50 protein-coding genes and 1 riboswitch are annotated in these 57671 nt (G+C 63.2%); of the genes, 33 read left to right on the forward strand and 17 right to left on the reverse strand.

Annotated features, from left to right (window positions below; genetic code table 11):
• A partial coding sequence (locus JQ633_RS32110) for a calcium-binding protein (protein WP_433995713.1) occupies positions 1-659 on the reverse strand: 659 nt, incomplete at its 3' end.
• A 327-nt stretch (positions 660-986) separates the two neighbouring features.
• Between JQ633_RS32110 and JQ633_RS32115 the strand changes: the two genes are divergently transcribed.
• From JQ633_RS32115 to JQ633_RS32140, 6 genes are all read left to right on the forward strand, one after another.
• Entirely contained in the window at positions 987-3083 is a 2097-nt protein-coding gene (locus tag JQ633_RS32115) for a molybdopterin oxidoreductase family protein (RefSeq protein ID WP_211989794.1), read from the forward strand.
• 67 nt (positions 3084-3150) lie between these two features.
• Entirely contained in the window at positions 3151-3930 is a 780-nt protein-coding gene (locus tag JQ633_RS32120) for an enoyl-CoA hydratase/isomerase family protein (RefSeq protein WP_211989795.1), read from the forward strand.
• Between the two features lie 226 nt (positions 3931-4156).
• The gene (locus tag JQ633_RS32125) at positions 4157-4474 is read left to right on the forward strand and encodes an ArsR/SmtB family transcription factor (protein WP_211989796.1); all 318 of its coding nucleotides are present in this window, start codon (positions 4157-4159) and stop codon (positions 4472-4474) included.
• A complete protein-coding gene (locus JQ633_RS32130) occupies positions 4471-4956 on the forward strand; it encodes an SRPBCC family protein (protein ID WP_211989797.1) in 486 nt (161 codons plus the stop codon). The genes JQ633_RS32125 and JQ633_RS32130 overlap by 4 nt, the downstream gene beginning before the upstream one ends.
• A 45-nt stretch (positions 4957-5001) precedes the next feature.
• Positions 5002-5412, forward strand: coding sequence for an MAPEG family protein (locus tag JQ633_RS32135; RefSeq protein ID WP_211989799.1), 411 nt, complete (start codon positions 5002-5004; stop codon positions 5410-5412).
• A 48-nt stretch (positions 5413-5460) separates the two neighbouring features.
• On the forward strand, positions 5461-5757 hold the full coding sequence (locus tag JQ633_RS32140; protein ID WP_211989800.1) for a hypothetical protein: 297 nt from the start codon (positions 5461-5463) through the stop codon (positions 5755-5757).
• Between the two features lie 17 nt (positions 5758-5774).
• On the opposite strand, the gene JQ633_RS32145 is transcribed toward JQ633_RS32140, so the two are convergent.
• On the reverse strand, positions 5775-5945 hold the full coding sequence (locus tag JQ633_RS32145) for an RNA polymerase subunit sigma-70 (RefSeq protein ID WP_211989801.1): 171 nt from the start codon (positions 5943-5945) through the stop codon (positions 5775-5777).
• A 379-nt stretch (positions 5946-6324) separates the two neighbouring features.
• Between JQ633_RS32145 and JQ633_RS32150 the strand changes: the two genes are divergently transcribed.
• The 3 genes from JQ633_RS32150 to JQ633_RS32160 all read left to right on the forward strand — a co-directional run bounded on the left by JQ633_RS32150 (position 6325) and on the right by JQ633_RS32160 (position 7662).
• On the forward strand, positions 6325-6672 hold the full coding sequence (locus tag JQ633_RS32150) for a hypothetical protein (protein WP_211989802.1): 348 nt from the start codon (positions 6325-6327) through the stop codon (positions 6670-6672).
• A gap of 107 nt (positions 6673-6779) precedes the next feature.
• Positions 6780-7106, forward strand: coding sequence for a hypothetical protein (locus JQ633_RS32155; RefSeq protein WP_211989806.1), 327 nt, complete (start codon positions 6780-6782; stop codon positions 7104-7106).
• Between the two features lie 124 nt (positions 7107-7230).
• A complete protein-coding gene (locus tag JQ633_RS32160; protein ID WP_211989808.1) occupies positions 7231-7662 on the forward strand; it encodes a hypothetical protein in 432 nt (143 codons plus the stop codon).
• Between the two features lie 78 nt (positions 7663-7740).
• Here the strand turns inward: JQ633_RS32160 and JQ633_RS32165 are convergent, their stop codons facing one another.
• The 3 genes from JQ633_RS32165 to JQ633_RS32175 all read right to left on the reverse strand — a co-directional run bounded on the left by JQ633_RS32165 (position 7741) and on the right by JQ633_RS32175 (position 10476).
• Positions 7741-8769 carry a hypothetical protein gene (locus tag JQ633_RS32165; RefSeq protein ID WP_211989810.1) on the reverse strand — a complete coding sequence of 343 codons (1029 nt, stop codon included), beginning with the start codon at positions 8767-8769 and terminating at the stop codon, positions 7741-7743.
• A gap of 210 nt (positions 8770-8979) precedes the next feature.
• Positions 8980-9516 (reverse strand): hypothetical protein, encoded by a 537-nt coding sequence (locus JQ633_RS32170; protein ID WP_211989812.1) that lies wholly within the window; start codon positions 9514-9516, stop codon positions 8980-8982.
• Between the two features lie 189 nt (positions 9517-9705).
• Entirely contained in the window at positions 9706-10476 is a 771-nt protein-coding gene (locus tag JQ633_RS32175; protein ID WP_211989962.1) for an alpha/beta fold hydrolase, read from the reverse strand.
• 217 nt (positions 10477-10693) lie between these two features.
• Between JQ633_RS32175 and JQ633_RS32180 the strand changes: the two genes are divergently transcribed.
• Positions 10694-11656: an AraC family transcriptional regulator gene (locus tag JQ633_RS32180; protein ID WP_211989813.1), complete on the forward strand. Its 963-nt coding sequence runs from the start codon at positions 10694-10696 to the stop codon at positions 11654-11656.
• 138 nt (positions 11657-11794) lie between these two features.
• On the opposite strand, the gene JQ633_RS32185 is transcribed toward JQ633_RS32180, so the two are convergent.
• Positions 11795-12658, reverse strand: a complete 864-nt coding sequence (locus JQ633_RS32185; RefSeq protein WP_349631647.1) for a molybdate ABC transporter substrate-binding protein — start codon at positions 12656-12658, stop codon at positions 11795-11797.
• Positions 12659-12814: 156 nt separating this feature from the next.
• Here JQ633_RS32185 and JQ633_RS32190 point away from each other — a divergent pair, with 156 nt between their 5' ends.
• Positions 12815-14254 (forward strand): DUF1254 domain-containing protein, encoded by a 1440-nt coding sequence (locus JQ633_RS32190; RefSeq protein WP_211989814.1) that lies wholly within the window; start codon positions 12815-12817, stop codon positions 14252-14254.
• Positions 14255-14314: 60 nt separating this feature from the next.
• On the opposite strand, the gene JQ633_RS32195 is transcribed toward JQ633_RS32190, so the two are convergent.
• A complete protein-coding gene (locus tag JQ633_RS32195; RefSeq protein ID WP_211989815.1) occupies positions 14315-16984 on the reverse strand; it encodes a beta strand repeat-containing protein in 2670 nt (889 codons plus the stop codon).
• A 577-nt stretch (positions 16985-17561) separates the two neighbouring features.
• Between JQ633_RS32195 and JQ633_RS32200 the strand changes: the two genes are divergently transcribed.
• The 9 genes from JQ633_RS32200 (at position 17562) to JQ633_RS32240 (ending at position 25275) form a co-directional block, all read left to right on the forward strand.
• Positions 17562-19688, forward strand: a complete 2127-nt coding sequence (locus tag JQ633_RS32200) for a PAS domain-containing sensor histidine kinase (protein WP_211989816.1) — start codon at positions 17562-17564, stop codon at positions 19686-19688.
• Positions 19685-20059: a response regulator gene (locus tag JQ633_RS32205; protein WP_211989821.1), complete on the forward strand. Its 375-nt coding sequence runs from the start codon at positions 19685-19687 to the stop codon at positions 20057-20059. Before JQ633_RS32200 ends, JQ633_RS32205 begins: the two co-directional genes overlap by 4 nt.
• A gap of 17 nt (positions 20060-20076) precedes the next feature.
• Positions 20077-20703: a response regulator transcription factor gene (locus JQ633_RS32210; RefSeq protein WP_211989822.1), complete on the forward strand. Its 627-nt coding sequence runs from the start codon at positions 20077-20079 to the stop codon at positions 20701-20703.
• A gap of 110 nt (positions 20704-20813) precedes the next feature.
• Positions 20814-21725: an alpha/beta fold hydrolase gene (locus JQ633_RS32215; RefSeq protein WP_211989823.1), complete on the forward strand. Its 912-nt coding sequence runs from the start codon at positions 20814-20816 to the stop codon at positions 21723-21725.
• A gap of 137 nt (positions 21726-21862) precedes the next feature.
• Entirely contained in the window at positions 21863-22720 is an 858-nt protein-coding gene (locus JQ633_RS32220) for an alpha/beta fold hydrolase (RefSeq protein WP_211989824.1), read from the forward strand.
• A gap of 2 nt (positions 22721-22722) precedes the next feature.
• Entirely contained in the window at positions 22723-23205 is a 483-nt protein-coding gene (locus JQ633_RS32225) for a VOC family protein (RefSeq protein ID WP_211989825.1), read from the forward strand.
• A 38-nt stretch (positions 23206-23243) separates the two neighbouring features.
• Positions 23244-23729: a cupin domain-containing protein gene (locus JQ633_RS32230; RefSeq protein WP_211989826.1), complete on the forward strand. Its 486-nt coding sequence runs from the start codon at positions 23244-23246 to the stop codon at positions 23727-23729.
• 38 nt (positions 23730-23767) lie between these two features.
• On the forward strand, positions 23768-24994 hold the full coding sequence (locus JQ633_RS32235) for an MFS transporter (protein ID WP_349631648.1): 1227 nt from the start codon (positions 23768-23770) through the stop codon (positions 24992-24994).
• On the forward strand, positions 24991-25275 hold the full coding sequence (locus tag JQ633_RS32240; protein WP_211989827.1) for a XapX domain-containing protein: 285 nt from the start codon (positions 24991-24993) through the stop codon (positions 25273-25275). Before JQ633_RS32235 ends, JQ633_RS32240 begins: the two co-directional genes overlap by 4 nt.
• Before the next feature lie 47 nt (positions 25276-25322).
• On the opposite strand, the gene JQ633_RS32245 is transcribed toward JQ633_RS32240, so the two are convergent.
• Positions 25323-27638: a TonB-dependent receptor gene (locus JQ633_RS32245; RefSeq protein ID WP_249159814.1), complete on the reverse strand. Its 2316-nt coding sequence runs from the start codon at positions 27636-27638 to the stop codon at positions 25323-25325.
• On the opposite strand from JQ633_RS32245, the gene JQ633_RS32250 reads away from it, so the two are divergent.
• A complete protein-coding gene (locus JQ633_RS32250; RefSeq protein ID WP_211989829.1) occupies positions 27637-27888 on the forward strand; it encodes a hypothetical protein in 252 nt (83 codons plus the stop codon). The genes JQ633_RS32245 and JQ633_RS32250 overlap by 2 nt on opposite strands.
• Positions 27883-28082: riboswitch (cobalamin riboswitch) on the reverse strand. Its footprint overlaps the gene before it by 6 nt.
• A 241-nt stretch (positions 28083-28323) precedes the next feature.
• On the opposite strand, the gene JQ633_RS32255 is transcribed toward JQ633_RS32250, so the two are convergent.
• Entirely contained in the window at positions 28324-28752 is a 429-nt protein-coding gene (locus JQ633_RS32255; protein ID WP_211989830.1) for a GlcG/HbpS family heme-binding protein, read from the reverse strand.
• Positions 28745-31756, reverse strand: a complete 3012-nt coding sequence (locus JQ633_RS32260; protein WP_211989832.1) for an FAD-binding and (Fe-S)-binding domain-containing protein — start codon at positions 31754-31756, stop codon at positions 28745-28747. The genes JQ633_RS32255 and JQ633_RS32260 overlap by 8 nt, the downstream gene beginning before the upstream one ends.
• 215 nt (positions 31757-31971) lie before the next feature.
• Here JQ633_RS32260 and JQ633_RS32265 point away from each other — a divergent pair, with 215 nt between their 5' ends.
• The 8 genes from JQ633_RS32265 to JQ633_RS32300 all read left to right on the forward strand — a co-directional run bounded on the left by JQ633_RS32265 (position 31972) and on the right by JQ633_RS32300 (position 43996).
• Entirely contained in the window at positions 31972-33168 is a 1197-nt protein-coding gene (locus JQ633_RS32265) for a pyridoxal-phosphate-dependent aminotransferase family protein (RefSeq protein WP_211989834.1), read from the forward strand.
• Positions 33169-33201: 33 nt separating this feature from the next.
• A complete protein-coding gene (locus tag JQ633_RS32270) occupies positions 33202-33999 on the forward strand; it encodes an enoyl-CoA hydratase/isomerase family protein (RefSeq protein WP_211989836.1) in 798 nt (265 codons plus the stop codon).
• Between the two features lie 496 nt (positions 34000-34495).
• A complete protein-coding gene (locus JQ633_RS32275) occupies positions 34496-38413 on the forward strand; it encodes a beta strand repeat-containing protein (protein WP_211989838.1) in 3918 nt (1305 codons plus the stop codon).
• Between the two features lie 247 nt (positions 38414-38660).
• Entirely contained in the window at positions 38661-39608 is a 948-nt protein-coding gene (locus tag JQ633_RS32280; RefSeq protein ID WP_283812848.1) for a Bug family tripartite tricarboxylate transporter substrate binding protein, read from the forward strand.
• A 231-nt stretch (positions 39609-39839) separates the two neighbouring features.
• Complete coding sequence (locus JQ633_RS32285) at positions 39840-40715, forward strand: S-methyl-5'-thioadenosine phosphorylase (RefSeq protein WP_211989842.1); 876 nt, start codon at positions 39840-39842, stop codon at positions 40713-40715.
• 28 nt (positions 40716-40743) lie between these two features.
• Positions 40744-41847 carry an S-methyl-5-thioribose-1-phosphate isomerase gene (gene mtnA / locus JQ633_RS32290; protein ID WP_211989844.1) on the forward strand — a complete coding sequence of 368 codons (1104 nt, stop codon included), beginning with the start codon at positions 40744-40746 and terminating at the stop codon, positions 41845-41847.
• Between the two features lie 73 nt (positions 41848-41920).
• A complete protein-coding gene (locus tag JQ633_RS32295; protein WP_211989852.1) occupies positions 41921-42463 on the forward strand; it encodes a tripartite tricarboxylate transporter TctB family protein in 543 nt (180 codons plus the stop codon).
• A gap of 21 nt (positions 42464-42484) precedes the next feature.
• Entirely contained in the window at positions 42485-43996 is a 1512-nt protein-coding gene (locus tag JQ633_RS32300; RefSeq protein ID WP_211989860.1) for a tripartite tricarboxylate transporter permease, read from the forward strand.
• Positions 43997-44000: 4 nt separating this feature from the next.
• Here the strand turns inward: JQ633_RS32300 and JQ633_RS32305 are convergent, their stop codons facing one another.
• Positions 44001-45194 (reverse strand): CaiB/BaiF CoA transferase family protein, encoded by a 1194-nt coding sequence (locus tag JQ633_RS32305; protein WP_211989862.1) that lies wholly within the window; start codon positions 45192-45194, stop codon positions 44001-44003.
• A gap of 411 nt (positions 45195-45605) precedes the next feature.
• Between JQ633_RS32305 and JQ633_RS32310 the strand changes: the two genes are divergently transcribed.
• The 3 genes from JQ633_RS32310 to JQ633_RS32320 all read left to right on the forward strand — a co-directional run bounded on the left by JQ633_RS32310 (position 45606) and on the right by JQ633_RS32320 (position 50036).
• On the forward strand, positions 45606-48308 hold the full coding sequence (locus JQ633_RS32310; protein WP_211989864.1) for a M10 family metallopeptidase C-terminal domain-containing protein: 2703 nt from the start codon (positions 45606-45608) through the stop codon (positions 48306-48308).
• A 133-nt stretch (positions 48309-48441) separates the two neighbouring features.
• The gene (locus tag JQ633_RS32315; RefSeq protein WP_211989866.1) at positions 48442-49110 is read left to right on the forward strand and encodes an acetyltransferase; all 669 of its coding nucleotides are present in this window, start codon (positions 48442-48444) and stop codon (positions 49108-49110) included.
• A gap of 8 nt (positions 49111-49118) precedes the next feature.
• Complete coding sequence (locus JQ633_RS32320; RefSeq protein WP_211989868.1) at positions 49119-50036, forward strand: hypothetical protein; 918 nt, start codon at positions 49119-49121, stop codon at positions 50034-50036.
• Positions 50037-50052: 16 nt separating this feature from the next.
• Here JQ633_RS32320 and JQ633_RS32325 read toward each other — a convergent pair whose 3' ends face one another.
• From JQ633_RS32325 to JQ633_RS32340, 4 genes are read right to left on the reverse strand one after another with little or no spacing between them, the layout of a single operon-like run.
• Positions 50053-50874 (reverse strand): phytanoyl-CoA dioxygenase family protein, encoded by an 822-nt coding sequence (locus JQ633_RS32325; RefSeq protein ID WP_211989870.1) that lies wholly within the window; start codon positions 50872-50874, stop codon positions 50053-50055.
• Positions 50875-50885: 11 nt separating this feature from the next.
• Positions 50886-52016 carry a class I SAM-dependent methyltransferase gene (locus JQ633_RS32330; protein ID WP_211989871.1) on the reverse strand — a complete coding sequence of 377 codons (1131 nt, stop codon included), beginning with the start codon at positions 52014-52016 and terminating at the stop codon, positions 50886-50888.
• Positions 52013-52675 carry a class I SAM-dependent methyltransferase gene (locus JQ633_RS32335; protein WP_211989872.1) on the reverse strand — a complete coding sequence of 221 codons (663 nt, stop codon included), beginning with the start codon at positions 52673-52675 and terminating at the stop codon, positions 52013-52015. The genes JQ633_RS32330 and JQ633_RS32335 overlap by 4 nt, the downstream gene beginning before the upstream one ends.
• A complete protein-coding gene (locus tag JQ633_RS32340) occupies positions 52668-53660 on the reverse strand; it encodes a glycosyltransferase family 2 protein (RefSeq protein ID WP_211989873.1) in 993 nt (330 codons plus the stop codon). Before JQ633_RS32340 ends, JQ633_RS32335 begins: the two co-directional genes overlap by 8 nt.
• A 488-nt stretch (positions 53661-54148) precedes the next feature.
• Here JQ633_RS32340 and JQ633_RS32345 point away from each other — a divergent pair, with 488 nt between their 5' ends.
• Entirely contained in the window at positions 54149-55039 is an 891-nt protein-coding gene (locus JQ633_RS32345) for a right-handed parallel beta-helix repeat-containing protein (protein ID WP_211989874.1), read from the forward strand.
• Positions 55040-55129: 90 nt separating this feature from the next.
• Here JQ633_RS32345 and JQ633_RS32350 read toward each other — a convergent pair whose 3' ends face one another.
• Together JQ633_RS32350 and JQ633_RS32355 are read right to left on the reverse strand one after the other, a co-directional pair.
• Positions 55130-55825, reverse strand: a complete 696-nt coding sequence (locus JQ633_RS32350) for a WbqC family protein (protein ID WP_211989875.1) — start codon at positions 55823-55825, stop codon at positions 55130-55132.
• 107 nt (positions 55826-55932) lie between these two features.
• Positions 55933-57570: a hypothetical protein gene (locus JQ633_RS32355; RefSeq protein ID WP_211989876.1), complete on the reverse strand. Its 1638-nt coding sequence runs from the start codon at positions 57568-57570 to the stop codon at positions 55933-55935.
• Positions 57571-57671 lie beyond the last annotated feature (101 nt).

Below are 57671 nucleotides of genomic sequence, written 5' to 3' on the forward strand. Positions count from 1 at the left end.
ACCAGGGTATTCGACCCGCTGCCTGCGGTCAGGGTATCGTTGCCGTCCTGTCCGTAGAGCGTGTTGGTGCCGGAGCCCCCGATCAGCGTGTCATCACCCGTTCCGCCGTATGCGAGGATCGCATTCCCCGCCGCATGCGCGTCCAGAAGGTCGTTCCCCGCGCCGCCGTCGAAGTAGATTTGTCCGGTCAGCCCGGTCGATGACAGGTCTCCAACTGTTAGTTGATCAGCCAACGAGTACTGGAACGGATGATCGGACGTATCATGCGTGGCGATGTAGCTGAAATTCTCAACCGCCTTCAGGGTTGTGACCGACGTATAAAACCCATTCCTCGGATCCTGGAGGGGGAGGTTGATGGTCCAAAACTGAGAAAGCCCGAACCATGCGAGTCCGCCACCGGCGTCAGTGAGGCTGGCGGTTGTTGGATAGGGGGAAACGTCAAGCATTAGATAGCCTGCGTTCGCCTGGAAGGTGTCAGTGCCCGTTCCGCCGTCAACAGCGTCCGAGCCGTCGCTTTTGGCAACGTCGGAAACGGAGTAGGTGAAGAGGTCGTTGCCGCCGAGACCGAACAGAAAGTCGTCGCCCTTCTTTCCGACGATCTGATCGTCGGCATCGGTGCCGTTGAGGTTGTCGGGGCCGTCGGTGCCTTCAATGTACATTTTCAGATTTCCCAGACTGCAATTGCGCCGTCTCGTCTTGCCTGCGAGCTCGGCCGGCTGTCATGAACGACCGCCGCAATATGGCAATGACCATAGCAATTTTGCCGAGACTGACCAACCGCTGGTTCTACCGTTGATTGCGGAATCTCGGTCAGCGCGATGCTACTATCGTAGGCGTTTGACCGTTGCTGTGCGCTGCATCAACCATCGGACGATCCGCGCCGTTCCATCTGGCGTTGCCCGGCGCATGGCTCGTGCGCGAATCGCGCAGAATCCGGTCCGATAAAGCCTCTCGGCGGGGAGGTCGTTTGATGTTACCAATTTGACATGAACCAGCACGCCAAGGTCGACATCCGCCATTCCACCTGTCCGCACGATTGCCCCTCGGCATGTGCGCTGGACATCGAAGTCATCGACGGCCGCTCGATCGGCCGGGTCAGGGGCTCCAAGCAGCAGACCTATACGGCCGGCGTCGTCTGCGCCAAGGTCGCGCGCTACGCGGAGCGGATCCACCATCCCGAGCGGCTGCTCTATCCGATGCGCCGGACCGGGCCCAAGGGTTCCGGACAGTTCGCGCGGATCTCCTGGGATGAGGCGCTGGATGAGATTGCGGCACGGTTCGATGCCGCCGAGCGCGAATTCGGCGCCCAATCGGTCTGGCCCTATTACTACGCCGGCACCATGGGCCTCGTGATGCGCGACGGCATCAACCGCCTGTCGCATGTCAAGAAGTACTCGCGCTTCTATTCGACGATCTGCGCCAACATCGCCCGCGTCGGCTTCGCGATCGGAACCGGCAAGATCGCCGGCGTCGATCCGCGCGAGATGGGCGTTTCGGATCTGGTCGTGATCTGGGGCACCAACCCGGTGAACACCCAGGTCAACGTGATGACGCATGCGATGCGCGCGCGCAAGGAACGCGGCGCCAGGATCGCCGCGGTCGACGTCTACAACAACGACACGATGAAGCAGGCCGACGTCAAGATCATCCTGCGCCCCGGCACCGATGCCGCCTTCGCCTGCGGCGTCATGCATGTGCTATTCCGCGACGGCTATGCTGACCGGGCCTATATGGACAAGTACACAGATTGTCCCGACGAGCTCGAGGCCCATCTGAAGACCCGCACTCCGGAATGGGCCTCGGCGATCTCCGGGGTGCCTGTCGAGGAGATCGAGGCGTTTGCGCGGCTGGTCGGCGAGACCAAGCGTTCCTTCTTCCGTCTAGGCTACGGCTTCACCCGCAGCCGCAACGGTGCGGCACAGATGCATGCGGCGCTGTGTATCCCGGCGGTGACAGGGGCCTGGCAGCATGAAGGCGGCGGCGCGTTCTTCAACAACGCCGCGATCTGGCGCTTCAATGAATCCGTGATCGAGGGCCATGACGCGATCGACCCTTCGACGCGCTGGCTCGATCAATCCAGAATCGGGCGCATTCTGACCGGCGATGCCGAGTCCTTAAAGGGTGGCCCGCCGGTCAAGGCGATGCTGATCCAGAACACCAACCCGATGACGGTCGCGCCCGAGCAGGCGCTGGTGCGTCAGGGCTTTGCCCGCGACGACCTGTTCGTCGCGGTGCACGAGCAGTTCATGACCGAGACGGCGGCGATGGCCGACATCGTGCTGCCCGCGACCATGTTCATGGAGCACGACGATCTCTATTACGGCGGCGGTCACCAGCACATATCGGTCGGGCCGAAGCTGATCGATCCGCCCGGCGAGTGCCGCTCCAACCACGAGGTGCTTCAGGGGCTCGGCCGCCGGCTCAATGCAACGCATCCCGGCTTCGAGATGTCGCCGCGCGAATTGATCGACGTGACGCTGAAGAGCAGCGGCCACGGCACGATCGAGGGCCTCGAGGCCGACATCTGGCGCGACCTGCAGCCGGATTTCCGCGCCTCGCATTACCTCGACGGATTCGCGCATGCCGACAAGAAGTTCCACTTCAAGGCCGACTGGGCCCATCCGCCGTGGGGTAATCCCGGCCTCGGCCCCTGGGATCAGATGCCGGCGCTGCCGGACCACTGGACCATCATCGAGGAGGCTGACGCGCAGCATCCGTTCCGGCTCGCGACCTCGCCCTCGCGCAGCTATCTCAACACCAGTTTCAACGAGACGCCGGGATCGCAGGCCCGCGAGGGCGCGCCGACCGTGATGATCCATCCCGAAGACGCGGCGGCGCTGTCGATCGCCGACGGCGATGCCGTGACGCTCGGCAACACGCGCGGCGAAACCACGCTGACCGCAAAACTGTTCGACGGCGTGCGCCGCGGCGTGCTGATCGCCGAATCCATCCATCCGAACAAGTCCCATCTCGGCGGCCGCGGCATCAACATGTTGACCGGCGCGGACGTGGTGGCGCCGGTCGGCGGCGCCGCGTTCCACGACAACAAGGTCTGGGTCAAAAAGGCGCCGGCTGCCGCATAAATCCTGCTTGCAGTCGGCGCCGGTCCTGCCGCAAATGTGGGCTGGCAACAGCGCACAGGCGACAACCATGACCGATGACAGCGTCATTCTTCAGAAGCGCGGGCAGGCGTTCTGGATCACCATCAACCGGCCGGACAAGCGCAACGCGCTCAATGCTGGCGTGATCGCCGGCATCGCCAAGGGCTATCGCGACGCGCATGACGACAAGGACGTGCGCGTCATCGTGCTGACCGGCGCGGGCGACAAGGCGTTCTGCGCCGGCGCCGACCTGCAGAACAGCGGTGCGGCGTTCTCGATGGATTTCTCGCGCCCGAATGTCGACTATGCCGATCTGCTCCGGCTGTCGCAGAGCGCGACCAAGCCGGCGATCGCGCGCGTCGGCGGCGTCTGCATGGCCGGCGGCATGGGATTGCTGTGCATGACCGACATGGCGGTCGCGGCCGATCATGTGATCTTCGGCCTGCCCGAGGTGAAGGTCGGCGTGTTCCCGATGCAGGTGCTGAGCCTGTTGCAATCGATCGCGCCGCCGCGCCTCGTCAACGAATGGGCGCTGACCGGCGAGCCGTTCGATGCCGCGAGCGCGCAGGCCGCAGGTCTCCTCAACTACATTGTGCCGGCAGCCGAGCTCGACGCCAAGATCGACTGGCTGATCAGCCGCATCGTCGACAAATCGCCGACCGCGATCCGGCGCGGCAAATATGCGATGCGCGCGATCGCCTCGATGTCGTTCGACGAGAGCATCGCCTACACCGAAAGCCAGATCGCCCTGCTCGCGATGACCGAGGACGCCAAGGAAGGCCTCAAGGCGTTCGGCGAAAAGCGCAAGCCGTCATGGACGGGGCGCTGAGGGCCGACTGCGAGCCAACGGTTCGCGTTCGGCGCTTACGGGCAGAAGCGGCCGACAATCCCCGATGAATCCGTCGAAAATGATCGAAACTGAAATTTTCCGCCCGCGTTTGACGCTATCATAAGTACGTGCTAATCATTAGCCATGACTAATGACATCAAAGCCCGCGCGGGTGATCGGGTGGGATTGTCCCGAAGGCAGGGCTCCTGCCATGCGTCGGCGGGCCATGGCTAGAGATAGCGTGCAACTGGCAGCGCTCGGCGATCCGACGCGTCGACGGATATTCGAACTGGTGGGCGCTCGGCCTCGCACCGTCGTCGAAATCACCCGAGAACTGACGGTCTCCCAGTCGGCCGTCTCGCAGCATCTGAAGGTGCTGCGCGAATCTCGCTTGGTCCGTGCCGAGCCAAAGGGGGCCAGCAACATCTATCACATCGATCCGGCGGGGCTCGGCCAGATGCGCGCCTGGCTCGACCGGTTCTGGAGCAGCACACTGGCAGCTTACAAAGAGGCCGTCGAAAAATCAGTGGAGGACAAGCAATGAGCACACGTGTATCGGCCGCGCCCATCAAGCAATCCATCGTGGTCGAGGCGCCCATCGCGCGCGCGTTCAAGGTCTTCACCGAAGACTTCGGCAGCTTCAAGCCGCGCGAGCACAATCTGCTCGCCGTTCCCATTGCAGAGACCGTGTTTGAGCCCCGGGTCGGCGGTCACGTTTATGATCGGGGCGTCGACGGCAGCGTATGCCGCTGGGCGCGCGTGCTGGCTTTCGAGCCGCCAAATCGCGTGCTTCTAAGTTGGGACATCAGCCCGCGCTGGCAAATCGAAACCGATCCCGACAAGACCAGCGAATGGGAGGTGCGGTTCATTGCCGAGACGCCGAGCCGGACACGGTTGGAGCTCGAGCACCGTCACCTCGAACGTCATGGCGAGGGTTGGGAAGGCGTGCGCGATGGAGTCGACGGCGATCAGGGCTGGCCGCTCTATCTGAAGCGGTTCGCCGAGCGGATTGCGCGCGAGGCATGATGATCACATGTCCGTTGCGCCATCGTCGTGATTGCGGAGGTCTGTATGGCGGCCTACTCGTTTAGCGTTGTCGGAGTACTTGCCCTTTGCCTGCTGCCGATCGTGCTGGCGGTCTATTCAGGATCGTCCAAGGGCAGGGCCGGAGCACTCTCCGGACCTGTCCTGCCGCTGGATGACGGCAACCTGCTGTACCGGATAGATCGCGCCCACATGAACATGGTGGAGGCCCTGCCGCCTTTTGTCGTGCCGGCATTGCTGGCCATGAGGGTGGGGGTTGGACCAGTCACGCTTGCGACGCTCGTATGGATCTACGTCGCCATCCGCCTCATTCACGTTGCGATCTATCTGCGCGGCGGCAACGCCGCCAAAGGCGGCAGCATCAGAACCATTCTCTATGTCTCAGGGGCACTCGTAACCGTCGTCCTCATTGCGGTGACTGCGGTGGCAGCCATCTGATACGCAGGCACTTCAACTCGGATCGCCAAATTGGCAGCGAGATGCTCGATGAAGGCAGAAATAACATTTGATCTTGTCATGACCGAAGACATGCCCTTCGTCGAAGGCTGTTATCGTCTGGCTGACGGTGTCTGGCAGGTGTTCATGTTCCGACGATCCAACGGAACGGAGCAGGTGGGAATAAAGCAGGGCCTCAAATGGCGGAGTGGTGTGACGGGTCTTAATGCCATCCTGCCTCACGATGCGAAAATTGATAAATCTGTTGTCCTCACCGTACTATCAGACGCTCTGGGCGTTGCAGAATGGTCCGAGGTGCGTGGGCCGGACTCAATGCAACTCAGATAGCGCGAAGCAACCGTGCCTCAGTCTTCTTCAATCCTGATTTCGGCTTCGCTCAGAGCATTGAGAATCCATTCGATGTCTTTGGGAGCTAGGACTCCACTGTCACACAGTTGATTCAATTCATCGAAGGTGATTTTGCCGTTCCGTTCACCGAATTCGATGGCTCGTCGAATGATTTCCGGCACGCTCATCTTCCTCTCCGTTCAGCCAGGACCCACTTTACGCGGAGAGAGGCCGGTTCGGGCCGTTGGCCGACCTTGCTGCGCGGGGTGCCGTAGTCCCCATGTGGCACATTGCAGACCCGGCGGCTCGATCCAACTTTAGCATTTGATTGGATCGATGATTGACCCATTTGGCGTATCATTCGATCCGAGCAAAACTGATCCGAGGACCAGAACATGTCGGACTGGCTTCTTGCCCCCATCTGCCTGGTCATCCTGCTGGGGTTCATTGGCTATGCATATTATCAGGGAATGAGGGTCTCGCCGGATCGAAACAATTCGGATTTTGGACCCGGTTGGCCGGGCGGGCCTGGCGACAATTCTGGAAGCTAGGCCATAGGATCAACTCATGGAAGAATTGTCCGCGCTAGAGCAGGCCGTACTTGGCGCCATTGCGCTTCAGGTGCCTGAAGTCGCCGATGCGCTTGCCAGTCCGCGTGGAGTGCGCGCCATTGCCCGAGAGAACACGGGAGCCGGCTTTCATACCACGCTCGATGTCTCGTATCCCTCGCCAATCAATGGCGTTACTTCGCCGTTGGGTTGCGTCGATGCAACCGTTGCCGGTCTTCAACACGGTATGGGATTTTTGCTCTGGCTTCGGGATGGTCACATTAGCAAGCTGGAAGGGTTCTCGTATGGAGAAAGCACGTCTCGCATCGACTTTGAGCGAGTAACTTTTGAAGTTCGGCCATACTAGCCAACATTGTCGAGCGGCGGCTTATGACCCGAAGCGGACATGGAAACGAGTAGATAAGAACGCTACCCTCGTTGCGATGGGAGCCGACGTAAGCCTTGGAAGCGGTGATGAGCAAAGTCAAAACGCCTCAAGAAAAGAAGCTGTTGAGTTACGAACATGATCGTCGGAACACCTACGGCGAGAACCAGAAAAGCAGTCGAAAGAATATCCCGCGCAGCAAACAGCTCTCCCATCAAGATGAACGCCGCGCGGTCAGACAGGCCCTCATTGGAGTAGAGGGTCGTGTTGCAGACGAACGATTGGACGATGCGCAGTCGCAGGTAGCGGGTAAAGGCCGGATCAAGCGGCTCAAGGCGTTTCGTAAAACACCTGACACGCCGTTGGGCGAGGTCATCCGGCGACGGATACGCAATCGATCGGAGAATGCTAACTAGACCCTCAGCCGGCTTGCGGCAGACGTCGCTGCGACCAAAGGCGAAATCCGAACAAACGTGATAAGAAGTATCGGCAATCGCTACGATCATTTGCCGCTCAGAATGCGCTGATAGCGCGACTTTCATGGATACGCAAACGGCTATCCAAGCCCGCATTCGTGCCGCTTGGATCGATCTACTCCGACGGAACAAAGGCGCCGAAGGGCACCCCGATCAGTATTACGCCTTGAATATCGAAAACGTTCGAGGGCATGGCGAGGAGTTCGAACTGCACCTCACATTTCGCGCGGGTCGAGTGTATTGCTGCTGCGAAGAGTTCTGCCATACCGGTGTCTTCACCGAGCAACGGTGGCGGCTCCTGCGGTCAGCTCTTGCCGCCCATGGCGTTGAACCACAAGAACCGCTTGTAGTCCGGATTTGCACTCGCTTGGAAGCTGGTGCGCGATTGCAGTACGGGACGGGCGATGAGCTGAAGCCAGAGCTGTCCGACAAAAGTCCATGGACGTCGACCGTGCGTGAACAACGCACGCGTGACGACCTCGGCCAGCCCATTTGACGAGGATGTTCGGCGCGTGACCCAAGGACGCCATTCAACGTCTGCGGTGATCTCCGGCTTCCGTCTGATCATCGGATGCTAGCCGGGGAAGTCGCGGAATTCCTTGACGAGATTGAACGGGATTTTCCACCCGGCGCCGCCGCCGCGCATCAGCATCTTGATGTCTTCCGCCCGGTTTTCCTTTCTGGTTTTCGGATCGACCTCCAGCGTGTGGCCCTGGCTGTCCCAGGGTTTGGTCGGGCTCTTCGAGTAGTAGCCGAGAAAATGCCCGGATTCATGGGCAGACGTGTTCGGCCCGCGTTGCGAGCAGATGAAGGCAAGGTCCAGCCCTCGGGCAAACGCGCCATTGGGATAGCCGCCATTGTGGAACAGCTTGTCGACGCAGAAAATGGTCAGATGGGCACCCTTGACCTTGTGCTTGACGAACATGCCCTTCATTTTTTCGACGTCGATCAGATCGGGAAGGATCGCGAGACTCGCGTCCTTCATACCGGTGGCATTGGCGATCTCCTTTTTGACGTCAGCCTGCGAGTCGTCGATGACCACCCAGTCACTCGGCACCCGCTCGAAACGGATGTTGGCCTGCGGCCGCCATATGTTGTTCATCGTCAGCAATTCATCCTGCTCGTTGCAGGGCTTCTTGGCGTGAAACGTCGGAGAGCCGCTGCTGCCCGGCACCATGAGATTGCGGAACGCCACTTTGACGGTGATCTCTCGCAGCACGGCGACACGGAGCCTCGCCTCGATCGTGCCGCGCGCCGACCGCGCCACCACCTCCAGGCCGGGAAAGGCGATCGGCTTGATCCGGCCATTGATTTCGAAGAACCGTGCATCGCCATTGAAGGTGGCGGGAAGCGACGCCGCCCTGAGCTGCGGATCGATATCGGGTTGGGAGAAAGTCTCTCTGGCCTGCATGACGCGTCGAAGGGTATCGGCGCCATCGATCTCCTTGATCCCGAGGGCATGGGGGTTGGGATCGACCTTGAGCTTTCGTCCGGGATCGATCAGCGCCACGATGTTGGAGCCCCCGAACGGCACCACCATGCCCGGTGGGCTGCGGCCCTCATCGATGCCGGAGCGGCGGAAGACCTCTCGAAAGGCGGCCATGTCTGGTTGTCCTGTTCGCGCCTTTCACAGCCGACTGCGCTCACCCGGGAATAGGACATTGTAATCCGGGCGCAGCGTCGAACGCTACCGCATTTGTGCGCTTCGAGCGGGCCGAGCCATACCTCGAAATTTCCACGACAAGTGCCAATTTCAAGAACGTCCGTGCATCGCTGACCAGCTTCGCGTGAAGGATTTTCGATATCGGAGCGCCTAGCCCTTCGCGGCGGGGACGGGCGGCACCGGCAGAATGATCTCGGAAGCGACCTTCCAGTCCTTCCCGACGCGAAGCCAATTGATGATCATCAAAAACGGCCTGGATGTTCCGTCCTGTCCGGCATAGGAGACCGTGATGTTCATCGGCACGTAGGACTCGGCGACGTCGCGCGTCAGACCGACAATCTTGAGCTTCGAATAATCCGGCTCGAGCACGACCGGACCGGAGGTGCCGATATCACGCAGCTTTTGATCAATCGCCTCGTTGCCCCAGAAACCGGCCCAATTTCCCTCGGACGGGATCGCGCTCTTGGCCACCAATAGGGTCGAGGGCGACTGCCAGAACATCCCATGCAGGGCCTTGAAATCGTGGTTGTTGGCCAATTCCATCAGCCTGGCGAACTTTGATTTTATTGCGCTGAGGGTTACCGCATCCAGCGGCTCTTTCCTGACGGCGGGGGCTGACACGACGGCACCGGTGGAAAGAGCCGCGGCAGTGAGAGCGACAAGAAGCGCCTTGTCGAGTCGTGTCATGTCATCCTCCGGATGCCTGGCATGATTGATTGAGCGGGAAGGCCGGTGTGACGCAGCGGCCGAGATCTTCTTGTCGGAGGTCGCCGACGATTCCGCGGCTTTGACTGCGCCATCGCCGTCCGGTGCTTCTTGCGTTCCTTTGCGTAAAGCATACACGCTCCCGGCGCGAAGGCGCCGGGAGCGGTATCCTCACTTCGCGAGCGCCGCCTTTTCGATGACCTCAGCAACTTGCTTCGCATGGACGACGAGCGAGGCATGGCTGCCGGCGACATCAGTCGTCTGCGCCTTCATCCTGGCTGCGAACGACTTCTGGGCCGCGGGCGCGATCACCTTGTCCTTCGTGGTGATGACGTAGAACGTCGGTTTGTCATGCCAGGCCGCAATGGTGACGGGGGCCTCGAACGCAACGTGATTCAACGGAAGCTGCGAGTTGGCCAGGTGCTCGGCGATTTCCGGAGGGAGCTCAGCCGCGACAGCCGACGGAAACACCTTGGGATCGATGTACAAATCGCCCTTTGCGTCAGGATGGATCGCGTTGCCGCCTTCGGTTGGCGGGCCGGCCTTTGCCAGCGACGCCAGGGATTCACCGACCTCCGGCGCGAAGGCGGAAACATAGACCAGCGCCGAAACCTTGGGATCGTTGCCGGCTTGCGTGATCACCACGCCGCCCCATGAGTGGCCGACCAGAACGGTCTTGCCGTCCTGCTTCGCAAGCGCCTGCCTGGTGGCATCGACGTCAGCGGCGAGGGAGGTGAGCGGATTTTCGACGAGCGTGACGTTGTAGCCTTTCTTCGTGAGAATATCGGCAACGGGTTGCCAGCTCGTCTGGTCCACGAACGCGCCGTGCACGAGCACGATGTTGTGGGCTGCTTCCTTGGGCAGTTCGGCGGAAGCGGCGGAGCCGACCAACGTCGTTCCGGCCAGGATCAAGGTGGCGGCTGAGAGGAGGATGTTTCGCATCGATAGTTTCCTGTTGGCACGTCGGACGAACACGGTCCGGGGGAGGGGGGCAGGCGTTTCCAGCAAGGTCGCGGTTCTTCCATCTGCCGTTGGCGCGATGGTTGCCGCACGTGATGTCGGCCCGCCGCGACATGAGCTATTCCGCCGCCTCTTCGGACGATAGGGATCAATCGTCCGGATGTTGTGTCGGATCGTCCGCCGGTCTAATCTCGGCGGCATGGACATCCTCGCCCAGGTGCTTGATCGCGTCCGTCTCGGCGGGACGCTGCTCTTTCACTTCGAGCTCGGCCATCCCTGGCATCTCGAGTTGCCGGAGCGCCCCTACGCGCTGTTTCACTATCTCAGCCAGGGCTCGGCGACCCTCGCGCTCGGGCCAGGGCAGGAAACACGGATGACCGACGGCGATTTTGTCGTCATCACGCGCGGACAGCCGCATGCGTTTTATTCGGATCGCCAAGCCAAGCCTTTGCGGATCACGGACATCGATCGATCAGCGCCGCGTCTCGGCGTCGTTCGTCACGGCGGCCGTGCGAAGCCGCTCTCGACCATGCTGTGCGGCAATTTCACGGTTTCGCGGCCGCTGTTCGGCAGCGTGCTGGAGCTGCTTCCGCCCGTGCTCCTGCTGAAGCCGGCGGCGGACGGTGGCTGGCTTGAAACAATCCTGCGCCGCATGGTCATCGAGTCCGCGCTCGAGCGTCCCGGCCAACGCGTCGCGCTGTCACGACTGACGGAAGTGCTCTTTGTCGAAGTGCTCCGAAGCTGGATCGCCTCTCTCCGTCCCGGACAGGGCGGCTGGCTCGGAGCCATATCCGACCCGCATATCGGACCGGCGCTCAAGCTGATTCACGAGAACCCGGAGCGGCCCTGGACGCTGAGCCAGCTTGGCCAACGCGTGGGGCTCGGCCGCTCGGTATTTTCGGCGCGCTTCACCAAGCTCGTCGGCCAGTCCGTGCATCGTTATGTGATCGAACGCCGGATGGCGGAAGCGGCCTTCCTGCTGGAAACCAGCGATGAGCCTATCGCACGGATTGCCAGCCGGGTCGGCTACGACACAGCGGCGGCGTTCTCGAAGCTGTTCCAACGGCATCACGGCCTCTCGCCCGGCCGCTACCGGGCGGCTCGACGCTCCGAAGGCGGCGAAAGGCGAGGGGACGCGCAGGAAGCAGAAGTCGCCGATTGACCGTCGACCGCTGAAGGTCGTGCGAGCTAGCGCATCCGATCCGGGTCGCCGGGACCGCGCTGACGCGGACGAGCGATGAAGTTCGCGTCGCCCGATGACCCAGAGCGGACGCACGCACACTTCCGCTAGCGCAAACCCTCAGCCGGGGCGCATGCCCTTGCCCTTGATCAACGCCTCGGCGTCCTGCGTCTTCAGATAGTCGAGAAGGGCCTTTGCCGCGGCGGCTTCTTTGGTTTCCTTGCCGAGTGCGGCGGTGAACACGACGTCCTGCTGCACCTCGGCCGGGAACGGGCCGACCACGTCCAGCCCCGGAGCCGTCAACACGTTCATCAGGAACAGGGCAAGCTCGGCTTCTCCCGTGGCGACCACCGCGACGACTTGCGCCGGCGTCGGCTGCGGCTTCATCTTTGCCTTCATCGGTTCGGTGATGCCGAGCCGGTCGAACACCTTCGCGATCGAATAGCCGGTCGCGCTCTGTGGAATCGAAGCAACCGAGTCCGCCTTGAGCAGCGCCGCTTTCAGCGCGTCGGGTGTCGAGATGTCCGGCTTCGCCCCGCCGGCCCGGACTGCCACCCCGAGACCGACGCGAGCGATGTCGATGGTCGGACCGCCCTCAAATCGCGCTCGTGCGGCGGCATCCTGCATGACCTCGACCGGCACGATGCCGACATCGAATGATTTTCCCGACGTTGCTTCCTTGATCAGGTTCGGCGTCGTACCGAAGAAGATATCGAGCTTGTGACCCGAAGCCTGTTCGAATTTCGGCTTGAGCTCCGTCCAGACCGCGGTCATCGCACCGCCCGCCAGAACTCTGATCTCGGCTGCGTGCGCGCTCGGCACCAAAGGCTTGATCAACGCCAACGCGAGCAACGCAACGATCGAAAAGCCCCGCCTTGCCATGATGCGCCTCCCAGGCAATCTATGGAGGTTAGCCTGCAAAGTGCTCGTCGGGAAGGCCATTCGCGCCTGTTTACGTGCAGCCTGGTAAGCATTGGACACCACGAAGTCCGAAGTCGGCTGGAGGCCCGTAGCGGATGTCCTTGATCCAAATCAATCTAGTTTCATCCGCGCCGTCGTTAGCTTGATCTGCTTCGCGTTTCTCAGCGGAGCTAATTACCGGCACGGGCTTTCAATCCACAAAAGCAAAGAGAGTGCATCATGAATGCGATTGATCGACGTTCTCTGTTCGCCGCGACCCTTTCCTTATTGACCTGCTTCACCGCGACTGCACCGGCAAACGCGCAATCCGTATCGCCCGCCGAAGCGCAGCAGATCGCCACCGATGCCTATGTCTACGGCTATTCGTTGATCACGACCGAGGTTACCCGCGTACAGATGAGCAACGTGCCGAAGGTCGAGGGGTTCACAAGTCCCACCGGTCAGTTCGTCAACGTTCCCCGTTATCCGCCCGCGGACTACCGCGGCGTCTCCGCGCCCAACGCCGACACGCTGTATTCCGTCGCCTGGCTCGACCTCACCGAGCCGCAGGTATTCAGCCATCCGGATATGGGCGATCGCTTCTATCTCTTTGAGATCACCGATCTGTGGATGTCTGATTCCGAGCACTCGCCGAGCAAGCGGACGGCCAGCGGCAAGGCTGCCAACTACCTCTTCACCGGCCCGGGCTGGAAAGGCGAAGTGCCTGCGGACATGAAGCACTTCCCGATGGCAACGAATTACATGGTCATTCTCGGCCGCACCTACGCCGACGGCACCGAGGCTGACTACAAGGCTGTCAACGCGCTGCAGGCGCAATACAAGATCACGCCGCTTTCGGCCTGGGGCAAGCCGTACACGCCGGTCGCGCCGCCTGTGAATCCCAATCCGGGATTCAGCATGACCGACAAGCCCCAGTCGGTCATTCTCGCCATGGGAACCGAGGGATACTTCAACCTGATGGCCAAGCTGATGGCGGCAACTGCGCCCGCGCCGGCGGCGGATGCGCCGATGCTCGCGAGCATGGCGAAGATCGGCATCGTGCCCGGCAAGCCGTTCGAGATGAGCAAGCTCGATCCGGCTGTACAAGCGGCGCTGAAAGACATTCCCACGACCGCCCTGAAAAAAATCGAGGCCAACAAGGAGAACCTCGGCGGGATCGTCGACGGCTGGTCGATCACGAAAGGTCTCGGCACCTACGGCCCGTCCGACTACATGAAGCGCGCGGTGGTGGCGGCCTTCGGTTGGCCCGCCAATCAGGAGCGTGACGCGGTCTATCCGAATACGGAGAAGGACTCGACGGGGCAGAAGCTGAGCGGTGCAAACAAGTACACGCTGACATTTGCAAAGGGTGCGACGCCGCCCGTCAACGGCTTCTGGTCGTTCACCATGTACATGATCGACCAGGGCTGGTGGTTCGTTCCCAACCCGCTGAACAGGTTCACCGTCAGCATGCGCGACAATCCGAAGTTCAACCCGGACGGCTCGCTGACGCTCTACTTCCAGACCGAGTCGCCGGGCGCCGACAAGGAATCGAACTGGCTACCGGCGCCAAAGGGCGATTTCGTCCTGATGCTGCGCATGTACTGGCCAAAGGACACGCCACCTTCGATCATCGACGGCAGCTGGAAAGTGCCGCAGGTGGTCAAGGCCGGCCCATAGCCGCAAACGGCGATTGCCTGGCTCGCTGAAAGGGTTCGGTTCCCCGGACAGCGAGGCAGGCTACACGAGATCGTACTGCTGGTGCTGGATGTGCCAGCTGGTGGGGACGGCGCCGGCAGCCGAGACGACATGCGCCTGCGCGATGTCGCCGTTATTCCAGATCGACACGGCGCCGTTGTCGTTGCCCCAGAGAATATCGTCCTTGCCGTCGCCGGCAAAGTCGCCGGTCGTCTCGATATGCCAGCTTGAGGGGACGACGCCCGCGTTGGCGACGACATGCGCGCCGGCCAGCGTGCCGTTATCCCAGATCGACACCGCGCCATTGTCGTTGCGCCACAGGATGTCGGCATGACCGTCGCCTGCGAAGTCGCCTGTGCCGGCGATGTGCCAGCTGCTGGGCACTACGCCTGCGCTGGCGATGACGTGGGCGTTGTTGATCGAGCCCGAGTCCCAGATCGAGGTTGCGCCGTTGTCGTTGCGCCACAGGATATCGGCGTGACCATCGCCGTTGAAATCGGCGACGCCCTGGATATGCCAGCTCGAGGCAACGGTGCCCGCGCCCGAGATAACGTGGGCCTGCGCGATGTCGCCGTTGTTCCAGATCGACACCGCACCGTTATCGTTGCGCCACAGGATATCCGAATGGCCGTTGCCGTCGAAGTCGCCGATGCCGGCGATGTGCCAACTGGTGCTGACGACGCCCGCACCAGCGACGACATGCGCGCCACCGATCGAACCGTTGTTCCAGATCGACACTGAGCCGTCGTCGTTGCGCCAGAGAAGATCGCTCTTGCCATCGTCCGCGAAGTCGCCGCTGCCGGCGACGTGCCAGCTATTGGGCACCACTCCCGCGCTCGAGATCGTGTGCGCGTTGTTGATCGAGGCCGAGTCCCAGATCGACGCCGCGCCATTGTCGTTGCGCCACACGATATCGCTTCCGCCGTCCTCGTTGAAGTCGTTCGGCAGCGGGCCCGTGACGCTGATGTTTACGCCCGCTGTCTGGCTTGGATCGAGGATGACGTTGACGGTATAGCCTTTGAGCAGGCCATCGAGGTGAGCAATGGTCGTCCATTGCGTCCCGTTTGCTGTGCCGTCGGGATCGACTTGAAGGTCGACAGAAGTCCCGGCGACAAAAGCATGAACCAGAGCGCCAACGGCTTGGCCGCCGCCGTGATTATAGGCCGAGCCCAGGATTGTCGACAGATCGATCTGATCGCCTTCGCCGAAGTCGTAATAAGGTCCGAGACCGGAAGATCCGGTCTGATCGTAATCCTGTATGTGATCGATCAGCGGCGTTGCCGCTTTGGCATCGCCGAGTGCGGTGGCATCGAATACGAATGTGTCTGCACCCGCTCCACCAAAAAGAAAGTCGGCGCCTGCCCCGCCATTGATGACCCCATGTCCACCTGCTCCTTTGATGTGATCGGAATGGTTGGTCCCTGTTAGCTGGCCATCTCCGCCGATAATGGTGATCGTGTCGACGCTGTCGTTCCAACCATTGAAAACCAGCGACGACAGATCCACAGGTCCACCGACAAGGCCATTTCCGCCATGGGTTACGACCAGCGTATCGACGTCCGCGCTGCCAGTGATGTTGTGGAAATTGCCCGCTGCGACGTCAGTCGCGTAGACATTCACCGTCGAATTGCCGGTGTCGAAAACAAGGTTTTGAACGTTCGCGAGATTGTTGAACGTGACATTTGCGGCCTGCGTTTTGACCGTGTTTGCCCCGGTGCCGCCGTCAAGGCCGCACGTCGTGGTCGTGCTAAAGACAATCGTGTCGTCGCCGGCCCCGGCGAAGATATTTCCGCCCGAACCTTTGACGTTGATAGTTTCGCTTTGATTAGTGGTATGGACGGTAAAAAAGCTGCCGCCGGCAGTATTGATGGTTACGGTATCGACGCCCGGCGTCCAATGGGTGAAGGAGATGCCTGAGTAATCGGCGTTATAGGCCCCATTTATGATCAGCTTATCAACCGCAACATCCTGGGAATGTGTATCTGTATCGATGCTTCCTTGAACCGCCAGGGAGTGCGTCCCCGCCAGACCTCCGCCGCTGCCATTATCCAGAAAAGTTACCTGATCGCCGAACCAGACGTTGTCATGGTAGCTCGGGACGTAGCGGAGGGTCTGGAAATTTATGTCCGCTCCTGAAAAATCGACGTCGTTTGTTGCGCCTGGATTTGTTGCGAGCTTCACCTCGACTGTATTGACGTTGATGCGTTCGCCGACCTGAAAATCGCCGTAGTAGAGGCGAAGAGTTCCAGTGCCGTCTACAAAATCTGCGCCCGCTCCGGCTTCGAAGTAAGTCGAACCACCCGTGGTACCCGGCCGAAGCTCGTTCGCACCACCGTTTCCAATAAGTTCTGCATTGTAGGTGATGCCCGTATCGGCGATCGTGTACGCCGCACCTGCCGCTCCCATAACACTTTGGAACCAGCTTGAAGGGCTCGAGCCGAACGGGATGGTTTGCGCACTACCCTGGATATTTGTGATGGTGGAGCCCAATCCGGACGCCGATGTAATCAGTTGTTGTCCGCTGGCCGGAAAACTGCCGTTGAGGACAAACGTCGCATTCCCTGCACTGGTTATGGAGTAGATCTGCGAAGACGAAGTCGATTGAATCAGCTGAAAGGTGCCAAACAATAATTCGTTGGCCAGGGAAAACGAGTAGTCAGGTGCTGATGAATTGGTGTCATTGGTTGCCGAGTCTGTGAAAATCGCGCCCATTGCAATACTTTCCAGTGCGGCCTTGATGGGTGGCCGCTGATGTTTGAAATGCCCGGGACACTTAACTGTCCGGTGTTGGTTCGAAATCGATGGTGGTAAAAAGTCCTATTTGTTTAATTTACAACCGACAATCCGTAAACCCCTTTATCAGAGGTTGCAGAGGTTCCAGTGAGGCAAGGAACCCCGACGCAATCCGCGGTGAGGGGCGGCTCGCGTCGCGCTGATCTCCGACAAGCCGAAAGGAACGACCATGCGTCGGAGACTCATGAGGACGCGCTCCAGAACCAATCAGGTTGGTCCGGAGCAGCGAACCGGCAGCGCCGGTTCAACCAGGACTGATCCCGCTCCAGCGTCGTGCATTCACCATTTCGCCGAAGCGACGGGCGCGAACCGGCTGACACCTTGGTGTAATTGAGCTTCGTCGCCCAGCCGGGCTACGTTATGTGTTTGAGCGATGGCTGGCCGCGAGAGAATCCCGATCGCTGCGTTGTGCGGCGCGAAACGGGCTCGGTAGCCTCACCATCACCGGATAGGTTCACAGACTGACTCGACCTCTCTGTCCTGGGCCCGGGTTGAAATGTTGGTCAATGGTGAAAATCCCGCGGATGCGGAGCGCTTTGGGCGCTTTGTCGGCGGCGCCACGAGAATACTCGCGTTGCGAGCTGCCTCGCTCGACGACTTGCCGGAGGTGCTCGACATTCTCGTGGATGCGCTGGCACTGGATTTTGTCTACCTCCGCTTCAAGGATCCGATCAGCCGCGAACCGGTCGAAATGGAGCGCAGCCCGCGAGGCCAGCATCGCGCAGTTGGTCTGCAGGAGATCAGCAGGGCCCTAAGGGACTGGTTGGGCGCCGATCTGCAGAGATGGCACTCCAACGCCCGTATTGCCGTTAACGGCATCGGCATATCCATTTTCCCTCAGCGGCTGACGATGCAGGATGACACTGCGGTCTTTGTGGCGGCATCGCGCCGGATGAACTTTCCCGAAGAGACGGAGAGTCTGCTTTTGCATGTTGCCGCGAACCAGGCCTTGATTGGTCTGCAGCGGAGCTGGCTGTCGAGCGACCGAAAGCGCGCCGCCGATATTGTCGATCAGAAGGCTGCCAATTTCGAGTTGAGCAAGGAGATCGCCGAACTCCGCCGGATGGTGCAGTCTCAACGCCTTCGGGAGCTCGATATTCAACTGGTGGTGGACGCAATCGCTACCCCAACAGCCATCATGACGCCCGCTGGGGAGGTCGAGGCTGTCAATCAGGCGGTCCTCGAGTACTTCGGATTGCCGGTCGAGGAGCTGAAGCACTGGAAGACGACCGATGTCGTTCATCCCGCCGATCTCGACCACACGATCGAAGTCTGGCGGCGTGGAGTAGGGGCCGGCCAGTCGTATGAAGTCGAAAGCCGTCATCGCCGCAGCGACGGTATCTATCGCTGGTTCCATGTCAAAGGCTTTCCCCTGCGGGATAGCCAGGGACGTATTGTGCGCTGGTGCGTGCTGCAGATCGACATCGAAGACCGCAAGCGTGCCGAAGAGGCATTGCGCGCCAGCGAACGCAATCTCCGGCTGATCATCAGCACGATTCCGGGACAGGTGTGGTCCGCGCGTCCGGATGGTTGGGCCGATTTCTTCAATCAGCACTTCCTGAATTACGCTGGCCTCAGCTCCGAACAGTCGGAAGGTTGGGGATGGACCGACGCAGTCCATCCTGAGGATCGGAGTGGTCTCAACGAGGCATGGCGGTCAATCAGGGCAGCGCGGCAGGCCGGCGAAAAGGAAGCGCGCTTGCGCCGCTTCGACGGCACGTATCGATGGTTTCTGCTTCGCGCCAATCCGTTGCGCGACGAGGCAGGTGCGGTCATCAAATGGTTCGGCGTCAACACCGACATTGAAGACCGCAAGCGAGCGGAAGAAGAGTTACGGGATACGCAAGGCAAGCTGGCTCATATGGCGCGTGTCATCACGATGGGCGAGCTCACCGCATCCATCGCGCATGAGGTCAACCAGCCGCTCTCCGGCATTCTGACCAATGCGAATACCTGCCTGCGCATGCTCGCTGCGGATCCTCCCAATATCGCCGGCGCTCGCGAAACCGTGCGGCGGACGATTCGTGACGGCAATCGCGCCTCCGAGATCATCGTGCGTTTGCGGTCGCTGTTCAGTGGACGAGCCCCGGTATTCCGGCCGATAAACCTGAATGCCGCAACTAACGAAGTCGTGGCGCTGGTGCTGGCAAGGCTTCGCCGCGACGCCATTCGCCTGCGGACAGAGTTGGCCGAAGCCTTGCCGTTGATCATGGGCGACCGGGTGCAGCTGCAGCAAGTCATCCTGAACCTCTTGCAGAACGCCGCGGACGCGATGAGCGCCATCGACGACCGGCCAAGAGAACTCGTAATCGAGACCGAGCGCGGCGAAGGCAATTGGGTCCGCCTGAGTGTGCGGGATTCGGGGGCGGGATTCGATCCCGACGCCATGGAAAGGCTATTCGATGCGTTTCACACCACCAAAGGCGATGGAATGGGCATCGGGCTGTCGGTCAGCCGGTCGATCATCGCAAATCATCACGGCCGGCTGTGGGCCGAGCTGAATAAGGACGGTCCGGGCGCTACGTTCCGGTTTTCGATCCCGCGATTAACTGAAGGTGCGGCCGGCATCGATGGAAGTGACGGCAACGAGGCGCCTGGCGGGGACATCTTGAGGAATGAATGATGATCGCGCATCCGCTTGTTTCGGTCGTCGATGACGACGAGTCTGTGCGAGAATCGCTTCCCGACCTGTTGAAAGAGTTCGGCTATTCGGCTCGGGCGTTTTCGTCTGCCGAAGAGTTCCTTGCATCCCAGTACCTGGATCAGACGAACTGCCTGATCCTCGATGTCGCCATGCCGGGAATGACCGGTCCCGAGTTGCACAGGGAACTAATCCGGCGCAGCTGCAACATTCCGGTGGTCTTCATTACGGCTCAAGGAAACGATAAAATCAGGGCCAGCGTGCTGGAACTCGGCGCCGTGGAGTGCCTGTCCAAGCCGTTCAGCGACGCGGCCCTGCTCGGCGCTCTCAATGCCGCCTTCGGAGTGTGTTGATCAATCGAGCCTTCGCCATGTCGGACAGCAATCCCATCGTATTCGTGGTCGACGACGACATCTCCGTGCGCGAGTCTGTCGAATTGCTGATCGGCAACGCCGGCTGGCAAGCCAGAACGTTCAAAACGGCGCAGGAGTTTCTGTCGCATCCACGCGTGCGCGTCCCGAGTTGCCTGATCCTCGATGTTCGCCTGCCGGGGCTGAACGGCCTCGAGTTGCAGAAGCGCGTAGCCGCGGAGCGGCCCGACATGCCGATCATCTTCATTACCGGGTACGGCGACGTCCCGACGTCCGTCCAGGTCATGAAGGCCGGAGCCGTCGAATTCCTGACCAAACCCTTCGGTGAGGACGTGCTGCTGGGCGCGATCGAGAATGCCCTCGTAAGAAGCGCGGCCGCGCTTCGGCTCGAAGATGAAGCGCTGGCGCTGCACAATCGGTTCGCCGCGCTCAGCAATCGTGAGCGTGAGGTGATGACCTTGATCGTCGGCGGACTCATGAACAAGCAGGTCGGCTTCGAGCTCGGCATCAGCGAAATCACGGTGAAGGCGCACCGTGGCCGCGTGATGCGAAAGATGAACGCGACGTCTTTCGCGGACCTCGTCAATATCGCCGCAAAGCTCGGCCCCATTCGCCAGTCCCACTAGGTTGCTTCGTGTCCGCTGATACCAAGGTATCGCCGACACCAAGGTGCAATTGAGCGGCGCATCCTGCCATCGCATTTTCCCTCCCGCGAGTGAGTACGCGGGAGATCGACATGAAGAGAGCCTCCGTTGCCGCGGCGCTGGCCGTAACGCTGTACGCGACGCCGGTCGCGGCGCAGGTTCAGCCCTTCCCCACGAGTTTCAAGTCCGAGACGATCCCCGCCAACGGCACGCAGATCTTTGTGCGGGTCGGCGGCAGGGGCTCCGCGGTGGTTCTGTTACATGGCTTCGGCGAGACCGGCGACATGTGGGAACCGCTTGCCGTGAAGCTGGCCGCGAACCACACGGTGGTGGTACCCGATCTGCGCGGCATGGGCCTGTCGTCGCATCCCGAAGGTGGTTACGACAAGAAGACGCAAGGCGGTGATGTCGCCGGCGTGCTCGACGCCCTCAAGATCGACAAGGTCGATCTCGTCACCCACGACATCGGCAACATGGTCGGCTACGCCTTCGCCGCGGAGCATCCCGACCGCGTGACCAAGTTCATCCTGATGGATGCGCCGTTGCCGGGAGTGGGGCCGTGGGAAGAAGTCCTGAAGAACCCGCTGTTGTGGCATTTCCGGTTTGGCGGGCCCGACATGGAGCGGCTCGTCAAGGGCCGCGAGCGGATCTATCTCGACCGATTCTGGAACGAGTTCTCGGCTGATCCAAAGAAGTTCGACGAAGCCTCTCGAGAACACTATGCAAGGCTTTATGCCAAACCGGGCGCAATGCATTCCGGCTTCGAGCAGTTCAAGGCCTTCGATCAGGACGCAGTCGACAACAAGGCTTTTCTGACCAAGGGCCCGCTGACGATGCCGGTGCTGGCGGTCGGTGGTGCGAAATCCTTCGGTCCGACCATGGCAGTCGTGATGCGCGCCGCCGCCACAAACGTGCAGGGCGCGGTGGTGCCGAATGCCGGGCATTGGCTCATCGAGGAAAATCCGGATGCGACCATCAAGCTGGTGACCGACTTCCTGAAATGACACCGGTGCCGGCCGGTCGCCGGTAGTCAGGTTTGGACGACCAACTCCTTCCGGCAGGAACTGCCTCTCGCTCGCTTCGATGAGCAAGCGGAGTGCCGTGTAGTGGCGATTGCCCTGGACACATGTGGTGATTGGCGATGGCAAATATCGAGATGACGAGCAAGCGTGCGCTGGTGAACGGAGTGGTGCTGCACTACGTGACGTCGGGCTCTGGCCCTGTCGTGTTGTGCCTGCACGGCTGGCCGCAAAATCACCGCGAGTTCCTGCCGATCTTCGAGTCGATCCCCGGCTACAGGTTCGTGGCGCCCGATCTGCGCGGCTACGCCGACAGCGACAAGCCGTACGCCGACTACATGCCGGCCACCATCGCGCAAGATTTGCTCGAACTCGCGGATGCCGAGAAGGCGGAGCGATTCCACATTCTCAGCCACGACCTCGGCGGTCCGCCTTCGGTCGCGCTTGCCTACATGGCGGGTCATCGCGCGCTGTCGTTGGCCACGATTGAGACGCCGTTCTTCGGGCTCGATTATCCCGGCTATGTCGATCCGCGCGTGCCGTACTGGCATCTTGCCATGCATGCCAACATGGATGTGGCGCGCTTCCTGATCGAAGGCAGGGAGGAGCAGTATCTGCGGCATTTCTTCCGCGACTTTGCCTACAATCCGGACGCGATCAGCGAAGACGAGGTACAGCGCTACGTCACTCAGATGAGACAGCCCGGAAATCTGAGGGCCAGCCTCAATCACTACGCTTTCATTCCCGAGAAAGCCGCGCAACTCGCCGAGTTCGCCAGGACGAAGCTGCCGATCCCGGTGATGGGCTGGGGTGGCCGCGGCTCGTTTGGCTCGCATTGTTTCGACAGCGCCAGAGCGCTCTCCGACCGCGCCGAGGGCGGCGTCATCGAGGAATGCGGACACTGGGTGTTCGAAGAGAAAGCCGATTTCATCTGCGAGCAGCTGGACCGGTTCTGGCATCGGATCGCCGGAGCTCGGTAGCCATGATCGAAGGCGGTCCTGCATTTCGTATCGAGAGCACCGAGCATACCGGTATAACGGTCGCCTCGCTCGACAGCGCGCTGGCGTTCTGGAGCGGCGTGATGGGCTTTGAGCACATCTACACCTGGGATTTCGGCAAGGACTCTTTCCTGGAGCATCTTGTCGGCGTGAAGTCGGCCGCGGCCCGCATCGCCATGGTCAGGGGGCCCGGACACCTGATCGAGCTGCTGGAATACTACTCTCCCGACGATCGCCGGCGGTTGACGCCGCGGTCCTGCGACGTCGGCTCGGTGCACGTGGCCTACCGTGTCGTCAACATCGATGCCTTGCTGGCGCGGATCGGCGCGGCGGGCTGGCACGCCCTCAGCGATGTGCAGCTTGTGCGGTCGGGCGATCGCGCCGGGCTTCGGCTCGTCTACGTGCGCGGCCCCGACGGCGTGACGTTGGAGTTGCTCGAGTATCCACACCCCAAACCAACGCCCTGAAGTTCGACAGGCAATTCGCCAGTAGGAAAGGATCAGCCATGCACCGGAACCAAACGCTTCTTGTCGTCGCTGCGCTCTTGCTTGCCGGCCCGGCGGCGGCCCAGCCGCCCCGGCTTCCGGACTATGCCAGGACGCTATCCGAACTTGCGGAGATCGCGCCGACCGGTGGCGCCGGCGGCTCCGGCAATGCCAAGGTCCAGGTGGTGACGATTCTTGGCGACGCATCCAAGCCGGGGGTCTATGCCCAGCTGCTCAGGGTCGGAGCCGGCGCGCAGATCCCGGCGCATCACCATGCAGGCGAGCGGGTAGCGACCGTGCTGCAGGGCACATGGCACTTCGGCTATGGCATGGAGTTCGACAAAGCCAAGCTCAAGACGCTTCCGGTCGGTTCGGTATACACCGAACCCTCGAACGCGCCGCATTTCGCGATGACCGGCACCGAGCCGGTGGTCGTCCTCATCACCGGCTCCGGCCCCACCGACACGATCTATGAGGACCCGGCGGATGATCCCACCAAGAAGTGAGGGGTGAGCGGGTTGCATTGGATGGGAGGCCGATCGCCGTGCCATTTGCTCTCTATGCTCTGGCCGTTGCGACCTTCGCAATCGGTACGACCGAGTTTGTGGTCGTGGGCCTTATTCCGGACATCGCGCGAGACCTGAGCGTGTCGATCCCGACGGCCGGCCTTCTGGTCAGCCTGTATGCGCTCTCGATCACGCTCGGGACGCCGGTTTTCTCCGCTCTGACCGGCACGCTACCGCGGCGAGAACTGGCGATCGGGCTGATGATGGTGTTCACGGCCTGCAATCTGGCTGCCGCTGCCGCCCCTGGCTATACCGGGCTGTTGCTGTCACGCATCGTCATGGCCGTCGCGCACGGTGTCTTCTTCGGGGTAGGCGCCGCCTGCGCCACCTCTCTGGTCGCCAAGTCCAGGTCGGGAAGTGCGATCGCCGTGATGATGGGAGGGCTCACCGTCGCGATGGTCATCGGTGTGCCGCTCGGTTCGTGGGTCGGCCAGCTTTTCGGCTGGCGGACACCGTTTCTCATCATAGCGGGTCTCGGAATGGTCGCGGTGCTGGGCCTGGTCTGGCTGCTTCCGCGAGACATCTCCGACAGGCCGGCCGTCTCGCTTGCAGTGCAATTGAGCATTCTCGGGCACCGCCGGCTCGCTGCCATGTACCTGCTCACGGCAATCGGGTTCGGCAGCAGCTTTGTGGTTTTCACGTTTCTGTCGCCGCTTCTGACTGATGTGTCCGGCGCGTCGAAGCCGGCGGTCAACATTGCGTTGCTGCTGTTCGGCGCAGCGACCTTCGTCGGGAATCTGGCGGGCGGAAGGCTGAGCGACGCTGTCGGAACGCGTGGCGCGATGATGCTTCTCTTGTGCGGACTGATCGTTTCCTTCGCCGCAATTCCGTGGGCGATCCACGACGAGACCGCGGCCTTCGCCGTGATCGCGGTCTGGGGCATCTTTGCATTCGCCATTCCTCCCGTGATGCAGGCCGGCGTCCTTGCGACCGCGAAGCAGGTTGCTCCCGATGCGCTCGCGACCGCTTCTGGCATCAACATCGCGGCATTCAATCTCGGCATCTCGAGCGGGTCCTTTGTCGGAGGTCAACTCGTGAAAGGGCCGGGATTGCTGGCCACGCCTTATGCATCGATTGCGATGGCGCTCGTCGCCTTCCTGATCGCGTCAATTGCGCTTCGCCGACGTTCTACGGCCCTCGATGATAATGCCGTGCAGGTGCACTCCCGATCCGGACCACGACACTCACAAGAGGGGTCACCATGAAGGTCTACCTATTGTCGCTTTGCGCAGGCATCCTCGTCGGCGTGATCTATGACCTGCTTGGCGTACGCTCGCCCGCACCGCCGCTAGTCGCACTTGTGGGTCTATTCGGAATCCTGATTGGAGAGCAACTGGTTCCGGTCAGCAAACATCTCCTTGCCGGCGCGAGCCTCACGCAGGCATTCCGGCTCTCGGATTGCGGTTCTCACGTCTTCGGCATGCTGCCCGGCCGACAATTTGGCGATCCCTCCGACGGTCGTGACAGCGCGAGGAAAGACGCGTGAACACGTGCCCCGGTTCGGCAACAGAAGAACCGGGGCGCGTCGCACACTCACCATTTCGCCGAAGCGGACAGCTCGAAGGTTCGTGGTGCGCCGAGGTAGACCTGATCGGGATAGCCCGGATCGGACCATGCCGCGTAGACCGCGTTGGTGACGTTGCGAACGCGGAAGCGGACGCGCATCGAGTCCAGTCCCTGCCACCACAAATCCCGGCCTGGAATATCGATGAACGCGAACAGGTCGCCGGTGGTGTAGGCCAGCATGGCGGTGAGGTTGTCGTCGGCCAGGAAGCGCTGCCCGACATGGCGGATCGACCCGCCGAATTCCACCGGCCAGCGCCACTCGTTGAAGCGGTAGGATGCGCCGGCATTGATGATCACGGGCGCGATGTTCGACGGCGTGTTGCCGGTCCAGACGTCGAAGTCGTCATAACGCGATTGGGTAACGGCGACATTGCCCCAGAGCTTGACATTGTCGATCGGCCGGGCTGCCGCGGCAAGCTCGACGCCCTGGGTATGGACCTGACCGGCCAGCGTCGAGACCGCGTTGGTCAATGCCACGTAGACGTTGTTGCGCTGGATATCATAGGCCGCGAAGGTCACCTCGGCCCGCTTGTCATCCGTGATGATCTTGAGGCCGGTCTCGTAGATGCGGGCGCTGGTCAGTTCCAGCGTCGTGCCCGGCGTGACCGAGAAGATGCCGGCTGCCGCCGGATCGTAGGCCGTCGCGTACATGCCATAGAGCAGCAGGCCCTTGACGGGTTCGAGCGTCACCGCAGCACGGTATGACACCGGATTCCAGGTCTTGGTGAAGGGCTGACCGGCCGGGATGCTGCCGTCGAAATTCATGCCATCGCGCGACAGCGTCAGGTCCTCGACGCGGATGCCGCCGATCAGGGCCAGCATCGGTGTGATCTTGAGCCGGTCCTCGACCGAGATCGCGGCATCGTCGAGCCGGCTGTTGCGGATGTTCGGCTGCGGAATGCCGTACAGTCCGGGCGCGGGGTTGATCACCTCCACCGAGTCGGCGGGATAGGTGTCCGGATTGCCCTCTTGCTGGAACTGAATCTCGTTGCGGCTGACCGACAATTGGGTGGCGAGCCGGTTCTCCATGCCGAAGAACGACGTGTTCCAGACGACGTCGGTGTTGTCGCCAATGACGCGCTGCTTGTGCGTGACGAAGAAGCGGTCGCGGTCGATCATCGACGTCGCGGTGTTGAAGGCATAGGTCTCGCTGTCGAACCAGTGGCGCTTGGCGCCGTATTCGTAGGCCTGGTTTCTGACGGTCAGGCTGTCGTTGACGGCCCATTCGAATCCGCCGCGCAGCCAGAGCTCGTGGGCGCCGGTCGAATCGTCGGCGACGTTGTAGTTCGTCTTCAGCGTTCGCGAGTCGACGGTGACGGGACCGATGGTGGAGCCGTCGAAGGTGTTGGTGGCGGTGCCGGCGACGACGCCATGGGTGGAGAACGGTCCGGAGAACGTGGTCGTCGTCAGCGGCGTGCCCCAATAGGCGCGGCCGTCGTCGCGGCGATATTCGACGGCGCCGAAAACCTTGAACGACTCGTTGACGCGATAGTTCAGCGCCCCGGACACGTTGTTGAGCTTCTGGTAGTCGTCGTCGATGAAGCTGTTGATCTTCGACGAGCTGACGTCGAAGCGATAGTCCAGTCCCGGCAACGTCGTGCTGCCGCCGGAGCCGAAATGGGTCCGGTAGGTGCCGAGCGTATCGATCGAGCCGTCCAGCTCGTTCCGGATCGGGCCGGTGGTCGGCTGCCTGCTGACGTAGTTGACGGAGCCGCCGATCGCCGCGAGCCCCGACATGATCGAGGAGGGGCCCTTGAGGAATTCGACCTGATCGAGGCCGGCCGTGTCCATCACCCGTGAGGTGATGCTTTGCGGGCCGATCCAGATGCCGTTGTACAGCGTGGTCACTTCGCCGAAGGTGAAGCCGCGCATCGCAAAGCCGGCGGGCGCGCCGGCCGCATCGCCCGACAGCACGCCGACCGCGCCTTGCGCCGTCTCCGTGGTGGTGCGGTATCCTTGCTCCTGCATTTGCTGCTGCCGGACGATCTCGACCGACGCCGGCATTTCATGGATGGGCAGGCCGAGCAGGCTGGCGCTGCCGGCCGTCAGGTTGCCGTTGAGCGGTGTCGGCGCCGCGGCATCGAGCGGGGCCGGCCCCGGCAGCAGTGCCGGTTTCGGTGCAACCGGGCGTGCGGTGCGCCTGGTGCGCTTGGCCGGGCCCCGGCCTTCGTCCGCGCGCCGGACGGTGCTGCCCCGCGGCGTCGGCGGCGCGACGATCACCGGCTCGAGCGATGGCGAATTCTGCGCCGACGCCGGGCGTGATGTGTCGATCAAGGCGAACATGAGCCCGAACGTCACCGCCGAGCCGGACAGCCAGCGCCGCTTGGGCGAGATCGAACGGGAAGGCGCCGTAAGCCGCGCCGGCACGAGAAAGGCAACATTGTCTGAAATGAACACGGTGGTGACCAACGGCGAAACAAAACAAGCCGTCACATACATTCACCGTGAGTGTCTGCCCTTCGCCCCTGATGCGGCAGATCCCAATCGGCTTTGCAACGCGTTGAGGCACCCCGCCCAATGCGTCAGTACATGACCACGACCGGTAGCAAGGTTTCCTGGCTTGCGGGTTGACGCCTTCGACCGCCTTCCCAGGTTCAAGAACGAACCCAGTGGCTCAATTGTCGTCGGCTCGCCGCTTACAGTTGCGGGGGCAGCTCCGGCATTGTCCGCGAGGACGCACCGTATTCCCTTGATTGGCCTTTCGGCACTACCGGCGACAAGACTGGACAGGCTGCGCAAGCGAGTCAAGCAAGCGGGCGGCGATCGATGCAGGGCGGCGAGGTTGTGTGGCAGTCCGGCCACGGATGATGGCGAATAGCCAAGGACGCGCAATTTCGGAATAATGAAAAAATACTACTGAGTTGCCCGACGCGTCAAGTGACTTTTCAGGCGGCCGCCGGCCGCCTGCTACTTTGCATGGGGTTGTTTTCGTGGTTTTGGCAGCACGCACCTTTGCCGCGCAGCAGGACTAGCCGGGATTGGCTTTCAGGCCGGCGGCCTCGATGCCGGCGAGGGCGCAGATCTCGTCATTGTCCGAGGTGTCGCCGCTGACGCCGACCGCGCCGAGCAGGGTGCTGCCGTCGAGGATCAGGACGCCGCCGGGCACCGGCACCATGCGGCCCTGTGCCAGCGTGTTCACCGCGTCGATGAAATAGGCCTGCTCCTGCGCGCGCTGGAACAGCGCCCGCGATCCCATCCCGAGCGCCAGCGCGCCATAGGCCTTGCCGTGGGCGATCTCGGCCCGCATCAGGCTGGTGCCGTCCTGCGCCGCCGTCACCTTCACCGCGCCGCGGGCGTCGAGGATGGTGATGACCAGCGGCTTGAACTTCTTCTCGACCCCTTTTGCCAGCGCGGCATCCAGAATCTTGCGGGCGATGTCGAGGGTGAGTTCAGCCATGGGCCTCTTCCTTGTTCGGGGATGATGTGTCGGAACCGGATGTCGCACACTTGATGCTCATCGCCAAGACACTGGCGACATGCAGCGGCGTGCGCCCGCTGCCGTCCTTGATCTGGTGCCGGCACGAGGTGCCGTCCGCCACGATCAGCGTGTCGCGGTCGGCGCCGCGCACGGCCGGCAGCAGCGACAGCTCGGCCATCTCGATCGAGGCCTGATACGTCTCGGCGCCATAGCCGAAGGCACCGGCCATGCCGCAGCAGCTCGATTCGATGGTCTTCACCTCGAGACCGGGCACGAGGCGCAGCACCTTCTCGACCGGCTTGAACGCGCCGAAGGACTTTTGGTGGCAATGTCCGTGGACCAGCGCCTTCGTCCCGATTGCGCCCAGCGGCAGGCTGAGGCGGCCGGCCTCCGCCTCGCGCACCAGGAACTCCTCGAACAGCAGGGCGTGCGCGCTGACGTTCTTGGCGGTCTCGTCAGATCGCAGCGAGAGCAACTCGTCGCGCAGCGTCAGAAGGCAGCTCGGCTCGAGCCCGACGATCGGCACGCCACGCGCCGCGAACGGGGCGTAGGCCTCAACCAGCCGGTCGAGCTCGGCGCGCGCCTCGTCGACCAGCCCGGCCGACAGGAACGTGCGCCCGCAGCACAGCGGCCGGGCACCGTCCAGCGGCTTGGGCACATGCACGCGATATCCGCCGGCGATGAGGACTTCGAGCGCCGCATCGAGATTTTCGCGCTCATAGCCGCGGTTGAACGTGTCGGCGAACAGCACGACTTCGCGGCCGTCCGCCGGGCCGAACGCGGTGGCGTCCGGCTGGAACGTGTCGCGGCGAAACGCCGGCAGCGTGCGGCTGGCGCTGATGCCGGCGAGTTTTTCCAGCAGCGCGCGCAGCAGCGGGACGTGGTTGCGCAGGTTGGCAAGCGGTGCAAGGCGCGATGCAAGATCGACGTAGCGGGGCAGGTAGCCGACCAGCCGGTCGCGCAGCGACAGGCCATGCTTCGCGGCGCGGGCCGCCAGCACTTCGATCTTCATCTTGGCCATGTCGACGCCGGTCGGGCATTCATGGCGGCAGGCCTTGCAGGATACGCAGAGTTTCAGTGTCTCCGCCATCTCGTCCGAGGCCAGCGCATCCGGACCGAGCTGGCCGGAGATCGCGAGCCGCAGCGTGTTGGCGCGGCCGCGGGTGACGTCCTTCTCGTTGCGGGTGGCGCGATAGGACGGGCACATCACGCCGCCCTCGAGCTTGCGGCAGGCGCCGTTGTTGTTGCACATCTCGACCGCGCCCTGAAAACCGCCGCCGGCGCCGGGATAGGCCGACCAGTCGAGCACGGTCTTCAACTCGACGACGCGATAGTCCGGCGAATAGCGAAACAGCGCGCGGTCGTCCATTTTGGGCGGGTCGACGATCTTGCCGGGGTTGAGCGTGTTGGCGGGATCGAAGCGCTGCTTGACCTCGCGGAAGTCGGCGACGATGCGCGCGCCGAACATCGTCTCGTGGAATTCCGAGCGCACCAGGCCGTCGCCGTGCTCGCCGGAATGCGAGCCTTTGTACTCGCGCACCATCTCGAACGTCTCCTCGGCAATGGCGCGCATTGCCTTGACGTCCTTCTCCAGCTTCAGATTGAGCACCGGGCGCACATGCAGGCAGCCCTCCGAGGCGTGCGCATACATCGTGCCGCGGGTGCCGTGCCTGGCGAAGATGGCGTTGAGCCGCTCGGTGTAGTCGGCAAGATGCGGCAGCGGCACCGCGCAATCCTCGACGAAGGAGACCGGCTTGCCCTCCTGCTTCATCGACATCATGACGTTGAGGCCGGCGGCGCGGAAATCGGCGATGCCGGTCTGCAGCGCGGGCTCCACCACCTCGACCACGCCGCCCCATTTGCGCTGTGGCTTGTCCCAGCCGAAGCCGAGGTCGGCCATCAATTCGCCGAGCTGCTTCAGCCGTGCGAGATTGTCGGCCTGGTCTTCTTCGGCGAACTCGACCACCAGGATCGCATCCGGATCGCCGCGCACGGCGGCTGAGATGATCGGCTGGAACATCGCGATCTCGCGGCCGAGCGCGATCATGGTGCGATCGACCAGTTCGACCGCGATCGGCCGCAACTTGACCAGATGCTGGGCTGCATCCATCGCCTCGTAGAAGCTGCCGAAATGGCAGACGCCGAGCGCCTTGTTGCGGATCACCGGCCACAGCTTGAGCTCGACCTGCGTGGTGAAGGCCAGCGTCCCCTCCGAGCCGACCAAAAGGTGCGCCAGATTGTTCGGCGCATTGCGCGGCACCAGCGCGTCGAGGTTATAGCCGCCGACCCGGCGCTGCACTTTCGGGAATTTGTCGGCGATCTCGGCCGCCTCGCGCTCGCCGAGATCGAGCATGTCGCGGAACAATTGCAATCCGCTTTCGGGGGAATTGACCCGGGTGAGATCGCGCGGCACCTCGCCGAAATGCAGCAGCGTGCCGTCGGCGAGCGCTGCGTCCATCGACAGCGTATTGTCGCGCATCGTGCCGTAGCGCAGCGAGCGGCCGCCGCAGGAATTGTTGCCGGCCATGCCGCCGATGGTGGCGCGCGAGGCCGTCGAGACATCGACCGGAAACCACAGGCCATGCTTCCTGAGCTGCCGGTTGAGATCGTCGAGCACGATGCCCGGCTCGACCACGCAGGAGCGGTTTTCGACGTCGAGCGAGATGATCCGGTTCAAGTGCTTCGAGAAGTCGACCACGATGCCGTGATTGACGGTCTGGCCGCACTGCGAGGTGCCGCCGCCCCGCGGGGTGACGATGCGGCCGTCGTCACTGGCGATCGCGAGCGTCCGCAGCGCCTCGTCCATGGTCCGGGGAACGACGACGCCCGCCGGGATGATCTGGTAGAACGAGGCGTCGGTCGCGTAGCGGCCGCGGTTGAAGGCGTCGAAGAAAACGTCCCCGGTGATTTCCCGGCCGAGGCGGCCGGCAAGGGCGCTGTCTGCAGCCGAAGCTTGCGATTTTTCGGCCTTCACTGCCGCCATCCGATCGGTCCAATCATTGTCCGGCCTCTCTTGCCTGCCGGTCCTCGGCTTGGCAAGGCGAAGCCCTGCTTTCTGCGCATTGACGACCCCCGCCGGGCGGGGGACAAGCCGTTGAAATAGTGATATGCGAGCGGCTCGTGAAGCCGCGACGAGACCCCAAAGACCCTAAGGCAAGACCTTAAGCAAGACCTTAAGCAAGACCGGGAAGGACGCCCATGACCGTGCACTCTGGAAGGCATTTTCTGCAGATTCCGGGACCGACCAACGTGCCGGACCGGGTGCTGCGGGCGATGGACATGCCGACCATGGATCATCGCGGTCCCGAGTTCGCCGAGATCGGTTTTGCCGTGCTTTCCGCGATGCAGCGCGTGTTCCGCACCAAGCAGCCCGTGATCATCTATCCCTCGTCCGGGACCGGCGCCTGGGAGGCCGCGATCGTCAACACGCTGCAGCCGGGCGACAAGGTCCTGATGTGCGAAACCGGCCAGTTCGCTGTGCTGTGGCGCGGCATCGCCGACAAGTTCAAGCTCGACGTCGACTTCATTCCGGGCGACTGGCGCCATGGCGCCGATCTCGAGCAGATCGAGGCCCGCCTGTCCGCCGACAAGGCGCACAAGATCAAGGCCGTCTGCATGGTCCATAACGAGACCTCGACCGCCTGCGTCACCTATCCGCTCGACGTGCGCAAGATCCTCGACACCGTCAAGCACCCGGCGCTGCTGATGGTCGACACCATCTCGGGCCTCGGCTCGCTCGAATACGAGCACGACGCCTGGGGCATCGACATCTCGATCGCTGGCTCGCAGAAGGGGCTGATGTTGCCGCCGGGCCTCGGCTTCAACGCCGTGTCGGAGAAGGCGCTGGCGGTGGCCAAGGCCAATCCCGCGATGCGCTCCTACTGGGACTGGCAGGACGTCATCAACATCAACAAGGCCGGCACCTGGCCGTACACGCCCGCGACCAACCTGCTGTTCGGCCTGAAGGAGGCCGTGAAGATGCTGGAGGAGGAGGGCCTCGACAAAGTCTTCGCCCGCCACAAGCGCCACAGCGAGGCGACCCGTGCCGCGATCAAGGTCTGGGGCCTGGAGACGCAGTGCCAGGAGCAGGGCGCGCACTCGCCGGCGCTGACCGCGGTGCGGGTGCCGGACGGCCACGACGCCGACCACTTCCGCAAGATCGTGCTGGAGAATTTCGACATGTCGCTCGGCACCGGCCTGAACAAGGTCAAGGGCAAGGTGTTCCGCATCGGGCACATCGGCCACTTCAATGACCTGATGCTGATGGGCACGCTGTCCGGCGTCGAGATGGGTCTCGATCTCGCCAAGGTGCCGCATCGCGGCGGTGGCGTGCTGGCGGCGATGGACGTCCTCAAGGGATCCGCTGCCGATGCGCCGAAGGCTGCCGTCGCCTGAACCCAAACTAACCGAGAACAGAAAGAGCGAGACATGAACGCGCCCGCGACATCGACCGAGGACCTGATCTATTCCGTCGAGGACGGAATCGCGCGCATCACGTTCAACCGGCCGCAGGCCCGCAACGCGCTGACCTTCGCGATGTACGAGCAGATGGCGTCGATCTGCGAGAGCATCAACCAGGATCACTCGATCAAGGCGCTGATCATGACCGGGGCCGGCGACAAGGCATTCGCTTCGGGCACCGACATCTCGCAGTTCCGGGCCTTCAAGACCGCGCAGGACGCGCTCGACTATGAGGCGCGGATCGACCGCGTGCTCGGCACGCTCGAACAGTGCCGGGTGCCCGTGATCGCGGCGATCGCCGGTGCCTGCACCGGCGGCGGCGCCGGGATTGCCGCGTGCTGCGACATCCGCATCGGCACCGAGGCGACGCGTATCGGCTTTCCGATCGCGCGGACGCTCGGCAACTGCCTTTCGATGTCCAACATCTCGCGGCTGGTGTCGCTGATCGGTCCGGCGCGAACCAAGGACCTGATCTTCAAGGCCCGCCTCGTCGAAGCGCCGGAAGCGCTCGCCCTCGGGCTCCTGAACGAAATCGTGCCCGACGTCGCGACGCTGCAGCGCCGCGCCGACGAGACCGCCAAGCTCGTTGCCGGTCACGCACCGATCACACTCGAGGTGACCAAGGAAGCGGTCCGCCGCATCCGCCGCACGCTGTCGCGCGACGAGGGCGAGGATCTGATCCTGCGCGCCTATATGAGTGAGGATTTCCGCGAGGGCATGGACGCCTTCCTGAACAAGCGCTCGCCGAACTGGAAGGGCAAATAGCCTCGTCGGCGCCGACCGGGGAACACCCGGTTCCTGCAGCATTTTTTTCGCATCGAATCCGCGCAAGCAACGCGGTTCCATCGATCGCGCAACGTCATGCTTGCGCGGACGTTGCGAGTTCCCGCGCGTGTTGTCGGCCTGATTACCCTAGTCTTAGTTCAGGCGCCGCGCCGAAGGTTCAACGTGAATCACGTTCATGTTGACGATTTCACAACCTCAGACATATGATCGCTGTGGTTGCTGATCGTGGTCCATTCTCCCCCGCTGATAATTTGTCGACGGCTTCCAAATTCCGTTGTGTGACTGCGGCCGCAACCACACGTCATCAAACTGAGAAGCGACACCGCTAGTTTTCAACAACGCAGCCGCGCCGGCACTTTTTGCCAAGTATCATTTTCTGACCGCCGAACGCGGCTTGCGAGCACTCCAAGTCTGATCCTCGTCTCGCCGCGGCGCAATGCTGCGGCGCATGTCGCACCGCATGCAGGGGTTTTTCATGACCAATCACAATCCGGTTTTTACGTCGTCGTCCGCGTCGGGCAGCTTCGCGGAATTCGCCAACACCAACGACTCGATCGTGCTGCACCAATTGTCCGGCACGATGAGCTTCAAGGATTCCGATCGCACCGATACCCATACGACCGCGGCCACGCTTCATTCCGCCGTGCTGTCGAGCGGATCCATCATCCCGGCAACGTCGCTGGCGCATTTCCAGACCGCGATGACGTCGCAGATCACCAGCGATTCCAATGGGTCGGGCTCACTGAAATGGACGTTCAGCGATCCCGATGAGGACTTCGATTTCCTGTCCAAGAACCAGTCGCTGGTGCTGACCTACGACATCAAGGTGTCGGACAACCACGGCGGTACGGCGATCCAGACGGTCAAGGTCACGGTCACGGGTACCGACGACAAGCCGATCATCAACATGACGACGGTGGCGACCGTCAACGAGCAGACGGACCAGACACTGTCGATTTCGCCCGACACGGTCCATGTCGCGCTGAACTTCACCGACGACGACCTCACCAATACGGGCCACACCGCGACCGTCATCGCCGCCAGCGCCACGGGCAACACGTCGGGCCTGCTGCCCGGTTCGCTCGGCGCCGCCGAGCTGATGTCCTTCTACGATGTCGACAACGTCATCAAGACTTCCGGCTCGAGCGCCGGCACGATCAACACGACGTTCTCGGCGCCGGACCTCGCCTTCGATTACCTCGCGGCCGGCGAGCATCTCGACATCACCTACACGGTCCAGCTCGACGATCACGCCGGCGGAATTTCGACGCAGACCGTCACGGTGACGGTCGTCGGTACCAACGACAAGCCGATCTTCCTGTCGCCGCCGGAGGCGGCACATCTCGTCGAGGACCAGAACGTCAGCCCCGCCGGTGATCTCACGGCCTGCGGCGATCTGCTGTTCGGCGACATCGATCTGTTCGATACCCACACCGTGGCGACCACGGTCTCGGCGACCCGCTCGGGTGGTGGTGCGATTCCGCTCGACAACGCCGCCTTGCTCGCGGCGTTCATGACGCAGCTCACGCCGGATTCGACCGGCCATCTGCTCGGCGACGTGTCGTGGAATTTCGCGCTGCCAAATGCCGACGCCAGCTTCCTCGGCGGCGGCGAAACGCTGACGCTGGTCTATCATGTCACCATCCAGGATCCGTCCGGCGGAACCGACACCCAGGACGTCACCATCACGATCCTCGGCACCAATCACCCCGTCGTCATCACCAGCGGGGCTGAATCCTCCACGGTGTCGGAGCTTGCGGATACCACCGGCTCGGCGGCGATCGACACCACGCCGACCGTGCCGGCCGGCACGCTCGGTTTCACCGATCAGGACACCGGCGACACGCACACGGTTGCAGTGACGCTGGCCTCCACTTCAGGGGCCACCGTGCCCGCCGCAACGCAGGCGGACCTCGCCGCCGCGTTGACGACCACGCTGCACGACTCGACTGGAACTGGCGCCGGTAGCATCGACTGGAATTTTGCGATCGCCGATCACGATCTCGATTATCTTGCCGCCGGCGAAACGCTCACCGTCAACTACGATGTCAAGGTCAGCGACGGCTCGACCAGTTCGACGCAGACGGTCTCGGTCGTCATCACCGGCGCCAACGATGCCGTGACGATCACCAGCGGGGCTGGATCCGCATCGCTCGCCGAACAGGCCGGCGTGACCGATTCGGGCACGTTGGACACGACGAGCCCGCTGCCGACCGGAACGTTGAACTTCACGGATGTCGACCTGTCGGACGCCCACTCGGTCAGCGTTGCACTGAACACCGCGGTCTGGTCCGCCAATCCGGACTTCCTGCCGGCGGAGACCTACGCCGACCTGCAGACCGCCCTTGCAACCGCGCTGCACGACTCGACCGGGACCGGATCCGGCGGCATCGACTGGTCGTTCAGCATCCCGGATCGCGATCTGGACTTCCTGAGCGCGGGCGAGACGTTGACGGTGACCTATGATGTCACGGTCATGGACGGTGCGACGAGCTCGACCCAGACCGTCACGATCACCATCGACGGCGCGTCGGATCCGGTCGTGGTGACCCCGGCTTCGGCCGATGTCTTCGACAGTGCCGGTGCGGACGCCGGCAATGTGCTCGCCGCCGGGACGGTCGCCGATTTCGAGCATTCAGTCGATCTGAGCGCGGTGCGGACGATCACGGAAGTCAACGGAAGCGCCTCCAACGTCGGCGCAGACGTGGCGGGCACCTACGGCACCCTGGTGCTCAATGCCGATGGCACCTACGCCTATACCGCGAATGCGGCCATCGATCCCCTGCGGGATGGCGACAATGTCACCGACCAGTTCAACTTCACGGTCGATGATGGCCAGGGGCACCAGACCACGACGACCCTGACCTTCAACATCGCCGGTGCCAACGACAATCCGACCGTCACCGGCGGAAGCCTGAGCGGTGCGGTGACCGAGGATGCGGGCCCGCCCGTCATCGTCAACGGCGATTTCGAGACCGGCACCTTGGCCGGCTGGACCACCACCGGCTCGCATATCGAGGTTCAGCAACTCGAATTCGGCGGCAGCTTCGGCCATTACTCGGTTTTCCTGTCGCCGACCGCCAGCTTCGAATCCCTGACGCAGGCCGTCTCGACCACGCCGGGCCAGAGCTATTTCCTCAGCTTCGATCTCGTCGGCGATCCGGAAGCCACCAGCACGCCGTTCTCGGTGTCGTGGGATGGCGTGACGCTGCTGTCACTCAGCGACGTTCCGATCGGACTCCATCACTACGCCTTCGAGGTCACGGGGGACGGGACCGCATCGAGCACGTCGCTGCAGTTCACCTATGCCGGCGACGGCAACGGCATGATCCTCGATGCCGTCAGCGTCACCGCGACGACCAATCCGCCGACCGAATCGACCTCCGGCGCAATCTCGTTCGCCGATGTCGAGACCGGCGACACCCACACCGCCAGCTTCGTGCCGCTGGAGGGAGGCTATGTCGGAACCTTCACGCTCGATCCGGTGACGGAGGCGTCAGGCACGGGATCGGTCGGCTGGCACTACACGGTCGACAATTCCGATATCCAGTTCCTGGCGCAGGGCCAGGCTTTGACGCAGAGCTACATGGTCACGGTGGCGGACGACCATGGCGGCTCGACCGTGCAGGAGGTCGCGGTTACACTGGTCGGCACCAATGATGCGCCGACCGCGGTCGCCGACACTATCGTCACCGACGTCGATGCGAACGGCGTCGTCGACATCCCGTCGTGGGCGCTGGCGATGAACGATACCGACCCCGACACGGCGGATCATCTGTTCGTCAGCGGCGTCAGCTCGGGCACCGGAGGCATCGCGGCCTATGGCGGCTCCGACGTGCTGTTCACCGACGACGCCACCACGGGCGGCACATTCAGCTATACGTCGTCCGACGGGTCTGCCAGCAGCACGGCGACGGCGACCGTCATCAACAATGCCGCGTCGGCAACCACGCTGACCGGGACCGCCGGCGACGACATCGTGATCGCCACCAACGGCACCGAAACGCTCGACGGCGGGGCGGGCAATGACGTGCTGATCGGCAACTCCGGCAGCCACACCATGACCGGGGGCAGCGGTAACGACGTCTTCGCGTTCCTGCAATCGTCGGATGGCCCCGGCATCATCACCGACTTCAACAACACCACCGAGCACGACCACATCGCGATCTCCGCAAGCGGCTTCGGCGGTGCGCTAAGCGCGGGGATGGACGTATCGTCGATCTTCGAGACGTCGGGGGATGATCAGTTCTCCGGCTCGGGGGCCGAATTCCACTTCGATACCGCCAACCAGACGCTGTATTTCAGCGCCGATGGAACGCAGGCGTCGGCCATCGCGGTGACGAGCGTGCAGAGCGGCGTGGTCCTCAATCCGCACGACATTCTGATCGTGTAGCCGGACGCCTATTCAAGCTGGCAAAATGGCGCGGACTCCCCTTGGAGTCCGCGCTTTTTTTGTTGCTGGAGCGGCGGTTATCCTCATTCCAAAGTCATAGGCGATGCGCCAGTTCGCGCCTTGAACTCGTTGGCATAATCCGCACAATGTGGCGGCCGACCATTGGCGACGTTTTGCCAAGCCGAACAGATAGATAGGGAAGAAACACGTGGGACAGATTGTGAAAGCTGCGGCTGCCGTCGCAGCCATGCTGATGAGCGCGCCGGCCTTCGCCGCCTGGGAGCCCAGCAAGCCGGTCGAGATCGTGGTCGCCGCCGGCGCGGGCGGCGCCTCCGACCAGATGGCGCGCATGATGCAGGCCGCGATCCAGAAGAATAATCTGATGAAGCAGCCGATGATCGTCTCGCTGAAGGGCGGCGCATCGGGAGCCGAAGCGCTGATGTACATGAAGTCCAGCGAGGGCGATCCCAACAAGGTGCTGATCGCCTATTCGCTGATCTACATGCTGCCGCTGTCGGCCAAGATTCCCTTCAACTGGCGCGACCTGACGCCGGTCTCCGTGATCGCGCTCGATCAGTTCGTGCTGTGGGACAACGCAAACGGTCCGAAGACCGTCAAGGAGTTCATCGCCGCTGCGAAGGCGGCGAGCAGCCCGTTCAAGATGGGCGGCACCGGCTCCAAGCGCGAAGACCACGTGCTGACCGTCTTCATGGAGCAGAAGACCGGCGCGAAATTCTCCTATCTGCCGTACAAATCCGGCGGCGAGGCCGCGACCCAGCTGGTCGGCGGCCACACCGAATCCAACGTCAACAATCCCAGCGAGAACCTCGAGGTCTGGCGCGCCGGCCAGGTCCGCGCGCTCTGCGTGTTCGACAAGGAGCGCATCTCCTACAAGACCAAGGTCACCGAGACGCAGTCCTGGAACGACATCCCGACCTGCAAGGAGGAGGGGCTCGACGTGCAGTATCTGATGCTGCGCGCGATGTTCCTGCCCGGCAAGGTCACGCAGGAGCAGCAGGCCTTCTATGTCGACCTGTTCCAGAAGGTGACGCAGACGGCGGAGTACAAGGACTACATGGAGAAGCAGGCGCTGAAGCCGATCTTCCTCACCGGCAAGGACATGATCGAGTTCCTGCAGGATGACGACAAGCAGAACGCCACGCTGATGAATGAGGCGGGCTTCGTCGCGAAGTAGTCTGCTTTTGTCGCGGACGATCTCCTGAACGACGTCATTGCACGCGAAGCGCGAACCCGGAATCTCGAGATTCCGGGTTCGACGCTTTCGCATCGCCCCGGAGTGAAGGCGCAAGATCAAATGGCCGTGCGGCCAGAGTCTGCCACATACCTCATCGCCTACTTCAACGCGGATTTGCCTTGCAACTCGCCGGGCCACGGTGATTATTGCGCCGCAGCGTGAGGAGCGATCATGACCAAAGCCGTTCTCGGGATCATCGGCGGATCCGGTATCTACGACCTGCCTGGCCTGGAGAATGTCCGCGAGGAGGCGATCACAAGCCCGTGGGGCGAGCCATCGGCAACGCTCCGCCGCGGCGAGATGGCGGGACTGCCGATCGTGTTCCTGCCGCGGCACGGTCCGGGGCACGTGCTGTCGCCCTCCGACATCAATTACCGCGCCAATATCGACGTCCTGAAGCGGGCAGGGGTCACCGACCTCGTCGCGCTGTCGGCGTGCGGCTCGTTCAAGGAGGAACTGGCGCCGGGCACCTTCGTGCTGGTCGATCAGTTCGTCGATCGCACCCACAAGCGCGAGAGCTCGTTCTTCGGCAGGGGTTGCGTCGCTCATGTCTCGATGGCGCATCCGGTGTCGCCGCTGCTCGTCGCGCATCTGGCTGCGGCGGCTGAGGCCGAGAGCATCGCCTTCGCGCGCGGCGGCACCTATCTCTGCATGGAGGGGCCGCAATTCTCCTCACTGGCGGAGAGCCTGACCTACAAGGCGCAGGGCTATTCGGTGATCGGCATGACCAACATGCCGGAAGCCAAGCTCGCCCGTGAGGCTGAAATCTGCTACGCCAGCGTGGCGATGGTCACCGATTTCGATTGCTGGCACCCCGGCCATGACGCGGTGACGGTGCAGGACATCATCCGCGTGCTGAACTCGAACGCCGAGAAGGCAAAGGCGCTGGTGGCGCGTCTGGCGCGGGATTTTCCGCGCGAGCACGAACCGTGCCCGATCGGATCGGACCGCGCGCTCGATACCGCGCTGATCACGGCGCCGACGGCCCGCGATCCGCAGCTCCTCGCCAAGCTCGATGCCGTCGCCGGGCGGGTGCTCCGGTCCTGAAAAGCGCGCGACGCGAAGGGCGTAGGTCATGAAGGTAGACGGCCGGCATTTCCGCAGCATCTGGCTCGAGCCCGACGGTTGGTCGGTCAGTGCGATCGATCAGCGCCGGCTGCCGCATGAGTTCATCGTCGCGAGGATCACGACGGCGGACGAGGCCGGCGAGGCGATCCGCTCGATGCTGGTGCGCGGTGCGCCATTGATCGGCGCCACCGCGGCCTACGGCATGGCGCTGGCGATGCGCACGGATGCCTCCGACGCAGCGCTCGACCATGCCGGAAAAATGCTGCTCGCGACCCGGCCCACCGCGATCAACCTGAAATGGGCGATCGACGAAATGCAGCGCGTGCTCGTGCCGCTTGCCGCTTCGGCGCGCGCGGAAGCGGCCTATGCCCGCGCCCGCGAGATCGCCGACGAGGATGTCGCGATCAATCGCGATCTCGGCCGCCACGGGCTCGGCCTGATCGAGACCATCGCCGCGACCAAGAAGCCGGGCGAGCCGGTCAACGTCCTCACCCATTGCAATGCCGGCTGGCTTGCAACCGTGGATTGGGGCACCGCGACTTCGCCGATCTACCAGGCGCATGATCGCGGCATTCCCGTCCATGTCTGGGTCGACGAGACCCGCCCGCGCAACCAGGGCGCCTCGCTCACCGCGTGGGAGCTCGGCCACCACGGCGTGCCGCACACGGTGATCCCCGACAACACCGGCGGCCATCTGATGCAGCACCGCATGGTCGACCTCGCGATCGTGGGAACGGACCGCGTCGCCGCCAATGGCGACGTCTGCAACAAGATCGGGACCTATCTGAAGGCGCTGGCGGCGCACGACAATGGCGTGCCGTTCTATGTTGCGCTGCCATCGCCGACCATCGACTTTAGTATCGATGACGGCATCAGGCAGATTCCGATCGAGCAACGTGCCGCCAGCGAAGTCACGCATTTGACCGGGCGCACGGCGGACGGCCGGATCGAGACCGTGCGCGTGGTTCCGGAAGGCTCGCCGGCGGCCAATTTCGGCTTCGACGTGACGCCTGCGCGGCTGGTGACGGGACTGATCACCGAGCGCGGCGTGCTCGAGGCGAACCGTGCTGCACTTGCGAGCACGTTTCCCCAGCGCGCCAGGGCCGGCTGAAGGGCTGCATTGACGGCGATTGCGCCCGCGCGCTATCCCCATGGTTGCCCTCGCAACCCAGACCATTTCATCCATGTCCAACACCGATATTGAGATCGTCGTCGACGATCCGACTGCGCCCGAAGAGAACTCGCCCGCGGTCGCCAGCACCCGCGTCGTCGACATCGTCGTGTCTTTGCTGCTGCTGGCGCTTGCCGTGACGCTCGGCTGGGACAATTGGCGCACCGGCGCATCGTGGGATTCGACCGGACCGCAGCCCGGCTATTTCCCGTTCTATCTCTCGGTGATCCTCGGCGGCGCCAGCCTGTACGGCCTCGGCGCCGCCTTCGTTTCGCGCCGGGAGGCGACTGAGACCTTCGTCACCCGCGCCCAGCTGCGCCGGGTGCTGGCGGTGTTCGTGCCGACGCTGCTGTTCTGCCTCGCCACGCAATATCTCGGGCTCTATGTCGCGAGCTTCCTCCTGATCGCGGGTTTCATGCGCCTGGTCGGCAAGATCGCGCTGTGGAAGTCGGTCCTGACCGCCTTCGTCTTCACCGCCGTGATGTTCGTGACCTTCGACATCGTGTTCGACGTCATCATGCCGAAGGGGCCGCTCGAAGCGGCCCTCGGCCGCTAGCAAACCGACAGGGTTCAAAACATGGAAGCCTTCGGTCTCCTGCTGCACGGCTTTGCCGTCCTTCTCACCGGCAAGACGCTGCTTCTGATGATGGTCGGGCTGGTGCTCGGCATCTTCGTCGGCGTGCTGCCCGGGCTCGGCGGCCCCAACGGCGTCGCGATCCTGCTGCCTTTGACCTTCACGATGGATCCGACCTCCGCCATCGTGATGCTGTCCTGCATCTATTGGGGCGCGCTGTTCGGCGGCGCCATCACCTCGATCCTGTTCAACATCCCCGGCGAGGCCTGGTCGGTCGCGACCACGTTCGACGGCTATCCGATGGCGCAGCAGGGCCGGGCGGCGGAAGCGCTCACCGCGGCGTTCACGTCGTCCTTCATCGGCTCGCTGGTCGCGGTGCTGCTGATCACCTTCCTGGCGCCGATGATCTCGACATTCGCGCTGAAGTTCGGCCCGCCGGAATTCTTCGCGGTCTATCTGCTGACCTTCTGCTCCTTCGTCGGCCTCGGCCGCGAGGCCAAGCACAAGACGGTGATCTCGATGTCGCTCGGCCTGCTGCTCGCCGGCGTCGGCATGGACACCGTGTCCGGGCAGCTGCGCATGACCTTCGGCTCCGCGGAGCTGCTGCGCGGCATCAACTTCCTGGTCGCGGTGATCGGCCTGTTCGGCATCAGCGAAATCCTGCTCACGATGGAGGAGCGCCTGGCGCTGCGCGGCCATGCCGCCGGCATCAGCCTGCGCGTCGTGCTCTCGGTGTGGAAGGATCTGCCGAAATACTGGGTGACGCTGCTGCGCTCCTCGGTAATTGGCTGCTGGCTCGGCATCACGCCGGGCGGCGCGATCGCCGCGTCCTTCATGGGCTATAATCTGGCAAAACGCTTCTCAAAGGACCAGGAGAGCTTTGGCAAGGGCCGCATCGAGGGCGTGTTCGCGCCGGAGACCGCGGCGCACGCCTCCGGCACCTCGGCGCTGCTGCCGATGCTCGCGCTCGGCATTCCCGGCTCCGGCACCGCGGCGATCCTGCTCGGCGGCTTGATGGTGTGGGGGCTCAACCCGGGTCCGCTGCTGTTCGTCGAGCACAAGGATTTCGTCTGGGGCCTGATCGCCTCGATGTATCTCGGCAACGTCGTCGGCCTCGTGCTGGTGCTCACCACGGTGCCGATCTTTGCCTCGATCCTGCGCGTGCCGTTCGCGGCGGTGGCGCCGATGATCGTGGTGTCGTGCGCGATCGGCGCCTATGCGATCCAGAATGCGATGTTCGACATCTGGCTGATGCTCGGCTTCGGCGTGGTCGGCTATGTCTTCAAGAAGATCGGCATTCCGCTCGCGCCGTTCACGCTTGCGCTTGTGCTCGGCAACCGCGCCGAGGACGCGTTCCGCCTGTCGATGATCGGCTCGGGCGGCGACATGAAGGTGTTCTGGTCGAACGGCCTCGTCGGCACCATCACGACGCTGGCGATCCTGCTGCTGTTCTGGCCGGTGATCGACAAGGCCCTGACCAGCGTCACCCGCATGGTGCGGCCGGCCAAGGCGTGAGGTCTTAAACGACCTTGCGCTCGCGGAGCTCGGCGATCTCGTCCGTGTCGAAGCCGAACTCGGCGAGCACTTCCTCGGTCTGCTCGCCGAACTCCGGCGGGCGGGCCGCCATCTTGCTCGGCGTGCGCGACAGCATCACCGGCTGGCTCACCAGCTGGATGTGCCGGTTCTCGTCGTTCGGCACGTGCTGCGCCATGCCGAGATGCTTCACCTGGGCATCCTCGAACATCTGGTCGATCGAATAGATCGGCCCGCACGGCACGCCGGCGGCGTTGAGCTCCTGCACCCAGGTCTCGGTCGACTTCTTTTCGGTCAGCGTGTTGATCTTCGCGTTCAGCGCGTCGCGGTTCTTCGAGCGCGCCGGGGCGGTGGCGTAGTCGGGATCGCTGACCAGCTCGGGCGCGCCGATCGCCTGCGCACAGCGCTCCCAGATCCGGCCGCCCGTGGTGGCGATGTTGATGTAGCCGTCGGAGGTCTTGAACACGCCGGTCGGGATCGAGGTCGGGTGGTTGTTGCCGGCCTGCTTGGCCACTTCCTTTTCCATCAGCCAGCGCGCGGCCTGGAAATCCAGCATGAAGATCTGAGCCTGCAGCAGCGAGGTCTGCACCCACTGGCCTTCGCCGGAGACGTCGCGCTCCAACAACGCAGTGAGGATACCGATCGCGCAGAACAGGCCGGCGGTGAGGTCCGCCACGGGAATGCCGACCCGCATCGGCCCCTCACCGGGCGCGCCGGTCACCGACATCAGCCCGCCCATGCCCTGGGCGATCTGATCGAAGCCCGGACGCTTGTGATAGGGGCCATCCTGCCCGAAGCCGGAGATGCTGCCATAGACGATCTTCGGATTGATCTTGCGCACGCTCTCATAGTCGATGCCGAGCTTGCTCTTCACGTCCGGGCGGAAGTTCTCGACGATGACGTCGGCCTGCTCGGCCAGCCGCTTGAACACCTCGAGCCCCTTCGGGTCCTTCAGGTTCAGCGTCATGGCGCGCTTGTTGCGGTGCAGGTTCTGGAAGTCGGAGCCGCCGCGCGGACCGCCCGGCTGCTCGCCGCCACCGTCTTCCAGCAGCGCATCGATCTTGATGACATTGGCGCCCCAGTCGGCCAGCTGACGAACGCAGGTCGGTCCCGAACGGACGCGGGTCAGATCCAGCACGGTGAAACGGGACAGGGCTTGGGACGCGCGGGGAAAGGGCATTGAGACACCTCTTGTTCGGCGGGCCGCCGCGGGTTTGGGGCCTGTTCTGGCTTAGCCAATTTGGCTCGCCTTTCCAACCGTCGCCCCGCCGGAAAGGGCGATCAGCGGTCGGCATTTCGGAATAGCGGTTCCGCGTAGAACTACGGGGCGGCGGCGAGGCAATCCACAGGCCTGTACGGCACGCATCCCAAAACAGCGCGGAACCGGCCTCGAGATTCCGATCTTTTCAACCATTGGTCGGCATTCTCTCAAGCGCCTTAATACTGTGCCAATAACGTTGTTGCACGATCCTGGTAAGCGTATGTCGCTTGGCGATGCCATTGAGGCCGGTCGGGCGATCATCCGGGACATTAACCCCCAGCTACGGTCGGTTTGATGCGAAGAGGCTACGGGCTTTCCGACGATGTCGGAATGTTTCAGGGGTTCGACGGCTGGGATGACGTTGGTTTCGCCGCGCCACCATCGGGCCCTGCAACACGCGTGGCCGACGACTCCAATTCGCTGGGAGATCCCGGCGATCAGTTTCCGCTTGCGGCCGGCGCGGCTGCCACAGGTACGAGCGCGGCCGGTGTCAAGCCGGTGGCGACGATCCCGCAGCTCGCCAACTATCTGACCAACGGGTTCTGGGCGTACAACAACGCGCTGTCCCATCATTGGGGCTCCAACACGATCAGCTACAACGTCAACGGACTGAATGCCTCCGAGAAGGCGCTCGCACGTTCGGCGCTTGCAGCCTGGCACGACGTTGCCAATGTCAACTTCGTCGAGACGACCGGGTCCGCCAACATCACGTTCGTGCACACCGGCACGATGACGGCCGTCACCAACGCCAGCTGGACCGGCGCCGGCCTCATGACCTCGGCGACTGTCGACATCAGTTCGGACTGGATCACCAACGACGGCGGCGCCCGCGACGGCAAGACTGGCCTCGATAGCTACGGGTACCAGACCTATATCCACGAGATCGGTCACGCACTCGGGCTCGGTCACCAGGGGCCTTATAACGGCAGCGCGAGCTATTCGAGCAACGCGATCTACGCCAACGACACCTGGCAATATTCGATCATGTCTTACTTTCCGGAAGACAACTATTCCGGAAGTACCTACCGCTACGTGATCACGCCGCAGATGGCCGACATCTACGCTGCAGGCTTGATCTACGGTGCGGCGACCGCGACGCGAACCGACAACACGGTCTACGGTTTCAGCAGCAATGCGGGCGGGGTTTACGATTTCAGCAGCTTCAACCCGCCGCCGGCGCTGACGATCTACGATAGCGGTGGGGTCGATACGCTCGACTGCTCCGGCTATGGCGTCGCGCAGACGATCGATCTGCATCCGGGAGCTTTCTCGTCGGTGGGCGGACTGGTCAACAATATCGGGATTGCCACCAACACCATCATCGAGGCAGCGATCGGCGGCTCCGGCAACGATACGATGATCGCGAATGACTTTGGCTGCACCCTCTTGGCCGGCCCCGGCAACGACACGCTGATCGGCGGAGCCGGCGCCGACCGGCTGGTTGCAGGCTCCGGCGCCGACGACATGGCCGGCGGCGGCGGCGCCGATATCTTCGTCTTTGCAGCCGGTGACGTGACGGCAGCGAGCGGCACGCATGATCTGATCGAGGACTTTGCATCGGGCGCGGACCTGATCGATCTCAGCGGCCTCGGCGCATTCACGTTCATCGGCGCGTCGCCCTTCGGCAACAGCGCCGACCAACTCGATTACAGCTACGACAGCGCACTCGGCGTGACGACGCTCAGGGGTGACATCGATGGCGACGGCATCGCCGATTTCGCCATCGATCTGACCGGCAGCATCACCTTGCTGGCGTCCGATTTGATCGGGCTCAATCTCATTTCGATTCCGGATCCGGTCTCCGATCCGGTACCCCTTCCGGTCGGAGTCACATCGCTCAACATCGTGACCGGTGCCACGCGCGTCATCACGTCCAACCTTCTGCACGCAAGCGACAGCGCCGATGCCGCGCAATTGCACTACACGATTGTAAGCGCGCCGGCGCATGGCACGTTGTTGCTGGGCGGCGTGGCTACGACATCGTTCACCCAGGCGGACATCGACAATGGACTCGTCACCTATCACGAGACCGGCCTCGGGGTCTCCGCCGACAGCTTTGAGTTCTCGGTCTCGAATCCGTCAGGGTCGACGTCGGGGCTGCTCACCTTTCACGTGGATATCGACACCAGCAACGCCAGCGCGCACTATGCGACCGGCTTGTTCAATGCCGATCAACGCAGCGACATCCTTTGGTACAACGACAACGGTGCGGTATCGCTGTGGGATAATGGCCAGTCGAGTGCTGCACACTGGATCTCGAATCCGGGGCTCGTCGTCAGCAGTTCGCACATCGCCGGAATCGGCAATTTCGACGGCAGCGGCCAGAGCGACATTCTGTGGCAGAACGACAGCGGCCAGGTGTTCATCTGGGACAACGGTCAGCCGGGCGCCAGCCACACGGTGGCCGATCCCGGCGTCGTCCCGAACGGTTGGCAGATTGCCGGCGTTGGCGATTTCGACGGCAACGGCCGTTCGGACATCCTGTGGCACAACGAGGTTGGCACGGTGTCGATCTGGGATAACGGCCAGATCAACGGCGCGCACTGGATCGCCAATCCCGGCGTCGTTCCGGACAACTGGCACATCGCCGGTGTCGGCGATTTCGACGGCAACGGCCATTCGGATATTCTGTGGCAGAACGACAATGGCGCGGTCTCGATCTGGGATGATGGCCAGATCAGCAAGGCCCACATCGTGGCCAGTTCGGGTGTGGTTCCCGACACCTTTCATATCGCCGGTGTCGGCGATTTCGACGGCAACGGCCATTCGGATATTCTGTGGCAGAACGACAATGGCGCGGTCTCGATCTGGAATGACGGCCAGATCAGCGGGGCTCATACCGTGGCCAATCCCGGTGTCGTTCCCGACACTTATCATATCGCCGGCGTCGGCGATTTCGACGGCAACGGCCGTTCGGATATTCTCTGGCAAAACGACAACGGCGCGGTCTCGGTCTGGGATAATGGCCAGCTCTCCGGCGCCCACATGATATCCAGCGCCGGCCTGGTGCCGGGCAGCTGGCATATTGCCTAGGACGTCGAATGCGTGCGAAGTGAGTGGGCCGTGGTCGGCGCCGAGCCGGCCGGCGGCTGCCTTTTCCGGTTGTTGGCCCGTTCGTCTCGAATGGGTCACCGGATCGGAGACACCGCATTTCGGAGAAATCGCATTGACGGCACAGCGCATCGTTATCTTCGGGACCGGCGAGATCGCGGAGCTGGCGGATTTCTATTTCACGCATGATTCCGGTTATGACGTTGCAGGCTTCACCGTTGACGGCGCTTTTCTGAAGCAGAGCGAATTTCGCGGCCGGCCGGTCGTCGCGTTCGAGGATGTCGCCGAGAAATACGCGCCCGACCAGTTCGGCATGTTCGTCGCGGTGAGCTACGCCAAGATCAATGCCGTTCGCGCCGAGAAGGTTGCCGCCGCGCGCGCCAAGGGCTACCGGCTCGCGACCTATCTGAGCAGCCGCGCGACCGTGTTTCCCGGTTTCACGCCGGGAGAAAACTGCTTCATCCTCGAGGACAACACCATCCAGCCGTTCGCGCAGGTCGGCGCCAACGTCACGCTGTGGAGCGGCAACCATATCGGCCACCACTCGGTGATCGAGGACGACGTGTTCCTGGCTTCGCATGTCGTGGTGTCCGGCGGCGTGCGGATCGGGCAGGGAAGCTTTGTCGGCGTCAACGTCACGATCCGCGATCATGTGACCATCGGCAAGAAGTCGGTGCTGGGCGCCGGGGCGCTGGTGCTGGAGGACCAGCCGGACTTCTCCGTGCTCGCGCCGCGCGGAACGGAACGCTCGCCGGTGCCGAGCACGCGGCTGCGAAAGCTGTGAGGCGCTGAATGGCCTGGCGCCGTCTCGGTTCGGTATTTTCTCCCGCCGGAGATCAGCCCTGGGCGCGCAGCCATGCCGCGCTGCCGACGCCCCTTCATCTCGGTGACGACGTGTTCCGCGTCTTCTACAGCGCGCGCGATGCGCAGGCGCGCTCGCATGTCGGATGGGCGGACGTCGAGCTCTCCGAGACGCCGCGGGTCAAGGGTGTCTCGCCGCAGCCGGTTCTCGCGCCCGGAGCGGACGGCGCGTTCGACGACAGCGGAATCGGGATCGGCTGCGTGGTCGCGTCGGGCGGCATGCATTCGCTCTATTACATGGGCTGGAATCTCGGCGTCCGCTCGGCCTGGCGCAATGCGATCGGTCTGGCGCAATCGAAGGCGCTGGAGGCGCCGTTCGCGCGGTTCTCGCCCGGCCCGATTCTCGATCGCTCGCCGGAAGATCCGTACACGCTGTCATATCCCTGGGTGCTCCGGTTGGGACCGCAGGACTGGCGGATGTGGTACGGCTCCAACCTTGTCCCTTCGGTGAGCGGCACGGACTTGCGGCACGCGATCAAGTTCGCGCGGTCGCAGGATGGAATCCACTGGGACAGGTCAGCCGCGCCTGTCGTTGGTTTCGCAGCATCAGATGAATACGCACTGGCGCGCCCGACGGTGGTCGTCGTCGCAGGCAAATTCCTGATGTGCTTTGCCTGCCGCGGCCCGAACTATCGGATCGGTGCCGCCGTCAGTGACGACGGCGTCAACTGGCGACGGCTCGACGCGGTGATGGGCCTTGGTCCGGCGGGCGAGAGCTGGGAGAGCGAGATGACCTGCTACCCGGCGCTGTTGTGGCATCGCGAGCGGCTGTGGCTCGCCTATAACGGCAATGGCTACGGGCAAACCGGCATCGGGTTCGCGATCTGGGACGGCGAGCTTCCGTTCTAGCGCCCGGCGGAGTGCGTCATGATTTTGCCGCGCGGCCGGCCAGGTATTCGGTGACGGATCTCGGCTGGGGAACGTCGTACCCCAGGAGCCGCCTGAGCTCGGGACTGGTGGTGAAGTCCGCTCCCAGCGCTGCCGGCAGATCGATCTGCTGGCGCAGCAGCGGGATCGAATAGACGTGGTTGACCGCGCGGCGGGGCTGCGGCGAGACGTTGACGCCGCCGCTATGGAACACCATGCAGTCGAGCACGATGAACGAGCCCGCGGGCGCCGTGACGTTCAGCGCCTGGGTGCCGACGAAATGGTCCGACGGAAACGCCTCCATCCGGTGCGACGCCGGCAGCACCATGGTGGCGCCGTTCTCGATCGTGAATGCGTCGAGGCAGAACAGCGCGTTGATCGCGAGCGGACGCGACGAGACGAAATGCTGATACGGCAGGTCGCGATGCCAGGCGCCCTGATTGTATCGCATCCCGTTCGGCGGATTGATGATGCCGTTCTGCTGATTGAGGATCGCATAGCCGGCGATCAGGCAGCGGCAGATCTCCTGGATCCTGCTGTTGGTCGCCAGCTCGAGGAACAGGCTTTCATAGGCCAGCGGCAGGCGGATCGTATTGTGCTCGTCGATGGCTTTCAGCGCGTCGACACCGCCATGTTCGCCGGCGTGACGTTCCTTCGCGCGGTCGAATGCCTGCGACAGCGCGCTCAGCCATTCGGCGTCGTAGCCGCCGTCGATGACGCCGTAGCCGAGTTGGCGGATCTGCTCGCAGGTGCGCTCGACATCGGTTTCGGATGTTGTCTGCTGGCTGACGCCGTAACGTCGGGGAGGATTTTGGTGCATCAGGCTCGCGCTCAACGGGGGATCAGGTCATTCCATGTGATCGGCTGCAGACCGTCGCGGTTCAGCCGTTCGGCAAGTACGGCCTGCACGTGGGGCGACGTGGCGACCAGCACGCCGCAGCCGGGATGCTGCACGATGTCTTGATAGGGTACAACCGCCGGGCCCAGCGTCCAAGCCTCGGTGGGGTCGTCAACGGCGATCGCATCGACGCGCGACCAGGTCTTCGGCGCATAGGCGCGGAGCAGGGCGGCCGTCTGCCCGCCGCCGAACGCCACCAGGCGAGCGGCAGATGCACTCCGTTCGAGCAGGATCTGATCGAGGCCGGCCCAGCGGCCGAGATAACCGTTGCGCTCGGCGAGAAGCTCCGGCGGCGGGCCAGCCGGCGGGGTGGTCGCGTCGGCGGCATGCGCCTCGAGGACCACCATCTGAAAGTCGCCGATCTCGCGCGGGGCTGACACTTGCCGCTTGGCGGCAAGGGAAGCTGCCGAGCTCGCAGCAAGCAGGGCCGCTTGCGTCAGGCTGTAGAGATGGTCGAAGAACAGCAGTTCAAGATTGGGCGGACGTGCCTCGGGGCAGATGATGACGATCCGCCCGTCCGGCGCGAGGCGCGACCGCAGTGCCCTGAGGAACGTAGCGGGCGCTTCCGTGTGCTCGATCACATTGACCGCGATGATGAGGTCGAACCGCCCGGCATCGTCGGGAATGTCCTCCACGAAGCCGCGCGCCAGCCGAAGCCTTTCGTTGGATGGGTCCGTTTCCGGCAATGCGGGGTCGAGACCAAAGCCGCGTGCGGCGGGCCAGGCTTGCAGCAGCTCCCGCAGCAATGCTCCCGAGCCGCAGCCGACTTCCAATATGTTTAGCGGGGCCGCACATTCGGCGCGGATCCAGTTGCAATAGGCACGGGCGCGCTGGGCGTCGGATTTGGGCGACGACCGCGCCAGCGCATAGGCGTCGTCGTAGATGGTTCGCACCTCGGCGCTGGAGATGCCGGATGCATGAAACGCGGCCCCACAGCAGAGGCACGCCATTTTGGCCAGCGGCCGCTGAACGATCCGTCCATCGCTCAGCATCGATTGGCCGGGATGCGGCCATGCGAGTCCGGCAGCCTCGCCGGCACAAATCGGACAGCGCGCCTCCGTCACGGCTGCGGCCTTGGCGGCGGCGCGACCTGCCCATGCCGGACCAGCACCGTGAACTCGTACAGGCCATAGTCCTGTAGCAGCGCGACCGACCGGCCATAGCGCGACAGACAATGGCTGAGCATCCGCGCCGGATCGGCGTAATAGAGATGCGCTCGCCGCTTCTCCGGATCGCTCGACAGGCTGAGGATGTTGAAGCCGAAGCCGTGGCGGCTGGCCTGCGCGAGAACGTCGAGCGTTCGATCGATGTAGTCGGCCCAGGCCGCGTCCGGCGTATCTCCCCTGACATTGAAGATGCCGCTGGCGATCGCGAAATCGAACACGCCCTCGGGCGTCGCGCCGACGCACCAGCGCGCGCCGGTCTCGCCATGCAGCTCGCGCGCCTTGTCGATCATGGCCGGCGCGACGTCATAGCCGGTGAATTGCCCCCGGAAGCCGCTGCTGCGCAGAAAGCTCAGGAAGTCGCCGAAGCCGCAGCCGAGATCGAGGACGGACGCATCCGGCGCATCCGCCACCAGCCGCAGGAACTGGCGATGCCGGAGCTGATGCGATTCCGGGCCGTTCCAGTCGACGCCGCGCGGCGTGGCGCCATGCTCCTCGAGCTTGGCGGAATAATATTGCGCAACCTCGGACAGCAGCCTTGCGTGTGCCGGCTCAGTCACGGCGACTGTCCGCGCTGGCATGGAGCGGAGAGGCGATTCCCGTCGGTTCGCGCACCGGTGTTGCGGCGCTGCGATGGATGCGGCGGATCACGCTGTAGGGCCGCCGCTTGGTCTCGGCCAGGATGTTTGCCATGTAGATTCCCAGCACGCCCAGAATGAGTGTGATCAGGCCCCCGAGGAACCAGATCGAGATGATCTGGGACGTGTAGCCGCCGACCCCAATGCCTGATGTCGCATAGCGCACGAGGTAGAATGCGATCAACCCGATCGAGGCAACGAAAATGAACAGGCCGAGATAGAAGATCAAATAGAGCAGCCGGGTCGAGGATGTCGTCAGGTGCTTCACGGCGATGTCGATCCGCTTCCAGACCGAATAGGTCGACGGCGAACGCGACAACTTCTCGACCTGGATCTGGTTCTGCCGGAATCCGGTGGTTTGCCAGAGGTCGGATATGACAAACTCACGATCGCGGTGCCGAACCAGCGCCTTGACATAGTCCGCCGTCATCAGCCGTGCGGTCACCAGGTTCCGCGGCAGCGGCCGGTCGCCGAGCGCATCCATCAGCATGAAGAACAGGCTTCGGCCGGCGCGCGCGAGCCGGCCGCCATGCTTGGTCTCCTGCACGCCGTAGACGACGTCGCTGTCACCGCGCTGAAACCGCTGGTAGAACAGGGCGATGTCTTCCGGATTCTCCTCCAGGTCGCTGTCGATCAGGAACACAAGTTCGCCGCGAGCCTGGGCAAGGCCGGTCATCATCGCCTTGTAGTGCCCGAAATTGCGCGCCAGATCGACCACCACCACCCGCGGGTCCTGGCGATGCAGTTCGAGGGCGATGTCGAGGCTGTTGTCCGGCGATCCATCATTGACGATCACCATCTCGACTTCGCCGAAGATCGCGTCAGCCGCCTGCATCATTCGCCGGTAGAACGCCTCGATCGTGGGGGCGGATCGATAGAGCGTCGTCACGATGGAGACTTTTACCATGATGTCCTGGGTGAATTGGGCCGGCTCGCCGCCCCGATATCGGAACTACAGCCCTGATTTTATTGGGATCGGCACCCGCGAGCAAGGAGATGCATGCCCCTTCGGCGCCTCCGGTGAGGCACGCCGCCGGAGGCGGGCACCCCAACCCGGCGTGCCGAAATCGTCGGATCGCGGTCGTCTTACTGTTACGAAATTGTCGCTCGCGTAGGGTGTATTGCTGGTGCGGGGCCGCTCTCAATCTAACGTTGCGACGCGGCATCGATATATCCGATCTCATTGAACCATTCCGGCACTCGCCGTACTTACTGCTTAGCTGGGCTGGGTTCGTCTTCCGGCGAGTACCTCGGTTCAGTTGACTCCCGAAACTTATAGTTCAGTTGCCGGCCGCAATGCCCCTTGTTCGGTTTTGCAGTACGGGTTTTACGACGCCGGGAGAAGGTTTTGGGACGGATGAATATTGCGTTCAATTTTCAGGAGGAGATTCCAATATGCGCCGCATAGCCTTGCTCACAATCGCCGCTGGCCTGTTCCTTCCCGTTCTTGCTTCCGCCCCGGCCCACGCCCAGGCGACCCGCACCTGGGTCTCCGGCGTCGGCGATGACGCCAACCCGTGCAGCCGTACCGCGCCCTGCAAGACCTTTGCCGGCGCGATCTCCAAGACCGCCGCACAAGGAGAGATCAACTGCCTGGATCCCGGCGGGTTCGGTGGTCTCACCATCACGAAGGCCATCACCGTCAACTGTCACGAAATCTTGGGCTCGGTGCTGGTCGCCGGGACCAACGGCATCAACATCAATGCCGGCGTGGCCGACCGCGTCGTGCTCCGCAATCTGCAGATCCAGGGTCTCGGACCCACGGGCGTCAATGCAGGCCTCGTCGGCGTGAAGATCTTCCAGGCCGGATCGGTGTCGATCGAGGACTGCGTCATCACGCAGTTCGGCCAGCAGGGCATCCTCGATCAGCGTACCAACGCGGGCGGCAAACTGCTGGTGAAGGATACCGTGCTCTCGCTTAACGGCGGCGCCGGAATCTCGGTCGCCGGAGCCGCGACCAACAATGCGACGCTGGATAACGTCCGCTCCTACAACAACACCTTCGGGATTGCCGTCGGCAACGGCAACAACGTCACCATCAAGCGCTCGGACTTCTCCAGCAACAGCACCGGCATGACCGCCGATCCCGGCGCCCAGATCAGCGTGAACAGCAGCGCGATCAACAGCAATGCGACCGGTGTGAACGGCTCCGGCATCCGCGTGTCGGATTCCGACATCAACTTCAACACGACCGCCGCGTTTGCCGGCACGCCGACGAGCTTCGGAACCAACCGGCTGGTCGGAAATGCGGCGACCGGTACGTTCAACACGGCTGCTCAGCAATAACAACGGTTCCCGTCTCGACGGGCAGAACCCCGGGCGCTCGCGCCCGGGGTTCATTGCGTTTCGCGGAATGCTCCGAGGCTGGCCGCGCCCTCAGGTGGTGGCCTCGCGCCTGAGGAAGCGCGGCGCCTCCGGGCCGGTGTTGAACAGCAGGTCGAGCACGCTGACCGCGTGTTCGAAGTCGCCGTGCAGCTGCGGATACTCGCTGTAGCCCTGGTAGCTCATCCACTCCGTCGCGATGCCGGCGGCAGCCAGCTGCGCTTCATCGAGATAGACCCGCGCGGCGGGGCCGCTGAGGTAGCGGTCGGCGCCTGCCGCCCTGGCGATGTTCAGCAGCCGCGTGGTCTTGGTGCCCTCGGCCGGATAGGCGCTGTCCCGCACGATGCGGGTGCCGAGGCCCAATAGCGCCGCGAGCTCGCGCAGGAACAGCTCGTTGACGCCGGTGAGCTTCGTCTCCACGGCGGCGCGCTCGTACCAGGACTGCACGACGGGCGCGAACTGCCCGAAGAACGGAGCAGGGCGGTAGGCGAGCTCGATCGCGCGCCAGTGCTTTTCCGCCCACGGCTTTTCGATCTCGACCTCTTCGATCGGCTGGTCGAAGCGTCCCTTGGTCACGACGGGGATCGTGAGCCAGACGGGTCCGTTGGCGGTCTTGATGCGGTTGCGGTTATGCCAGTGCCGCTTGGTGAATTGCGCGCTGTCGAACACCACGTATTCGTCGCACTGGCCGATCAGGTCGAAGAAGCCCTTCCACGGAATGTAGCAGGATTGAACGATGCAGATGCGCATGTCACATCCCGCATCGCGCGGCCGGTCGCGCCCGGCCGCTCAAATCGGCCATCGCTGCCGACCGGATCCGTCGTTCGCCGCACGATGACATCACGCATCCGCTCCATCTAGCCATGATCGCCACCGCTGCGGAGCTCACCCTGTTTTGCCGTCGGCGCACAGCTCGCATTCATCACGGTCCACAGCTCCGTCTTGCTGATCGGGGTCAGCCGCAGCGGCACGCCATAGTGCTCGACGCAATAGGTGTTGAGCAGCGCCTGCTCACCCTCGCTGGCGATCAGCGGGATTCCGGCTTCGGATCGCAACCGGACAAGCATGCCGTTGCCGGAGCGTTCGTCCGCGACAGGGACCGCGAACGGCGCGGATGTCAAAACACCAAGGCCGTAAATCCGGGCTTCCCGCACGTCTGATTTCCGGATCAGCACGGGGAAGACGAATTGATAGGGAAGGCTCGCGCCCCAGACCACGGTCGATTGCGGGGAAACGAATTTTCCCACGGACAGCTCGACCATCTTGTCGCTCTCGGCGGCCTCCACACGGAGCTGCCGCGTGTTGAGCAGTCCGGCGACGAGCAGGATGCAAATGGTGGCCGCGTGTCGCCAGCGCGCCCCGGCATATCGCGCCGCGCAGGAGGTGAGGATCAGCAGGCTGAACAGCGGAATGTAGACGCGCGCGGTGTCCGGACGGCCCGCGACGCCCAAGGCGAACATGATGAGGAGGCACATGATCCACGCGGCGATCCGGTTCGGCCTGACCGAAAGAATGACAAGCGCCAGACTTGCGAACGCCAGCATCAGCAGTCTGGGACCGAAAATCGCCAGCACGGAGCCGTAGCCGGTGGCGAAGCTCACTGCCGTCACCAGCTCAACCGGGCTCTCGCCGAGCAGGGTCCTGAGCGAATTCGGGTCCATCAGCTTGGGGTCGGCGAAGAAGAAGTTGCCGACGAGCCGGATGTCGTTCTCGGAGAAGCCGAGCCGCTGCATGACCTCGGGATGCTGCAAGACGCGCTTCACCGCGCCGAAATCGGTGAACGGGGCCCGAGCGAGGTTGCGTTGCCAGAACGCCTGCCATTCCGGGCCCGAGTACGCCGCGATGTCGATGGCGGTCGCAGCTGCAATGCACAGCACGAAGCCCAGCGCGGCCCACCACGCCGTGCGGGATCGAACCAGCTTCGGCCATGGCAGCAGCAGCATGCCGATCCCGAACACGAGCAGCAGTTCCGGCACGCGGATCAGGAAGGCCAGGAAGCCGAGACAGCATGCCGCGATCAGGTCGATCAGCGATCCTTCGCGCGCGAACGCGAGTGCAGCGAGCACCGCGCTTGCCGCGAGCAGCCCGGCGGTGATCGTGAACTGCGGAAACAGCACCGGGCGGGCGAACAGGAGCACCAGAACGAGCAGGCTCACGACGTATCCGGCGCCGGCGCGAAGCAGGTAATACATCGACGCGACGGCAGCGAGCGTGAGCGCCAGCAGCATGCCGAGGGAGTAGCCGAACAGGTCGCCGATCGATGGCAGGCTGCGAACGATGCCACCCCACAGCACGTTGGAGAACACCAGACGGGGCGAGCCGTACGCGGCAATGCCGTAGCCATGCGCGACCATCGACATCGCGAGGTCGTCGTTGGTCTCCCACCGCGGCGTGAAGAAGGTGCAGAGCAGGGCGACGAAGCCGCCGGCAAGCACGATGCTGGCGAGCAGGGCTGGAAGCCTCGGACTCCGACCTTCAGGATTGCCGAATTGCATGCTGTGGACTTGCGAGTTCAACGGGACGACAGGGCGGATCGGATGGTAACGGGCAGTTGGCTTGATGATATGTTGCCGGGAACCTCGATGCGAACGCCGGG

The organism is Bradyrhizobium tropiciagri (assembly GCF_018130505.1).
GTDB lineage: Bacteria > Pseudomonadota > Alphaproteobacteria > Rhizobiales > Xanthobacteraceae > Bradyrhizobium > Bradyrhizobium tropiciagri_B.

Bases quoted from the DNA above. Each gene is read 5' to 3' on its own strand.
- JQ633_RS32115 (WP_211989794.1), top strand. From the start codon at position 987: ATGAACCAGCACGCCAAGGTCGACATCCGCCATTCCACCTGTCCGCAC.
- JQ633_RS32120 (WP_211989795.1), top strand. From the start codon at position 3,151: ATGACCGATGACAGCGTCATTCTTCAGAAGCGCGGGCAGGCGTTCTGG.
- JQ633_RS32125 (WP_211989796.1), top strand. From the start codon at position 4,157: ATGGCTAGAGATAGCGTGCAACTGGCAGCGCTCGGCGATCCGACGCGT.
- JQ633_RS32130 (WP_211989797.1), top strand. From the start codon at position 4,471: ATGAGCACACGTGTATCGGCCGCGCCCATCAAGCAATCCATCGTGGTC.
- JQ633_RS32135 (WP_211989799.1), top strand. From the start codon at position 5,002: ATGGCGGCCTACTCGTTTAGCGTTGTCGGAGTACTTGCCCTTTGCCTG.
- JQ633_RS32140 (WP_211989800.1), top strand. From the start codon at position 5,461: ATGAAGGCAGAAATAACATTTGATCTTGTCATGACCGAAGACATGCCC.
- JQ633_RS32145 (WP_211989801.1), bottom strand. From the start codon at position 5,945: ATGAGCGTGCCGGAAATCATTCGACGAGCCATCGAATTCGGTGAACGG.
- JQ633_RS32150 (WP_211989802.1), top strand. From the start codon at position 6,325: ATGGAAGAATTGTCCGCGCTAGAGCAGGCCGTACTTGGCGCCATTGCG.
- JQ633_RS32155 (WP_211989806.1), top strand. From the start codon at position 6,780: ATGAGCAAAGTCAAAACGCCTCAAGAAAAGAAGCTGTTGAGTTACGAA.
- JQ633_RS32160 (WP_211989808.1), top strand. From the start codon at position 7,231: ATGGATACGCAAACGGCTATCCAAGCCCGCATTCGTGCCGCTTGGATC.
- JQ633_RS32165 (WP_211989810.1), bottom strand. From the start codon at position 8,769: ATGGCCGCCTTTCGAGAGGTCTTCCGCCGCTCCGGCATCGATGAGGGC.
- JQ633_RS32170 (WP_211989812.1), bottom strand. From the start codon at position 9,516: ATGACACGACTCGACAAGGCGCTTCTTGTCGCTCTCACTGCCGCGGCT.
- JQ633_RS32175 (WP_211989962.1), bottom strand. From the start codon at position 10,476: ATGCGAAACATCCTCCTCTCAGCCGCCACCTTGATCCTGGCCGGAACG.
- JQ633_RS32180 (WP_211989813.1), top strand. From the start codon at position 10,694: ATGGACATCCTCGCCCAGGTGCTTGATCGCGTCCGTCTCGGCGGGACG.
- JQ633_RS32190 (WP_211989814.1), top strand. From the start codon at position 12,815: ATGAATGCGATTGATCGACGTTCTCTGTTCGCCGCGACCCTTTCCTTA.
- JQ633_RS32195 (WP_211989815.1), bottom strand. From the start codon at position 16,984: ATGGGCGCGATTTTCACAGACTCGGCAACCAATGACACCAATTCATCA.
- JQ633_RS32200 (WP_211989816.1), top strand. From the start codon at position 17,562: ATGTTGGTCAATGGTGAAAATCCCGCGGATGCGGAGCGCTTTGGGCGC.
- JQ633_RS32205 (WP_211989821.1), top strand. From the start codon at position 19,685: ATGATGATCGCGCATCCGCTTGTTTCGGTCGTCGATGACGACGAGTCT.
- JQ633_RS32210 (WP_211989822.1), top strand. From the start codon at position 20,077: ATGTCGGACAGCAATCCCATCGTATTCGTGGTCGACGACGACATCTCC.
- JQ633_RS32215 (WP_211989823.1), top strand. From the start codon at position 20,814: ATGAAGAGAGCCTCCGTTGCCGCGGCGCTGGCCGTAACGCTGTACGCG.
- JQ633_RS32220 (WP_211989824.1), top strand. From the start codon at position 21,863: ATGGCAAATATCGAGATGACGAGCAAGCGTGCGCTGGTGAACGGAGTG.
- JQ633_RS32225 (WP_211989825.1), top strand. From the start codon at position 22,723: ATGATCGAAGGCGGTCCTGCATTTCGTATCGAGAGCACCGAGCATACC.
- JQ633_RS32230 (WP_211989826.1), top strand. From the start codon at position 23,244: ATGCACCGGAACCAAACGCTTCTTGTCGTCGCTGCGCTCTTGCTTGCC.
- JQ633_RS32240 (WP_211989827.1), top strand. From the start codon at position 24,991: ATGAAGGTCTACCTATTGTCGCTTTGCGCAGGCATCCTCGTCGGCGTG.
- JQ633_RS32250 (WP_211989829.1), top strand. From the start codon at position 27,637: ATGAGCCCGAACGTCACCGCCGAGCCGGACAGCCAGCGCCGCTTGGGC.
- JQ633_RS32245 (WP_249159814.1), bottom strand. From the start codon at position 27,638: ATGTTCGCCTTGATCGACACATCACGCCCGGCGTCGGCGCAGAATTCG.
- JQ633_RS32255 (WP_211989830.1), bottom strand. From the start codon at position 28,752: ATGGCTGAACTCACCCTCGACATCGCCCGCAAGATTCTGGATGCCGCG.
- JQ633_RS32260 (WP_211989832.1), bottom strand. From the start codon at position 31,756: ATGGCGGCAGTGAAGGCCGAAAAATCGCAAGCTTCGGCTGCAGACAGC.
- JQ633_RS32265 (WP_211989834.1), top strand. From the start codon at position 31,972: ATGACCGTGCACTCTGGAAGGCATTTTCTGCAGATTCCGGGACCGACC.
- JQ633_RS32270 (WP_211989836.1), top strand. From the start codon at position 33,202: ATGAACGCGCCCGCGACATCGACCGAGGACCTGATCTATTCCGTCGAG.
- JQ633_RS32275 (WP_211989838.1), top strand. From the start codon at position 34,496: ATGACCAATCACAATCCGGTTTTTACGTCGTCGTCCGCGTCGGGCAGC.
- JQ633_RS32280 (WP_283812848.1), top strand. From the start codon at position 38,661: ATGCTGATGAGCGCGCCGGCCTTCGCCGCCTGGGAGCCCAGCAAGCCG.
- JQ633_RS32285 (WP_211989842.1), top strand. From the start codon at position 39,840: ATGACCAAAGCCGTTCTCGGGATCATCGGCGGATCCGGTATCTACGAC.
- mtnA (WP_211989844.1), top strand. From the start codon at position 40,744: ATGAAGGTAGACGGCCGGCATTTCCGCAGCATCTGGCTCGAGCCCGAC.
- JQ633_RS32295 (WP_211989852.1), top strand. From the start codon at position 41,921: ATGTCCAACACCGATATTGAGATCGTCGTCGACGATCCGACTGCGCCC.
- JQ633_RS32300 (WP_211989860.1), top strand. From the start codon at position 42,485: ATGGAAGCCTTCGGTCTCCTGCTGCACGGCTTTGCCGTCCTTCTCACC.
- JQ633_RS32305 (WP_211989862.1), bottom strand. From the start codon at position 45,194: ATGCCCTTTCCCCGCGCGTCCCAAGCCCTGTCCCGTTTCACCGTGCTG.
- JQ633_RS32310 (WP_211989864.1), top strand. From the start codon at position 45,606: ATGTTTCAGGGGTTCGACGGCTGGGATGACGTTGGTTTCGCCGCGCCA.
- JQ633_RS32320 (WP_211989868.1), top strand. From the start codon at position 49,119: ATGGCCTGGCGCCGTCTCGGTTCGGTATTTTCTCCCGCCGGAGATCAG.
- JQ633_RS32325 (WP_211989870.1), bottom strand. From the start codon at position 50,874: ATGCACCAAAATCCTCCCCGACGTTACGGCGTCAGCCAGCAGACAACA.
- JQ633_RS32340 (WP_211989873.1), bottom strand. From the start codon at position 53,660: ATGGTAAAAGTCTCCATCGTGACGACGCTCTATCGATCCGCCCCCACG.
- JQ633_RS32345 (WP_211989874.1), top strand. From the start codon at position 54,149: ATGCGCCGCATAGCCTTGCTCACAATCGCCGCTGGCCTGTTCCTTCCC.
- JQ633_RS32350 (WP_211989875.1), bottom strand. From the start codon at position 55,825: ATGCGCATCTGCATCGTTCAATCCTGCTACATTCCGTGGAAGGGCTTC.
- JQ633_RS32355 (WP_211989876.1), bottom strand. From the start codon at position 57,570: ATGCAATTCGGCAATCCTGAAGGTCGGAGTCCGAGGCTTCCAGCCCTG.